The organism is Nocardia suismassiliense, from assembly GCF_900269665.1.
Lineage (GTDB): Bacteria > Actinomycetota > Actinomycetes > Mycobacteriales > Mycobacteriaceae > Nocardia > Nocardia suismassiliense.
Genome location: NZ_LT985362.1, coordinates 57,672 through 107,468 on the forward strand (window position 1 = coordinate 57,672; position 49,797 = coordinate 107,468).

A 49,797-nucleotide genomic window follows, 5' to 3' on the forward strand; every position below is an offset into this window, starting at 1 on the left:
CCGGATTCAACTTCCTCTCGCGCACCTACGCCGCAGGAGAGCCCTCGCGCGCGGCGATCGCCGCGCTGACGATCCTGACCGAGGACGAACAACGAGACCTGGCCCAGGCATCCGCACCGGTTGAGGCCGACCCGGCCGGAGATCGGTTTCGGCGGTTGTTCCTCGCACCAGAAGCATTCCGCATCCTCACCTGCGATGCGGACCTGGTCGCGGTCGAGTGGGCTTTACGCGCCGAAACAACCCCGGCCACCACGACAGCGGCGGGGCAATGGGTCGGATTGCGGCTGAATCTGCTGTGGCGCCACGGCGATTGGCGTGTCCAACTCGCACGTGAGCTGGCCAGTACCGGGGCCGGGCAGCGGGATTCCTCGCTGGAGGGGTGGACGAAGTGGTCTTGGTGAGACGCCTCGCGTTGCTCGTCATCGGCGTACTGGTGGCGGGAATCGTCACTGCTGGTTCAGCGTTGGCCCAACCCTCAACCGCGCCACCGACACCGCCACGCCCCACCGTAACCGTTCCCACCCAAAGCCCGACACTCAACTCCGATCCCGACCCCGACGGCAGCCAGTTCGACGAAACCTACGACGGCTGTAAAGACCTGCTCGACCAAGGGCTCCACACCGGACTCGACTGGCTCGACGAGGCGATCGACGTCACCGTCGGCGGACTGTCGACGATCAACTGCGGCGTCGCGGCCGGAGCAATGACCGCCGGAGTCAACGGAGTACAGGGCTTGGCAACCCTGTTTTGGGACGACCCGGTCGGCAAGCTCACCCGCGCGGTCATGGACGGCAACAAGAACGCCTTTGTCACGATGATGACGTTCTGGATGTCGGTCCCGATACCGTTCTCCGGATCCCAATCGATCGGCGGAATCCGCAACCTGACATGGGAATTGCAGTTGATCGCGTTAGCGTTCGGGGTCGGGTTCGGGGCGCTCCGGCTGGCGATAGCACGTCGGCACGCGGTGGCCGAAGGCGCAGAAGAATCCGCGCGCATGCTGATGCGAACATTGTTCGCACTCTGGACGCTTCCAGTGACCGTGCTCGCCCTGCACCAAGCCGGCGACGGCTTCTCGATCTGGGTACTGCAAAGCGCATCCGGCGGCGACGTCAACGCCAAAATTCAGGCGCTGGTGTGGATCGACGAAAAGTCCGGACTGGGCCCGGTGGTCTCGCTCGCACTGGCCGGGATCGGGCTGCTCGGCAGCATCGCCCAACTGGTCGCGCTGATCATCCGCGAGGCGGTGCTGTCGCTGGCCGTCGCGCTCTCACCGATCGCTGCCGCTGCCAGCGTCACCGGCACCGGCCGCCAGAGCTGGACCTCGATGATCAGCTACACCATCGCCGCACTGCTGTTCAAGCCCGCAGCCAGTCTGCTCTACGCCTTCGCCTTCTGGGCCGCGACAAGCAATACCGCCACCGACGCGGTGATCGGGGCCGTACTGCTCGCCGTGGCCGGATTTGCGCTGCCAACGATCCTGCGCGTAATCGCCCCATCGGTGTCGACGATCTCGGCCGGAGGATCGCAGGTCGCTGCGTTGGCCGCAGGTGGCGGTGCTGCCGCGGGTGCGGCAGGAATGGCAGCTCGCGCGGCCGGTGCCAAGATGCAGCCCAACGGGGGAGGCAGCGCGGGATCCGCTGCGGGATCGGGTGGTTCACCCCCAGCATCTGGTTCGACCGGCGGCTACGGCGGCCAGTACTCGGGCTCGAGCTCCGGAGGCGGAGGCGGAGGCGGTTCACGCGCAGGCGGCGGTGGCGGGTCAGGCGGTGGCGGCTCGGCGACCCGTTCCGGTTCCAGCGCAAGCGGATCGGCGGGCACGAGCAAGGCAGCCACGGCAGCCAAGCTCGGCGGCATGGCGCTGGCGGGCATCGGGACCGCCGCCGTCGGGACCGCCCGCGCCGCCTCACGGGGTACCTCGAGCGCGGCCGGGTTCATCGAGGGAACGATCCAGAACGGGCAGGTGCCGCGATGAGCACACCTGCTGGTTTCGACCGGCCCCTGTACTCCTCAGGGACCTTCCCCCAGCGCACAGGGTTCTTCGGTCTGTCGTTGCGGGCCTCCATGTTCGGTGGCGCGGCGATGGTCGCCACGTTGCTGACCATGCTGATCGGGGGCCTGGGCCCCGCCCTGGTGCTGGGCGGGATAAGCGTGTTGATTCTGGCGCCGATGGTGATCACCACCCGCCGCCACAGCCTGTACGAGGTGATCCAATTGCGTATCCAATGGTGGCGACGCCGGCTGTCCGGCAGCACCGTCTACCGCAGCGGCCCCCACTCACACATCCCCGGCGGCCGCTACCGCCTGCCCGGCCTGCTCGCAGACACCACACTGCACACCGGCACCGACCGGCTCGGCAACGACTTCGCCATGATCCACCGCCGCCGCCGCGATGAATACACCACGGTGCTCGAATGCTGGCCCGGCGGTGACGAGGCGCTGACCCAAGTCCAGCGCGACATGATGACCGCCGACTGGGGCGCCTACCTGGCCAACCTCGGATTGCCCGGCGACATCGTCGCCGCCGTCGCGGTGATCGAAACGTTCCCGGCGACTGGGCTGCGGCTGCAGCGCGAAGTCTCGCAAATGATCAAGCACTCCAACTCTCCGATCGCCTCTCAGGTGATGGAGGAGTCCGCGCTGCACTTTCCCGCCGGCCGCCAGCAGCAACACGCACGCCTGGCGCTGACCTTCCGCGCCACAACCAAAGCGCGACGGGTCGACCCCGAAGAAATGGCGGCGGAACTCGCCCGCCGACTCCCCGCCTTGTACGAGGACCTCCTCGGTGCCGGGGTCGACGCCCTGCCGATGTCGGCCGAGCAGGTCGTGGAGATGGCGCACCGCTCCTACAACCCTTCCGCCGTCGCGGACTTCGAGGCCCTCGACGTTCTCGGCGAACCCCACGGCATGGATTGGGAGGACGCCGGACCCGCCGCCGCCGCGGCGAAGTGGGACTACTACCGCCACAACGGAGTCGTGTCGGTGGTGTGGGAGATGGCCAACCCGCCCGAGTCGGTGTTCACCGATGAAGTCCTCAGACCTCTTCTGCAACCTCATGATTCGCTACCGCGCAAACGTCTGACCATCATCTATAGGCCGTTCACCGCTGGTGACGCCACCCGTCAAGTCGACCGGGAATACAAGGACGCACTCACCGCGAACCAGCAGGGACCAGGAGTCAAAAGCGCCGCCAGTGAGCTGCGACTACAAGCCACCCATCAGCAACGCCACGAGCAGGTCCGTGGCGCGGGTCTGGTGAGGTACTCGATGTTGCTGACGGTCACCACTACCGGCGATCACAACACCGCTGCCGCGATCGCCGAATCACTATCCGCGCGAGCCCGTTTGGGCTTCTTTCGCGCCTACGGGCAGCAGGACACCGCCTTTGCCGCCGGCCTCGGACTCGGGGTCCTGATGCCCGACCACTCGACCATGTCGCAGATCGCGTCGAACGCCTGACCATGCCAGCCACATTCACCGACGACCAGCTCGCCCAGCTCGTCGACGACATCGACGAAGGTTTCACCACCGAGCCACCACTGCTGTCGAGCAAGGGCCGGGCACTGGCGAGATGGCGTCGCCGCCATAAGGATTCGCCGAGTTCTTCGACCACATCAGAACGTGAGCCGCAGTGGCGCCGCACCCACAAACGCAGCCAACGCGGCTACCGCGGGCCCGGTGGCGGAGCGATGGACACCGTGAAGCCGCCGCTGGAGTGGCAGGCCACCACCGCGCACGTGTGCGGCCTCAACCCGTGGATGGTGGGCGCGGCATCCCCGAATATCGGCACCCCAGTCGGCGCGCACCTGACCACCGGCGAACCAGCAACCTGCGATGTCCTGGCCTGGTTCGCAGCCGGGCTGATCAGCAATCCATCCGCGTTCGTCCTTTCGCTGCCGGGGCTGGGGAAATCGACCCTTATCCGAAAGATGGTCCTGGGCGCGATCGCGCAAGGGCAGTGCCCACTGATCGCCGGCGACATGAAGGGGGAGTACGTCGAGCTGATCCGGGCGAACGGCGGCCAGGTCATCACCCTCGGTCACGGCAAGGGTCATCTTAATCCGCTCGCCGCCGGATCGCTGGGGTCCACGATCCCGCTGCTGGAAGCCCACGAGCAACAGTTGATCGCCGCGGGCAGGGGCGGACTCATCGATGAAACCCGTGAGCTCGTGCATTCGCGTCAGGTGCTGATGACCGCGACGCTGATCGAGCTCATCCGCCAGGAACCTGTCGCGGACTACGAACACGCGCTGCTGTCCTCGGCGCTGCGCGAGCTTCGCGAGGGTGGGCAGTTCGACTTCGAGAACCCGCCGTTGGTGCGGGATCTGGCCGATCAGATCAGCGCGGGATCGGATCGACTGCAGAAGATCGCCGCCGCGGCATCACGCGAGGAATATCTGGTGGCGACCATCGCGCTGCGGCGGTCGATGGCGGCCTTGCTCGACGGGCCACTTGGTGAGATCTTCGCCGACCACACCAGTACACCGCTGGACCTGTCCGCCCCGGGCATCGTCATCGACGTGTCCTCGCTGACTCGCGGAGACAAAACACTCAAAGCGGCAGTCATGCTTGCCTGTTGGTCGGATGCCTACGGGTCCATGGAAGCAGCCCATCTGCTGGCCGCGGCCAAACTCGCCCCGCAACGCTACTTCCTCGCTGTTTTGGACGAGTTGTGGCAGGTCCTGGGTGCCGGTGCGGGGATGGTGCAACGCATCGATGAGCTGACCCGGCTCAACAGGAGCGACGGCACCGGCCTACTGCAAATCACCCATACCGGCCGTGACCTGGAAACACTGCCCACCGAAGCCGACATCAAAACCGCTCTCGGGTTCATTGAGAGAGCCGGCATGGTCATTTGTGGAGGGCTGCCAGCCGGAGAGTTGGCACGGCTCGAGGACGTGCTGCAGTACAGCGTCGCCGAACAGGCCATGATCACGTCCTGGTCACGTGGCGCGCCGCTACGCCGGCGCCACCGCGGGGCACGCCAAAAACCCGCCGGAATCGGCAAATTCATGATCAAGATCAGCAAGGACTCCGCAGCCGGGATCCCAATCCAGACATTGCTCACCCCCACCGAGATCGAATTACGGCTGCACGACACCAATGCCCGATTCGACGAGCTTATCGCGCAGCAAGAACGATGAGCAGACCGACGAAATACCCTAGGGCGCAACGTGATTGGGCACTCCGCACCTACCGCGACACCCGTGACCAGTACCGCTCGCGAATGCAGTGCTGCGCGGCTATCGCCACCGCGCTCGGCGCACACGTCAACACCGTGCTGCGCTGGGCCAGCGAAGAATTCGGCCCCTCACGCACTCTCAGCGCCGAGGAACTACCCTCCTACGTGCACACCCTGCAGTCGGAGATCACGCGACTGCGACAAGCCAATTGCGCCCTCTCCGAACAAGTTCGGGCCCGTCGATGAAAGCGGGACTGGCGATGGTGGCAGCGCTGGTGGTGGCCGTCGCCCTGCTCGTTACGGTCTTCGACGACACCACCACCAGCAACACCGGTGCCTGCATAACCAACCCAGGCAATCAACGCCCCGGCGGTGTCCCACCCGGAAAACGTTCGCTGCCGATGCACACCACCGGCGACGGCAAAGCAGTCATCACCTCCGGATTCCATGACCCGACCAGGGCCGACAGACACGAGGGAATCGACTTCGCTGCACCGATAGGCGCTCCGATCTTCGCTGTCGCCGACGGTGTCGTCGCCCTGGCAGGCCCGGCATCGGGATTCGGGAACTGGATCGTCATCGACCACACCCTGCCCGACGGCAGCGCGTACTCCACCGTCTACGGGCATATGAGCTCCTCCGACGAGGGCGGCACCCTGGTGCAAGCCGGAGATGCCGTGCGCGCCGGCCAGCACATCGCCAACGAAGGTGACAAAGGCGAGGTCACCGGTCCGCATCTGCACCTGGAACTGTGGGAAGGCGGAAGGCTCACTGGCGGAACCGCCATCGACCCGAACGCCTGGCTCACCGACGCCGTCGAACCCGGCACCGAGACCTCCACGAACCCCGACACGGCCGGCCCCTCGGTCCCCGCTGCACCCCCATCCGACGTCGCGGTGGCCGCAGCGCCCCCGGTCACCGAGCTGTCCAGCCCGCTACCCGCCGACGTCGGCTCGGAGGTCAACCTGCAGATCAACGCGATCCGCGTCGCCCGCGCCGTACACGCATATTTTCCGCAGATCACCGATATCGGCGGGTGGCGCCCGAGCGATCAGGTGTCACCCGATCATCCCAACGGTGTCGCCATCGACATCATGATCCCGGATTTCGACTCCGACCTCGGCCGCCAATTGGGTGACAGCATCCGCGATTTCGTGTGGGCTAACCGCGAACAATTTCATCTGACTTACCTGATCTGGCGAGCCACCCTCGTCCCGGCCGACGGCGACACCCAGAACCTCACCGAGACCGGGGATCTGAACGCCGACCACTACAACCACGTCCATGTCAGCGTCGAAGGCCACGGCCCACCCACCTCCGACCAAACCTACGGAGCCGCACCGCAACCCGGCGATCCGAACGCACCAGCCAGCCCGAAGGCCCCGCTCGCTCGCAACCCGTGCACGGTCCCCAACATCACCGACGACAACGGATCCGACACCCTGCCCGACGCCGTGCCCCAGGAGTTCCGGCGATGGCTGGTGATCTCGGCGAAACAGTGCAACGACCTGACCCCGGAACTGCTGGGCGCCCAAGTCGAAGCCGAGTCCGGCTATCAGCCCCACGGCCCCAACGATGCCCGAGCATCTGGTTACACCCAGTTCATCCCCGAAACCTGGTTGCACTACGGCGTTCCGGTGGACGACAACGGCAACCCAACCGGTCCCGCTGGCACCGGCGACCCCAACAACATCGGCGACGCCGTCATGGCCCAGGGCCATTACATGTGTGATCTGGCCGCCGAACTACGCCTACTGATCGCCTCCGGCGAGGTCTCCGGCGATCCCACCGCGTTGATGCTGGCCGCCTACAACGCCGGACCCGGAGCGGTACGCGAGTACGGCGGTATCCCGCCGTACCCCGAGACCCTCAACTACGTCCCCAAGATCTTGAATCGAGCCAAGGAGCTGGAGGCCGCGATCAACCAATGAGCAAGCTCAAAATCGCCGGCGCCCTCACCGCGGTGGTGCTGGTCGTCCTCGGCATCATCGCCGCGCTGAAACTCAGTGCCGGCCCCGATCATCGCGGCACCGACAGCCACACTCACATCGATGCGCTCGATCCCGCCCACGCAAGCCCGGACGCTGTCGCGGTCAACGCGCTCACCATCATTCACAGCTGGCGACCGGGCACCGACGACACCGCGTGGCAAGCATTGCACCGCGCGAGCGCCCTGCTCACCGACCCGCTCGCGCGCGCGGCCAAGACCGCACCGAATCCGCCGATACGTCCAATTCCTCAGTGGGACAGCTGGACTCGCAGCCACGACAGGATCAACGCCGCGGTCACAGTGACCGAACCCGTCGTCGTCGACGGCGACGACGCCACCGTCGTCGCGCGGGTCAACCAACTCGTGCTGCACCCCGGCGGGACGACCACGCCCTACACCGTCAGCCGGCTGCAGGTCCGGCTGCGCCACTTCCAGGACAAGGGCTGGCTTGTCAGCCGCTACCAGCTCGCCCCGGACAAGCCATGACCGCTCGCACACAACGCCCTGCCCCCGGCCGCGAGAGCCTGGTCCTGGCCGCAGTCGCCACAGCTGCCGTAGCGGTCGTCGCGGCGGTGCTCGGCGCCTACCGCATCGGAGGCGGCGCCAACCCGTCCTGGAATCCCGCGATCCTCGCCGAAGTCGCTGCCGGACACCGTGAATGGCCCACCTCGGCGACCTTCGCGTTGATCGGCGAGCTGCTGCTCGCCGCCGCCGCCGGCACCACCTTGGCCTACCTGTTCGGCCACCAGCGCAAGGGACAAGGCAAACGCCGTCCAGTCGACTCGGCCGCGAAAACCATGACCAACCCGGCGGGGCTCGATCTGTTCAAAGAGAAGTGGCTGCGCGCGGAAACCCTGCGCCTGGCACCGGGAATCCCCGCCGACCACCCCGCATTCCTCGGCTTCCTCGTCGGATACACCGTGCGCGGCAACCTGCCGCTGCGGCTGCCCTACGAATGGGTCGTCGTCGCCATCGCCGGAACCAGGATGGGCAAAACCGTGGCCCTGGCGATTCCGTGCGTGCTCAACGCGCCCGGGCCGGTCGTGGCGACCAGCAATAAGCCCGACATCTACACCGGGACATGGACGGTACGCCGCGAAGAGGGCGAGGTGTGGCTGTTCGACCTGCAAGGCGTCACGACCGGCCAAGCGGGGCAAGCACAGTTCTGGTGGAACCCCTTGCGATCGGTCGCCGACCTCCCCGCAGCGAAGAAGGCGGCCAGTTATTGGGTGGGCGCATCCAAAGACGACGAAGCCAAAGCAGCCGACGCCTACTTCGACGGTAGCGCCCAGGACCTGCTCAGCGCCTACATGCTCGCCGCTGCTCTCGCTGGCGGGGACATGTGGCACGCCGCGGAATGGATGGCCAATGAGCAAAGCGACGTACCCGCCGCCGTCTTGCGGGCACACGGGGAGACCGCAGTCGCACGCATGTTGACCACGAAACAAAACGTGACCGAAAGACAGCGCGACGGATTCTACGACATGGCGAGGAGGTTCCTGGAGAGCCTGGACGCCAACCGGTATGCCAAGGCGATCCTGCCCAACCGCCGCCGCACGATCAGCATCGCCGCCGACGGGACCGTGGTCACCGGCCCAGGCGAATTCATTCATTCACTACCCGAGTTCAATCCTGAGGCCTTCGCGACCTCTCACGACACCCTCTACGCCCTGTCGAAAGAAGGGCCCGACAGCGCCGCGGCGCTGACAACCGCTCTGGTCGGGCTGGTGCTGGATCAAGCCGAGGCCGCCGGTGCCCGCACCGGCGCCGGCCGCCTGCCCATACCGATGATGGCAGTCCTCGACGAAGCGGCGAATACGTGTCGGCTCAAGTCACTGCCAGATCAGTACAGCCACTTCGGTTCTCGCGGCATCATTCCGGTCACCATCCTGCAATCGCCCGCGCAGGGCAAAAAAGTCTGGGGCGAGGTGGGCTTCCGGATCATGTGCGACGCCGCGTCTGTGCTGTGGTACGGCGGCAACATCGACGACCGCGACTTCCTGTCGACCCTGTCGGACCTGATCGACGACCACTGGGTAAGAAACGACCAAACATCCACGCCCACAGGGATATTCGCCACCGGACAAGCATCGCGCAGCAGTTCTTGGCAGTCCGAGCGAATCCTGAAGATGGCCGATCTGGCCGCCATCACCAGCGACCGCGCGATCGTGCGAATCCCCGGGTCCAAACCGCTACTGGTCCGCAAGAACTACGCCACACCGGCCCCGAAACCGCCAACCGGTGACCCGACACACACCGATCCAGCTGCCGCCGCGACGGTCGCAGCGACACCGAGAAAGCGAGGACCGCTGCGATGACCACTTCCACGACCGCTGAGGAAAAGGCCCCGCCCGAACCGCAGTACGCCACGGTGTGGCTGTGGGTCGAGGACTGGTTCGTCATCAACATCCGCCGCCGCGTCAACGCCTCCCCGGGAAAAGGATTGACCTGGGACCCGGCATGGTGGAAATACCCCGAGGTCGTCGCCCGCATGCTGGCCCTGCACGCGGCGTGGGAAGAAGCCCACGCCTCCGCGTCCGCGTCGGCGATGTCGAGCTGGTTCGTCTCACATCTGGAACCGCACTTGCGTGTGCTCTTCGATGGGGAGACCGGGCCGATGTCGTTGGCTTCTGCCGATCCCAACTTCTCCGGGCACGCACCCTTGGCCACCGAACCGGTGCCCGATGATGTCCGAAACCGGCACCAGCCTGTAGCGGCATTGACTGAGCTGGAGCCTCTGTTCCCGACCGTGTGGGAATGGATGGAGGGCTGGTTCGTCAAAGTGGTTCGGCGACGGATTCTTTCAGCTGCGGGGAAGGGACTCTCGTGGGACCCGATGTGGTGGCAGTACCCCGAGGTTGTTGAACGCTTCGCCGCCTTGCATGCCGCCTGGGAACACGCCCGCGTCGCACAGTCACCCTCGGCGATGTCGACCTGGTGGTGCGCGCATCTGGATGCCCACCTGCGGGTGATCTTCGACAACACCACCGGGCCCATGTCCCAGGCCGGAGCCGCCGGGTTCGCCGGCCATCCGCAACTGGAAGCCACACCACTGCCTGAGGTCGTCAAACGCCAGCTGGCGCCCGCCGCCTGAAGAGCTGGGCAACAAACTGCTCTGCGGGGTCGAGTTGCCTGCATGCATGATTCGCTCGCAACGGAGGAGCTCAGTGCAGCAGGTCAAGCCAACGATTGACTGTCACGTGACGAAACATGCCGTGTGGGAATTGTAGTAATCAGTCGGTGTCGGGAACACGCTCAATCATTACCATAGACAGCCCGGTTGGCCTCCTCGGTCAAACGGGCGATCTTCTCATTCAGCTCGGCGAGTACGGGATCTTCGGCGGCCGCCGCGTTCAGTGCCTGCTCTCGGCGCGCCTTCTGTATGTTGTCGTGAACAATCTTCAGCTGATTACCATACGCGGTCAGAAAACGCTCTAGGAAGGCTTCGAATTCCGCGTCGGTGCCGTGAAGGGCCGCCGGCGCATCTGCTATCGCCCAGTCCAGCGTTTTAGCGGCTGGCATAATATCAACGTTGAAAGCCTGCATCCACCTTCGGAAGTGGCCGGTTATTACGCCATATCCCGACGGGCTCTCATCGTCGTCCTTGAGCTTGCTGGAAAACCGTTCATGTTCGGCGGGATCGGGATAGAAGTTGATCTGAGGCCTTTTTGGCTTCTTCTTCGCACCTGCCGCGTCGCTATCAGTTTGCTCGCTAGCCACGGGCGTCACCGTTGCATTCCATGAACCAAGAAAGCCGGCGCAGTGTGCGATGGCGTTCCTGGGCGTCGATCAAGCGAGCCGCATGGGTTACTAGCATCTAATAATCCTAGCAACCCATGCGGGCTGGCTCGCTCCAACCTCCTACGCGTCATAGCGTTGTCCGATCAGCAGCCCGACTGGAAGGGGTAGCACGGTACAGGCTGCTTCGGTGCGGGCGCGGGCGCGGGCGCGGGCGGCGGTGTTGCAACCTGGCTTTGACCCGGCGCGGGCCCATCTGACGGTGTCTCAGCGGGGCGAGTTGCCGTGACAACTGCCGCGACAACGACACCAGCGGCGATCGCCGCCGCCACCACGTAGCTGCGTGCGTTGCTGGTGTGGCGAACGACTGGTGCTGGGTCAAGGGCGGGATCAGCGGGGATGGTCGCCAGCGCACGGGAACCGGAGACTGCAGGCAGGTTGGAGCCACCGCTACCCGGGAAGGGGTCCAACGGCCCGGCGCCGCCAGTGGGCACGGCGTAAGCCCGCTCCAGCACGGACCCGGTGTCGATAGCCGACCGCGCCTGCGCGCCGAGTCGCGGAGCGAACGCCCGCGCGGCGGTGGACGCAGCCGGGCCCGCCGCCGACGGCACCTGAAACACATCGTCGGCAGCGACAGCAGCGTACTGGTACTGAGTCATCGGCCTGTAGTTTCTCTCGGACGTTGGAACACATTGCCTGCTTGCGGTGACTGGAGATATTCGATCTTGGAGAATTCTAGCACGCTTGAATTCTATAATTGGCCGCGTGATTTCTGATCTGGGCAGGCAGGCTGCGTATGTCCGTGACAGCAGCGCGGCGTCGAGTGCCCGCCGCCTCGCACAACGAACGCCGTCGATCCCCGGCTAGATCTCGGCGTCGCTTTGGTTCAGGGCTTCGACTGCGTCGGCCATCGCCTGTTTCTGGCGGTCGAGCCAATAGACATTCGGCTCATCGGGCCGACGCGGTTGGCGCGCGCAAAGTCCCAGGTTCTCGAGTGCTCGAAGCTGGTTGTAGAGATTCGGGCGGCCACGCCAGCCCGGGCCGTTGATCGCATCCTGTAGTTGCGCGGTCGAAAGCGGCCCATCGGCATTGGCCAGTTCGGCCGCTAGGCGCAGGCGGAGCGCGACGTTGCGGGAAAGAACCATGGGATTCCGTCAGGGGGTCGAGGTTTCATTCAGGGTCCGGGTTCAGCGCGCAGAGCATCGAGCAGCTCTCCTGCCAGTTGGGGGTCGGTGGGGCGGAGCTTGTAGGCGATGCGGCGTACGCGCGTGGCGATGTCGGCATCGCCATGCTTGCGCGCCAGGCGCGCCAGGTGCAGGAGGAAGTGACGAACCAGACGGTCTACGTCTCCTTCGTCTCCGGTCGCGCCAGATTCGCCAGTAGAATTCCGTACGGACTGTTCGACGGTCGATTCGGGATGTCTGGAGCTCCGTTCGGGAGTCATGGGTGGGTATCTCCCGTCATCGCTGGTCGCCGTGTCTGAGCGGCGAACCGGGCAATCGCGTCGTCGAGGAACTGATTTTGACTCGCGCTGAGCCGGCCATTGACAGGATCCCACTCACACCCTGCAGGGATGCCCAGCTCAGCAAGTTCGTCGGGGCCGCAGCACCTCTGGGCAATGGTGATCACTGCGCACACCTCGGGTACCGCATCGCGGCGAGCCTGGTGGTAGGCAGTGAACGCGTTCAGGACAGCGGCGTTATGGTCCTGTGTGGGTTTGTAGTGTGCGAGTCGTGCCAGCAGTTCGGCGTAGGCCAGACCGGCCACCCGCAGCGCGCTCATTGGTGCCGATGGCCACTTCGGATTCGGAAAGAGCTGGGGGACAGCGTATGTCATGGATCGTCCTGGATGCGGAGGATGGGGCTGTTGGGATGGGGTTGGTGTGATCAGGTCAGGCGATGCGCGGTCACACACCATGCCTTGACATCGGCGTGAGATTTCCGTTGCAGATTTCGTGTGCGGCGCACGTGGTTGACCGCAGCGAGGGCGGTGTCGACGTCGGGTACCGGGTAGGTGCGGTGCAGGCGGGTGGTGGGGTCGACCGATTCCCAGGCGAAGAGCACACGGTCGGGGGCGCCGTCGAACACGGTGTAGGCGGCGGTGACCGCGATGGCCAGGTGATGGTCGTAGCCGCGGTGATCCGGCCACGGTCCCGCTCCGCAGGAGCAGCTGCTTTGTCCGGTGGCGTCCTCGGTGCGGGTATGGCGGCCCACGAGCTCGCTCAACCCCGGGACAACAGGTGTTGCGATCGCTGCGTCGGGCGCGCTGGCGCGACTGGGTGAACCGTCGGCCTGTGTCGGCGTAGTGCGTGTCGCACTGGCCGATTCCGGGCGGGGGATGAACAGACCAAGCAACGCGGAGTCATCGGTGGGTGAGGGTGCGGACGGCATCGGGGTTCCTTTGCTGACGTGGTTGACGGGCACTGTCGGATCGGCGTGGGAGAGCGAGGGATTCTCGGCTGCGGGAGGCGATGACACGGTGGCGAGCAGCGGTCTGGGGTGGTTGGTGACCCACCGTTCGGTGCGGCGACAGGCTCGGTTGGTGCACACCGCTGCGGTGATGACTCCGTCGAGGCCGATTTCGTCGAACAGGGCTCCACACCGGCACCGCACTTCGGTCGCCAGGCGGATTTGCGTTCCGCCGGTCGTAGCGACGGAGCGCGACCCTGTGACCACGTGCATCGTGGTCACCTGCCCGCGTCGGGTTCGGCGTCGGCCGGAACCTGTGCGAGGAAGCTGCGGACGAGGGCGAGGACTCTCGGAGTGGGTTCGGGCAGCTCGTGCTCCCCGGCCATCATTGTGATGACCGCGTCTGTTGCCTTGGCGGCACAAGAGATGCCGTGGCCGTTCAGGACCACGAAGAGATCGACCGCGTGGTTGTGGGCTTGCACTTCACGCAAGTCCTCGCCGCCGTAGCCGAAAGATGCTGCGGCCCAAGCAGCGGAGGTGATGGCACTCAGCGCGTGGCTGGTCTTGGGCAGGCTGGAGTGGATGGCGCGGTAGAGGACCGCCGTGCCGGTGAGCCACCAGGCTGCGATGGTGGGGAGCGGATTGAGGGGTGACATGGAATGTCTCCGTTTCTGAATCAGCGGCTGGCGTGGCGGTGACGTGTTGCCCGGTGGGTCCGTAGGGCAGCGACCCACAGGCTGATGCGGTGGCGCTCGGTGGTCTTGCTTGCCTGATCCCATCGCGGCGCAACGGCGGCGTCGACGCGCCACTTCTCGAACAGCCACTGATCGCGGGGATGGATGTGGAGAGTGAACGACCGGCCCACCGCGTCGAGCTGATCGGATTCACCGAACAGGTTGGGCAGCCAAAGGTGGAGCACCGCGTGGTCGGGCCAGTTGGGGTCGTTGGCGCAGAGCAGGGGTGGCCTGGCGAGACCGAGACGTGCCAGTGCGTCGAGCAGCGCGGCGATCACCGCAGCGAGATAGGCGCGGTCACAGTAGAGTTCGCCGACCCGATCGGTGTCGAACCTGAAAGCCTTGAGCAGCGCGGACAGGAATCGGCGACGGCCGCGACCGGCGCGCGCGTGCAGATCGGCTTCCACTGTGCCCAGTGCCGCCAGCGTTCGATAGCACCGTGCCAGGGCCTCAGCCAGCCCTGCCACCACTGGCGTCCAGGCTGGTGCCGCCTCGAAATCCCTGGCGTGCAACCACGTTCGTACCGCTGTCGCGGTGCCGATCATCTGCGCGAGGGCGTCGTCGAGTTTGTCGAGGGCAGCATCGCTGACCATGACCTGCGCACCCGCCACGCCGAGTTGGTCGATCAGGAACTGCACTTGGTCGTCGAGGCTGCCGTTGTTGATGTTGCTGGCCTGCTGGCTGAACATGTCGTGGGTGGCGTCGTCGTCACCGGGGTGGCGCTCGTTGTTGTAGCGGGCCGCGTTTCCGGCGGCGGCCTCGTGGACGGCTTCGTCGAGATCCTCGATCTGGAGACCGCAGCGTTGGGCGGCTGCGGTCAAGCGGGCGCATTGTTCGGTGAGCTGCACGAGGTCGGTATTGGTCATGGTGTCCCCTGATCGATGAATTATGTTGCCCACCTTGGTATTCCAGGGGCTATAGATTCTGGTCGTGCGATGGCTATTGGTCGTCCGGTGGTGCGATCGCAGGTCGGATGAAGTAGCGCTGGCGCAGCATCGATGCTGCCGAGGTGGCCTGGGTGATGAGGTTTTCCAGTGCGCGGGCCGAGTTTCGCGCCTCGTCAATCGTGGCCGTCAGATCGGCCGACAGGCGCGCGGGCTCGTCGTCGCGGTAGGTCGTGGTGCTGGAGGGCTCGGCCGAACCAGGCGGAGCGGCGATCACCGCCTCGGCGGCGTAGACCCGCTGCGTAGAGCTGGTAGAGACCTTGATCGCCCCGTGGGTGTACGGATTCGCACCAGCAGCTAGGGCAAATGCTCGCGCGAGTTCCCGAGCTGTCCTGTCGGCACGCTCCTGATCAGGGTCGGCTCGAGACGTGGGCGCCGGGACCGAAAATTCGCGACGATGGATGTACACATCGCGGATGTCGATCTCGGTCATGGTGTGACTCCTTTGCATGTGCATGGCGTGTGGCCGGTCAGCCGAAAATGCTTGTGCGGTGGGGGTTTTGAATAGGCTGGCTGTGCGGCGACGCGGGAGGGTGGGCATCCCGCGCCGCCGCGTCCCCTGATGCCGCCTTCGGGCACCAGAGATTGGGTGGGTCAGCTGGATTCGCTGACGCGCAAATGCTTCCGGACCTCGATGCAGGTCGCATCCGAGGGCCGCCGCATATCGAGGTCCTCAGCCAGGGCGCGGATGATGTAGTTGTAGGTCCTGCTCGCCGTGCGCGTGGGGGCGAGATTCTTGAGTGCGAGTGCCAGCGTCATCGCCTTGATGTCGCGGCCGAATTTCTCGTAGTCGAAGCCGGTATCACTCTGCGGAGGCAGCGGATTGCGGACTGGATGACTCGAGATCACATTGCCATCGCTGTCGAGATCTTCGCGGATCGTCGCGAGGAACCGAGTGGCGCTGGTGCCGGTCGCACTCCGAGCGTCTTGGACGAGAGTCTCGACGGTCAGAGTCTGTGTGCGGTAGTTGCAGGTCCTGACCGCGACGGTCCTGTGCCCCTTGACGATCCCGCCGACGCGGGTGAGTGCTTCCCAATCCTTGCGGGGCTTGCGCATCAACCTGATGAAGCTGACGTAGGCGACGAGTCGGTCGCGGCGCGGACGCGGCTGGCGGACGGTTGCGGGCTTGGTCTTCACTGCGGTCGTGCTGCTCATTCATGCTCCGAGTGATGCGAGGGTCACCGACGCTTGAATTCTAGCATTCCATAATCATTGAATGCCAGCGCCTGATGTCGCGATGCCGTCACGAGGCGGAGCGGAGGCCCGCAGTCCACCGGACCCAACGCACCACCGCGCACCTGTTGCCGTGGTGTGCGGCTCGATAGGCAGGTGCTGACCTGCGATGCGGCAGCAGGCACGTTTACGTCGGGCTTGTGTTCAGCCGGAAGAGTCAGGAAGTGGCAGTCACGGCGATCACGCGCCTGCCCAGCCAGGAGGTGGACAACGCGATTTGCAGGCAGGCGGCGACGCCAAGTCGGCAAGGGCGGTAGCGCAACCCCCCGCCTGCCGATGGCGGGAGCGAGTGACGATCTGCTTCAGGCGTGGAAAGCGGCTGGCCAATCGGACCTGAGTTAGCAGCCGATCTGAAATGGGTAGCAGTACTTTCGAGCTGGCGGCGGACTGATCGGGATGGCCGCCTCCGCCGGGGTTGGATCGGGCGAAGGCACGACCGGATGCGCGTCCGGTGATGGGATGGTAGGTGTCGGGGTCGTCGACAGGGTGGTCTCGTCGACGACCGCGGGCGGTGATGTCGTTTCGTTGTGCCACCGAATAAACAGCATAGAAGTGGCTGCGAGGATCACGATTAAGCCGATCGCGCCGAGGCGCTGTGCTCCGTGCCGACGCGGGGGGCGGCGATAGATGACCGCCAACGACGGCGTGGGCGCGTGCTCGATGCGGACCGGCGCGACGGTGGTGTCGACGACACGCGGCGGAATGCTGAACCAGAACGGATTGTGCGCGCGCTCCGGCGAAGCCATCATGCCCAGCTTCGTGGATCCACCTTCCTGTTGCGGATCCACGACGCCTGCGAGGGGAATGTCGGGGAATCCTTCGGCGACAAGGTCTGCGAGGCTGATCCCACCGGCGAAGTTCAGCGCGGTCAACAAAGTGTGCGCCTGCTGGGCTGACCAAGTCGTGGAGCGTTGTGCCTTGCGGTGCAACCAGTTCCGCAGGTGGCTTTCGTGGGCCGCGAGCACCTCGATGCCCCGGGGGAGCGCAGCAGTTCTGACTTCTATGGTGCATCCCTTCTGCCCGAACAGCAGTACAAGCCCAACCACGAAGGTATCGATGCCGCGGCTGGCTGCGAGATTCTTGAGGTTGTACGTCCCGTCGGAGACTTGATCGATCGGGTTCAAATCGCCTTTACGTGTGTGCACAGGGGAGCCGGTGACGCCGGGCATACTCCAGGGGCCGTTGGCCCGGCACGAGACACGGCCGCTGACCAGTTCGAGAATCCGTTTGACTTCGATGACGATGCAGCCTTGCGGAGTTAAAAGCACGATGTCGCCGTCGGTCGCGTCGCTGGGATCGTTGCGGTCATCGACGTAGCACCCCGAGATGGCGACGCCACCGATATCGCGCCAGCTCTTGAGCCAGGCGACAGTAGTCCGCTCGGTGTACGTCATCCTTCTGCGTTCACCGTTGATGACGAGCATCCTGATTCCTTTGTACGTGTGGTGTCGAGCGAAATGGGCTTGGTGCGGCACTGGCGGGTTAATCAGCAAACCGCGACTTCGTGCGCTGCAAGCTCGGCTTCCCACGCGCGGTGCGAAACCTCTTCAACGCTAGCATTCTGGAATTACATTATCGCCGGATCGCCGTCCGCATCGGGATGGGCGGCGGGCTATGGCAGCCCACAACGGGCGCGTTTCATGGACCCGGACAGCGTGTGTGAGATGGCGTTGACCGCACGGGGCTGCAGCAGAATGCTGTCGGGGTGACTCATCCGATGTGGGTGGGTGGGAGCTCACGCGTGAATTCGAACTCGCGACGAATCCACTCCAGAGTCGGTCGACCGCCGTGTTCTGCCGATCGCGACGTGAACCCTCAACGCCACCGTCGGGCGAATCATGAACTCGCGAAATTGATTAGGACCGGAGCCCACACCCGTGACCACCAGCAACCTCTTCCCGACCACCCTGGACCGATTGATCCGTCCGGCCCCGATCCGCAGTGTCCAGATCGGCGAAATCACCGTCACCTATCTGCCTGACGGGCTCACGCCGCTCGAACCGCGGTTGTGGTTTCCAGGTTCGGGTGGGATCTGGGACAACCATCCCGAATATCTTGATGCCGCCGGTGATCTCATCGCCAGCGTCGGCGGGCTGTTGGTCGAACATGGTGATAGGTCAATGCTTATCGACTGCGGCTTCGGGCCCATGGAGGTCGACACGCCCTACGGGCATTTGCGCGGTGGCGCGATGCTCAACAGCTTGGCTGCGCTGGGATGCACGCCCGCCCGCATCGAAGCTGTTGCCTTGACCCATCTGCACGCCGATCACCTCGGCTGGACCTGGATGCCCGATCCCGAGACCGACACTCTGCCGTTCGCCGAGGCGACGATCTACCTCGGCGAAGCAGAATGGCGGCACCGTGCCCAGGTCGCCGAGCAGGGCACCGTGGCGCAGATGATCGAGGTTTTCGCCAAGCAGGTCCGCACGGTCCGAGACGGGCAGGAGATCTTCCCTGGGGTTCACGTACTGTCTATGGCCGGTCACACCGTCGGCCACACCGCCTACGTCATCGAATCCGCCGGCCAGACGCTCATCGCCTTCGGTGATGCCCTTACTTCTTCGATACAGATCGCTCACCCGCATTTGGTGTCGGAGCCCGACCATGATCCGGCCCTGGCCACCGAGGCTCGCCGCCGCCTGGTCCGCGAGCTCGCCAAGCCGAACACTCTCGGATTCGGCTGCCACTTCGCTGATGTGCAGTTCGGGCGAGTGATTTCGGTCGAGGACACCGTGCGGTGGCGGCCGCACCCCAATGACGACAACTCCTACATCTGAAATGTCGCTAGCCGCAGGAGCTCTGAACGTCTCCCGATGCGCAGCTCGTGGGTGGCGGGCGGTCGCGTTCGTGGTGGGTGGCGGCGAACTCGGCGCTCGTATCCAGGGCCGCGGTGTCGCAGGCCGCACTGTCGATACTGGCGGACATGGCCTTCATTGTGCGGGAGCCGCGGGCAAGAGCCCAGCCGGCGCTACGCGAATCAGTAGCCTCGCAACAAGATCCGTTCGACCGAGTCGCGAACGGGCTTTCTATCAGGAGGAGAACACCATGGGCGAATCCGTCCCGATCGATGAGGTCGCCGCGTTCGAGGAAGCCTTGAAATGGATCACCGCGCTCGTACGGAGCGCCACCCTCGAGGCCGAGACCGACCCGACCAAGGCCGCGCTGCGCGATCAATATCAGGACCGGCTCACGCTAGTACGTGCTCGCGATCCAGAAGCGATCCGCACCGTGCTCGACAACGATGCCCCGGCCTACAGAGCAATCCACCGCAACCACTGAGCATGAGCAGCCCGGCGCCGGATTCATCGCTATTGCCCGAGGAGACCGCGCGACGGATCTTCGAGGAGCAGATCGTTCGCTTTCTGCTCTCCGACGCATTCCCAGCACCGGCACCGCGGGCCGTCGTGCTGGTCGGCCAGCCAGGTGCGGGCACGACGATGCTGGCCCACACCCTTGCCGATGAGTTCACCGACAGCCGACCCGTCATCATCGCCATGGACGATCTTCGATCGTTCTACCCCGAGCACGCAGATCTGCAGCGCGCCTTGGGATCAGCCGAAGCCGACCGCCGCGCCCAGCAGGACGCACACCGCTGGCTTCTTCAAACCCTGGACTATCTGCGCGAGCAGCGCAGCGCCCACGTCATCGTCGAAGACGATCTCGAGGATGTCCGCACCGCAGCCGCAGTCACCAACCAGCTCACCCGCCCTACACCGCATCCATCCGGCAACTACGACATCGAGGTCGCCTTCGTCGCCACCCCCACGGCACGCAGTCGCCTGATGCTGCTCGAACGCACACAACTGTCGCTCGAGCGGATCGGGCGCGACAACTACCTCGGCGACCAAGCCCATGATCGAAGAAACGCGAACCTTGCCTCGGTGGCGGCGTGGGCCGACACCGCTAGTGCGATTACCCGTACCTCGGTCTACCGCGGCGCCGACGGTCAGCTGATATACCGTCGCGCACGCGACCAGACCGCTGATTCACTCGGGCACCTTTCGCCGACACCGCATCCGACCCTCGACCTCTCGACGGCTTCGGTCCCAGCGGTAATCGAAGCGGTCCGCAACCAGGGATGGACGGCGCAGGAATCCAAGGACTGGCTGCGGTTGCACGGAAGCCTCAAAATCCGCATGAATCGGGAGTGGAGTCCCTCGCTGACCCAGGCTCGGCGCGACGCCGAACTGCTCCTCAATCCCGGTGCGTACGCACGTTCTTCGCTCGAAGCGGTGACGCTGGGCCGATATCAACTCGTCACAGCCTGGCACATGGACGCGATCGCCGAGATGTTGTTGACCCACGACCACGTGACCATCGGCGTCATCGACTTCGACGATGTACCCGAGACCACCTTCCCGGCGCCGGCCGGACTCGAGAGGTTCTACCTCGAACGGCAACTGACATCAGCCCGTGAGCTGAACCCCTTGACCGCGAGCGAGCGCGTCGCGATGTGGAACGCCGCGCTCGTGGACGCTGGACTCGACACCCAGGTGGCTGTCGAAACAATCCGAAGGCCCGAACTCGACCCCGCAGGATTCAGCACTCGATTCCCCAAGGACCGATTTCAACTGGTCCTGCCCGACTCGCGAAGTGATGGCGAGATCGACTCCCGAGCACATCACGCCTATCAGCAGATTTTGGACCGTGTAGTCACAACGGTAGATCCACCGATGGAATACCACGGCGCTGACCTGCGTGAAATGTATCTGATAGGAAACCCCGCGTGGATGAACCTCGTCCGTGGGACCGCGGCACTGCTGGCGATCGACGGACACCGGCGCCTGTTCGAACAGGCGCCCCCCGAGGCGATCCAGTTCCACGCGACGCCTGCCGATTCCGAGGCCGCCGAGCGGATTGCCGCGGTCATCGACCGCGCGTTCGCCGAACACGCGATCAACGACGACGGGCTCTCGGCCGCCGCCCTGCCACACAAGCTCCACAACCGGCGCATCACCGACACCTTCAACGTCGGCGCCTCCACCACAGAACCACGTGACTCGAATCCCGATGCGAACCCGGACCTCGACCCGCCATCTGAGGCCGCTCCGGACGTGTGAAACACGCTGCGTCAGGTTCGATCGACTCCGAGACGTACTCGGGATTCTCGAAGTCGTCCAGTAACTGCTACTCCTATGGCAGTGAGTTCGAGCAGCAGAACTTGGACTAGCCCAGAACGGTGCCTCTGAGTAGGACCACCGGCCTGCACTCCCGCGCCGGGGTTTCGGGCGGCGGGCTAAGGCGGCTCCGTGTCGAGGTGTTGACGGTCTCCGGTAAGGAACTCCCGTTCCTGCCAGAACTCCGGGTCGACCGCCGTCGGAGGGGCTAGCTCGGCGTACGACCTTCTCCACGAGGCAGCGGCGGCGTAATCGGCGACGCTGCTGCTCCACGCCCACATACTGCTCGCTGCCTTAATGCTGAAGTGTGTCAGAGGAACTCAGCGACCAGGATGCTGTGGCCGCCGAATCGTGCCGGGTCGACGATCGCTATGGCGATCCTGCCGTTGGGCGCGCCGGCGGCGTCGTTGAAGATTGTGTTCATATCGGCGAGGACCTGACCGTTGGCTGCGCGGGGGAGGCCGGAGTTCTCATCGACGTGGACCGTGATCAGCGGGGCGAGTAGTCCGATGCCGAGCAGCCCTGGAAGGGGCGAGCCCGCTACCGCCTGCGTCTCGGGATGGTTGAGCCCGACACCGGCGATGATGCCGTCTTGAGGTGAACCGATGGGCACGACCGCCGCTGCGGTACCTGCGGTGGTGACGGTGATCGCGGCGCCGATGGCAGCGGCTCCAGCAGCGATGAGTGTAGGGCGAATTCGCATGGGCTGTAATGCCTTTCCCGTGGTTGGTAGCGACATCCGCGCGACAGCGTGCTGGATGCGCGGTCACGGTATCGACCGAGCAGCCGGGTGCGGTGCAGTATCCACACTCGCGGTGTGGATAGCCAGTGGTCGTGAAGTCGGTTCAGTCGCAACCAGCCGCAAGGCCGGCGTCGGCGGTGACAGTGGAGTCAGTGGCAGCGGTTGGCGCCGGGTCGGCATCCAGGGCGGCGGCTCGAACACCAACGGGGCGTCGGGTGCTGGCGGCTGCCGCCAGCCCGTCGTCCAACTGCGTCGGGTCGAGGGTGGACATACCGGCCTGCGTGCGCTGGCGTGAGGTATCGCTCTGACGGCCGCGTGTTGATTCGTCTGCCCGAGAGAGGCTTTCGAGCGAGTGGCGTTCTTGCCGGTACGTCTGGGCTGCGACATCGATCAGTTCCCGGACGCCGCTGTCATCGAGGGTGGGAACGGCTCCGGTTCTGCGATCGTGCTTCATGTGCAGCACCACCGGTCCGCGCCAGGACTCCCGTGCGTCGAGAGCACGTCGAGTTCCGACGACCCGGTCGAGGACGTGGTCGGCCATCTCATTTGCTGCCCGCTTGTGGGTGCCTGGGGCGAGCAAGTCCACACCGACGCACCACATATCAGGTGGGCCCTCCACGCCAGTGCGCCGAAGCGGGGTCGGATGCGCTGTGAAGTCGTTGTCGAGTGATCCGGTGAGGTGGCGTAGTACCGCCGAAGCGATCTTCTCGTCGTGATGGCGATGGCCATAGACGACGCGTCCGTCAGGATGCAGGACAGCGAAATCGGCGCTGGAGTTGGACATTTCGTGTGCCGCCTCGGGTGCAAATCGGTGATGAAGCGCCGAGGTTATGGCTGCACGAGGCCGGTCGGGGCTATGTTCCACCCCGTGTGGGGGCACACCAGTTGTCGGTCGGGACGGCCCGGCACCGCGGAGATACGCGCAAGCTGATCGCCCGACGAACTGGTTCGAGGCGCTGAGCTTGCCTGCGTCTCTGGACCCAGTTCTGCGGGATCGGTCGCCGGACGCGTCGCGAGGACGCGGGTCATACGCCGATGTCTGGGCTGGTCGGACCGTGTTCTGTTGTGCCGCAGCAATTCGGCCCTTCCGGCAGCGAATCTGAATCGTTTGTCGAAGAGGTGGAGTGGAGCGGTCACATGGCGTATCGTCAATCCCATAATCACTCCCATAAACAAAACGCAACGGTCGGCAGACCCATCGCCATGAGCTCGGAAGGACAACGCTTGTCCGACAACGACATCGACATCGACGCGCATACATTGCGAGCATTTGGCGCGCACGAACAGACACCGCAACCGGCCGAGAGCAAACGGAGGAGGCTGGTGGATTCGGCCCTGGCCACCTATGGCCCGCACCTCACCCCGATCACCAACGAAGGCCACCGCTATCTAATTGCGCGCACCGAGACCGGGGAAGGCGTATATCTCATCGCCAACCGTCGTGGCGTGGTCAGCGACTTCACCGAGCAGGTGTACGAAGCGTGCGTCGCCGAGGCCGCCCACGCAGGTCTGGCAATGGTGTTTCATGTGCACTCCCGGTACAACCTGTACGCCACCGGTGGGGTCCACTGGACCCAAACACCGAGCAGCGACGACGATTTCACGATCGAAGAGTTGCGGGATCTGGCGCGGGTGGCCGGGTACTGGTCGGCCGAACGCAGCTTTCGCGAAGACTTGTCCGCGGAGGAACAGCAACTCGCCAAGCGCGCCTTCGAGCTCTATGGCGAGGCAATCTGGTGAGGCAACGACACCGGCACCCCGACCTCCGAGGTTCGATGCCACGCTTCTCACACCCAGCGACTGGCCGGGCCCTTGCACAAGGCTGCAATGGGGCGTATTTGGCTTCTGTTGGCGCTGAAGCGGGTACGGACTCACGTTGCAGCTCGCATGCCGACTCGCCGACTCCGTCAGCGCCGCGCCCGCCCGAACCCGTGCCGACGAATCGACCATTGCCCACACGACGCCACCATCCGAGGCTCTGCCGCCAATAGCTGTCGGCAAATATGAACCGAACCGCCAAACTTCGGAAGGTCCACTGTCATGACCGACAACCCGAGTTCCGCCCAAAGCGACTCAAGCTCAGCGATTTTCGCTACCGAGGCAGTTCCGGCTGGCATCGAACGGCTGAACGACCGCCTGTACCGCGGCGGCGGATTTCTGATCGAAAGCAGCCCCGACGGTCTGCGGCTTTCCTCGACCGCCAACGCGACGATCCGCAACGATGATCGACGAGTTCTCGCCGTGGCAACCCAACTTGGTGCAGATCACGTCACCGTCCTCACACGTACCGCCGGTCCCCGGTTCGACACCGTGGATCTCCAGGCACGACTGAAGGCTGGCGGGGGCGCCATGTCCGGCGGGTTGGACACTGAGCTGCAGCGGGCGATCCTGCACAGGCTCGCGCAGACGCAAGTCCCCTTGGACCAACAACTCACCGATGCGGGATTCGAGCCACTGGATGGCGGGCTATTCCGGCTGTGCCACACAGACATCGAGCTGTCCGCCACCGTGACACCGGGAAACCAAATCGTCTTCCATCGACCGGTTACCGGCACTCGGGAAGCCGAACTCATCGCACGTTCGCAGATCCTGGGCGTCAGCACCCACAACGTAAGCGAATCCGCGCTGCGCCTGAGTAATGGATGGCTCGAATACGCAGTGTCTAGCCATTCGGCGATACAGGTAGTAGATGCCCGAGTCACTCGCCCGGTGACCGCCGCCGATGTGGGAGTCGCGCCAACCCCCAGCTCCATCGAAGCGACAGGGTTCATCGTCGCCGGCGACAACGCCACCGCGACCATCGAAGCGCTGACCAGTATCAACGGCCACTCCATCAGCGACCTCGAGCGTTGGATGCGGCCTTTCGACAGTGATCTTCCCGGCAGCCAGGGCCGGGTGTGGTACGGCGGCTCTGCTGCCGGATTCCTCGGCCCGCACGACCGACTGCTCGCGACCATGGCACGCGACAATGACGTTGTTCGCAGCCTTGGACTCAGCCACCGCGAGCTCGGCATCACGGTGCGGATCAACAACGCCTTGGCCAACTTCTTCGCGGTGCGCGCTCATACGGGCGAGGACAACAACAGCTACGTCATCCGCACCGACGCCAGCCTGGGTCCGCAAGCATCACCGTTCCAGGACGGGACCGCGGGAACCAGCGACCATACAATCACCAACACCGCGACCGGGGAATCGGTCCGCGTCGCTGACCTCAGCGGGCATTTGATCGAACGCTATGGCTTCTACCAAGGCACCGGTACACGCTACCGATCCGCGCCCGAACAGATCATCGCCACGTTCGGGCATCTGCTCGAGCGTGCCGGCGGAGCGGAACTCCTCCGACGCACCGTCGCCGAGGTAGACGCCCACCATCACTGGCGAAACCCAGAGATGGACCAGCGCAGCGTCGACACGCACGCCCTTCCGCCAAATCTGGCGGCAGCCGCTCGTGGCCACCGTGGCCACTCCGGACACCGCGTCACCGAGATCGTCCCGGTTGCCGGTTCAGCGGCGGATACAGCCACGGGTACCGAGGCGGGACTGTGAACGTGGCGGCACGCAGCGCAGCGCCATACCGGCCGGTGTTGGCGGTCGAATGCACGAAGATCGCTACTCTCACAGGCCGGAGGGCAGCCATGGGATTGATGTCGGTAGCGCGGCCCCTGGAGCAGGTGCGAGCCCGGCAAAAGTCCGTCACACGCCGCCTCGGTTGGCGACATGTGCGCGTCGGTGAACAGATCATGCTGTGCGAGAAGGCGGTGGGACTGCAGCGCGGCGAGGATGCCGAACGCATCGTCGCCGTCGAAGTCGTCTCGCTGCGACAAGAACCGGTCTCGGCAATCACCGCCGATGACGTAATCGCCGAACGCTTCCCGTGCCTGAACCGACAGGAATTCGTCGCGTTCTTCTGCGCCACCCATCGCGGCGTGTTGCCTGACACCGAAGTCACCCGCATCCACTGGCGATACCTCGACGATCAACCACCATCGCACGCCAAACGTATTGAGTAACAACATAACTCGTGGCATCGCCGCCCTGCGACAAGTCGAGGCAACGGCCCTGTGCTGCACGCGGCCCGGCCGCTCGAGCGGCGGTGGACACCGCCCGCTCCAGGTGCCGACGGTGGCTTGGGCAAGGATCGTGACCACGCGTCGTTGAAGATGAGAAGGAGTTCGCACCGGTCATGACCCGCTACGGATATGTCTGTGCCTGGGCACGTGAGCACAGTGTCGAGACACAGACCGCGGCGATCGTCGCGGCGGGCGTCTCGACCGAGCACCTCGTCATCGAGGAGGCCAACGGGAAGCTGGCCGGCCGTCCGCTCCGAGACACCCTGCTCGATGGTCTGCTCCCGGGAGACGATCTCGTCGTGGCAAGGCTGGCTCACCTCGATAGCCGCGATTCCCACTCACTGCTGAGCGTGCTGACGCAGGTGGGTTCCCATGGCGCCCACCTGGTTGTGATCGAGCAAACCATCGATACCCGCCAACCCGGAGGGCATGCGGTTTTCGATCTCGTGAGGGAACTCATCGCCACCGAGTCGGAGGTGCGCGCTACTGCAGTCAAACCCCGAGGCCGCAGCGCAGGCCCCGGGCGGCCTCGCTCTATCAACGCCGACGTGCTGGCGCAGGCACAGCAACGCTACGCCGCAGGCGGGCAAACCGTAGACGAGATCGCTGCTGACCTGCAGGTGCCCAGGACGACGCTGTATCGGCATCTGAAGGCCCCGGCAGGGGACTGCGCGTTGGTGGTTTATCAAGTGCCACGTTCAAGGCGCAGCGGCCATCCCGACGACGATGTCCGCGGCTGGAACATCGACCCCGCCCGCCGCCCATACGTGCGCGCGATCGTCTATGTGATCGACGGTGTAGTCGCCCGAGTGCGCACAGTCGATCCTGATATCGCCTGGAACCCCGACACCGAGGACGGCCGCGCCGATCTCGGTGCCGCGCTGTCCGCGCCACTGACAGCCGAGCAAGTCGCCGAGAAGCTGCCCACCCTTCCCGCGGACCTCGCTCCAGGGCAACCACGAACCTCTGCTCGCAAGAACCGCGAATACATTCCGTTGTGAGTCACCTCCTATTGGACTGACGACAACTCCCACGAATGCCGGGGACGATCCGGGGAAAATGTGCACGCCTGGCGATCGCCGCAGTGCTGATCCTCCACAGGTTCGTTCGCGCGCGTGTCAGCCGCTTCGGTCGCGATCCACACCGCGAGTGGCAGATTCATGCGCTAGCTGCCGGGCGGGTCATAGCTTGACCGGACGAGCGATCCGCTTTCACCGGCGGTTGGCGAGAAGCCGTGCACGGCAGAATGACTGAACGTGAAGCACATGGGTGCGGCGATCCTGGCCGCAGTGGGGGCCTCAGCCAGGCTCGGAGGTGTTCGTCGGCGGCGCGGTGGGCGCTACCCATCCGTACCATTGGCCTGTGGCAGAGGACCTCATCGCTCAGTTGGCGATCGACAGTTGGCAATCGCATGGGCTGACGTGTGTCATTTGCCCAACGTGGACGACACTGGCCGCCTACGTGCGCATTCCCGAAGGTCATGTGGATGAGGTCGACCTCAAGCTGGTCGATGTCACGTACGGCCCAGATGCACGGGGCTGGGTCGGTTTCGATACCAGACACGTCGGCTCTTACTGGGCGCCAGACGACCTCATGCCCTACATCGACGCCGGCTTGTGGAGCTATCTCGCTGAAGAGGCTCGAATCGCGCAAACGTTCCCCGGCGGCGGCCATCGATGGACGCTCACCGAACTCCGCGAAGCAACCGACCGTCTCGCGCTGGCGCTGAGCGGCCAACTTCGCTAGGCCACGATGTGAAGCGTTGCCGACATCCCTCGGAGGTGGACTCATCCACAAACCGAACGAACGTGAGTGAATTGCCCTCGTTTGCTGGCGACAGTGCTGCGACTCGCGCTTCCACCGCAGGTCATTCCGTTTGAACCAGCCCGCAGCGCACATCGTCCACGGCGTTTGATGCGACCGCGTCTGTACTGGATGCCACGCAGAGCACCGATGTCGGCCTTGCGGTGTAGGTGGCCAGCAACGTTGTGCCGCGATTCCACACTGCGAGTGGGACAACCATGTGATCGCGGCGCGGCGGGTCGTAGCTTGACCGGCGGAACATCCACTTCACCGGCTGCCGAGGGGGCCCCATGATCAGCGTCGAAGTAGCGATCGCGCTGATTTCGGCGTGTCAGCTGATCGGTGGACGGGCCTTCGGGCGCCTGGTCTCTGAGTATCGTGACAGCCGCCCGGGTCTGGCTGCGGGCCTGCGGCTGACCGGCACCACCGGATTCACCGCCGCAGGTGCGCTCTCCGCCTGGACTGCAACAACTCTCGCTTCATCGCCCACGCTAGCAGCGGTAGGTGCTGGGGTTGCGACTCTCGCCACGATGGCCAGTGCGTACTCGATCACCGCGACCAGCCAAGCCGCCTCGGTCACCCGCCACCACAGTGGGCCGATACCAGATCGAGCCATCCCAGCACCCGACGTTCCCTCGGATATGGACCCATCCACAAACCGAACGAACGTGACCGAGCCGCCCCCGCCTGCTGGCGACAGTGCTGAGCATCTTGCTGCGACTCGCGTTTCCACCGCAGGTCATCCCGTTCGAACCAGCCCGCAGCACACATCGTCCACGGCGTTCGACGCGACCGCGCCTGTACTGGATCCCACGCCGAGCACCGATGTCGGCCCTGCGGTGTAGCTGGCTGCCTTGAACAGCCTCGCCTCAGCCCTGCCGACCGGCGCACCCTCCGGGTGTGGAGCCGAAACGCGCCCGGACCCGTGCTTCGCCGGGCGGCGACCCGGCGCGCGGCACACCGACGCGTTCGAGTGCTCTTGCTAAGCTGCGAATGGCTCTCGGAGTCAGGAGTCAGGCCGCGCACGCTCCGCGTCGTGTCATCCCGCCCACGCCGGAACGGATGACCTCGTCGACCAAGGTCCCCTCGGGGCCCGCGTTCACCGCATGTCATCGACCAGGCGGATCGGCGTGGGCGATTCACCGGAATTGAATGACCATGCCCAAGAATTCGAGCGCTGGTAGGCGCCAACGAGCCCGAGAAGTCAGCGCCGCAGAGAATATTTCCTACACAGCAGCATTGCGTCGCCTCGACCAGCCACAACAGCCCCAATCGATGCCCGACGAGCAGACCCCTCCGGCCCCGCCGGGGACGGCCGGCGCTGCCTGTGCACCGCGCCTGCTCACCCACCCGGTGCCCCTCATCCCCGAGGAAGCCAGTCCGGTCAGCGACACGCGGCGCACCGGCACGACTCTGGTGAGGATCACACCGTCCGCCGCCGGGCATCCATACGGGGGGATAGCGCGGCTGATCTTGATCTGGATGTGCACTGAGACTCTGCATCCAGAGCGGTCACCTGACGACGAGCTGCACCTGGGGAGTGTGCTGGAGTTCGCACGGACTTTGGGGTTACAGCCGACCGGCAAGGATGACCCGGCCGTCGCTGCGGTGTTCGATCAACTGTGCCGACTGTTGACATCGCACTTCTACGTCATCCGGGAGGATTTCGTGATCAGCGACTACCTGGCCTCCAGCATCAGTGTCGACGATGTCCCGACCAAACGCTCTCGATGGTTTCCTGCACAACAGCCCGAAGGCCGGATCAGCATCCGACTGTCACTCGACTTCTTCCTCGACTTCGGTATCTATCCGGTGGCAGTCACTTGGGAAGATGTCGTGCACCTGCACCATTCGCCGGGCGAGCTGGACCAGTACTGCCGGGCGGCCCCGCCAGTGAAGACGATCACGGAGCGGGATTCGACATCCTTGATCCCGTGGGCAGATATTGAGCAGCGATGGGGAGCCCTGACCGGAGATCCGGTATCAGGGAAACTGCAACAGCGGTTACAGAAGAGAGCCGATCAGTACTTCGAGGAGGTTAGAGGTGCGCCGGAACGGGGCCGGTCCGGCCCGGCCGAACTAACTTGAGGCCAAACCTACTCCACCGCAGCGTGATTGCCGTGAGCCAGCCGCCCTTACACGGTCTGGCGTAGAAGAACAGATCCTCGTCAGGATCATCGGCCGCGAGACATGGAATGGCCCCTGGTGTGCGTGCGCGGTCCCGAAAGTCGTTGCCAATGCAGCGTATTGGTCGTCCGGTCGTCATGACAGGGCGTTGCGCCCAGGGGAATGCTCACGCGGCGCCTTGGTTGCTTGCAGGGCTACTGCTCGTCGCGGCTTTCGGCGATCCCGAGTCGAAAGTCCCACAGCTGCTGCGGTGCTTGCGCAAAGGCGTAATACCGCAGCGAATGCGGAGCGTCGACCGCGGTGCGCAGCGCCGCCCGGGTGATGCGCAGGATCTGCTCGGCGCCGTCACGACCAGGTGGATAGTCGCGAAACACGATCTCGCCGCCTTCGAGGGTTTCCACGCGGCTTCCGGTCGGTGAGAACCAGCCCTGAGCGATGAACCCATCCGCTCCATCGGCCGTGATCACCCAGGTTATCGACGGCGCGTACGGGCCGAGGACCCTCAAATCCTCTCCGAGGGAGATGAACACCTCGCCCAAATTGCTGTTGAAAGTGTCCCAGTCGTCTGCGTCTCGAGTACCCGGGAACCACATCCCTTCGAGGTCGGTCCTCTCGGCGGTGCGGTCGGGCCGGACGCGCCAGTACTCACCCGGTACCCCGTCCTCAGACCATTCGCTGTAGAAGGCGATCTCGTTTTCCATCGCGGCGGTCGGGCTCAACTCCACAACAAGTGCGCCGCTACCACGCGAAAGGTCGCGCGACAGCATCAGTGTGGTGTCGTGACGCCGCCATGTCACGATCGCACCGGGACCGGAAACGAAGGACGGTGGACCCAGGGACCGCGCGCAGGCCGCGAGCGCAGCAGCGTAGGCGATGTCGACCACCGTGGAAGGCAAGATAGTGCGCAACCGCAGGCTGGCGTAGTCGCCATAGCCGCGGCGGCGCTGATACTCCGTGCTCCTGGCAGCGCTCAGCGATACCTGACCCGCGTCGGCCCTCAACGTCCCGGATGGACCACTTTCGGCGGAAACCGTCCACCCGAGCTGAGCGAATACCTGGTTCAGGTCGGCGTCTGACCATGCCCCAGGATCCGCCTGCACCAGAACAGAAATGGCGGCGGCATAGTCGATCCACGTGCCGGAGGCCTCGAATGTGGCGGCCTGGCCGCGCTCGAGCTCCGCCACACGGCGCTGTTCGGCCGGCGCGATCAGCCAGAGTTCGATCGTCGTCGCTCCGACTGCCAGTCCGACGCCGAGCGTCGGAAACGTCCAGCACAAACCAGCTTTCGTGGACACCTTGATCCCCGTCGCCGCGCCCCATAGGCCCCACAGACCGATGCTCACCTGATGGAACGCTGCAGCAAGATCGGAACGGACATCGCGATCCTCGACACCAGGATCGGCGGAGACGGTTCCCACGGTCACGATGATGTGGTCGAGGCGGCCGTCACTGCCTGAGAACCGAACGATTGGCTGGTCCACGTCGAGGCCAGTCGATGAGTCGAGCACTCCGACCTCCGATTTCGACGGCTTCGGTTGGCCCCATCCCATCAGCGTGATGAGCTCGGGGATATCCGACTGTGTCCAACTCCAGTCGAACTGTGATGCCAGCTCGGCTATCTCGACTGCCCCTGTGCGATCCACCCGCACGTGTGCCTCCCTCGCATCAGCGCCCATCACCGCGCCCACTTCTGCGATCGCGGGCGGGAGAGGAATCCGTCCGGTATGTCTGACGGCAGGCCGCGTTGCCACTCGGACGGCAAGTTCTGTCGTGCCGCAGCTATCCGCAAGTCGTGGTCGTCGGGCCGAAACGTGGGGTGTTGAGGATGCAATTTTTCCAGCAGCTGCTGGACGGCGACGGGTGTCGTCATCAGCATGCCGGTGAGGTTCTTGATGTCATCGAGGTCCGGCCAATCGTTCTGTGCTGCCAGCTGGAGGGCGACGGGCTCGGCGATCCGCTGGCACAGCTCGATGTGCACCGAGGTGTATGCATACCACGGGCTGCCCTCCTCAGGGTCGACAGGAACCTGGCGGAAGGACTCCTGGGTGATCTGGCTCCAGTCGGTCGGCTTGATCGGTTGGTCCACTTCAAATCCTTTGCTGGAATAGAGAATTCGAATCACCTGCGGTCAGCGGAGGACTATTAACCGCCGAGCCTGGTGAAGTCGGTTCGGGTGCCAGCAGGCATGAAATTTCTCGAGTTCTTTGCTATTCATCACATCTCACTTGTTCTGGTTGTCCGCTGACGTGGTGGATCGCTGGATCCGCGGAGTCTTCTTCGTGGCGAGGCTTTCGGCATCCGGCCGACCGCGGTCAGGGCTGGTGCGTGGTGACAGGAGTATCAGGTCCGCTGCGAGGGTAGGTGTCGCCCAGGTCCAGGTCTTCATAGGTGGATGGTTCGACTTCGAACCGTTCGACGCGGCAGTCGTCCCCGGAGCACCAGCCGACTTTGAGCACGTAGTGCGGTCCATCGATGATGGATGTGTAGGTGGTGCAACCGTTGCCGCATGTGACGGGGACCATCGTGGTGAAGGCGGGGGTGAAGACCTTATCGATGACGGTGCCTTCGCTGAATCCCGGCGGCGCTCCCGGCGCGCAGGACGCCACGGACAGGGCCGCGGCGCCAAGAAGCAGCGCGGCGGGGATCCACGTCTCCAGGCGGATCCGTTCGGGTGGGCATTTCGAGAAAGCCATGGTCGTCCTTCAGGAGAGAGGTTGCGCGGCAACGGGTCTGCCTTCTCCTCTGGTGATTGAGCGGGATCTGGCCGCGGAAGCGGTGAGTGATGCGAGGGGGCTGGACGGCATCAACCTTGAGCAGCTGGGCGAGGGCAGAATGCGGCTGTCAGTAGCCCATGTCATGACAATCGTTGCCGCCCAGACCGGTTGAAGTAGCGAGCGCAGGGCGGGCTCGGATTTCAATCCTGCCCTGGTGCTGATTGAGGCGCTGTGGGAGAAAGGGGAGGGGTAAATGTTGTTGCGGTTGAACCTGATCCGGGGCACACGACCGGTGAGGTGTCGGTGCTGGGAAGGTAGCCGGGGTCCAGGCGCCCGTACACGCGCCGCATCTGGGCTCTGGTGGCGGTGATCGGCAGGATGTGCCAGTCCTGATCGCACCAGGGATGGGGGCACCGCTGCCCGCGAGTTGGTGTGTACTGGACGGATTCACGTGCGAGCTGGGCGTCGATGAGTTCATCGAGGGCGTCGCGCGGGCCCGGTTTCGCGGGCCGTCGTCGGCCGCGGTGATGGGGCAAACGGGTCATGGCAGTGAGGATGTCGAGCATATTTTGGGGTTCCTCCGGGGGAGAGCGGATCTGCGGGTGAGGTTAGGACGATCTCGTGCGGCCCTGCGGCTCTGTTCACACCAGCTGTGGGTCACTGGCCCACTGAGGGAAACGGGTGTGAAATGTCGTCGTGTAGATCACTGGGCTGCGGCCGTATCGGCTGGATGCACTCATCGCGGGCATTCTTTCGTTCGGTCCAGGTGGAATCGGTTGGCGGAGCTGGCATTGCGATGTTCGTGTGCCGTGGACTGTCGCGCGCCGGCGCGTGTTGGCGGGTCAGATCCGGAACATGGCGGGGTAGCGCAGGTCGAGGACGCCTCCACCAGGGGTGCTGGTGTAGGTCATCCCAGGGGTGGCCAGGATCGTTGAAGCCGCCTCGCCGACGGCGCGCACTTCGTCCTCGCCGGTGGCGGTGTGCAGTGCTCGGACGTGAGGGCTCAGGTGTTGGAGCCACGTGTTCACAGGGGCGGATTCGTCGAGGGTGACGGTGATGGTGATGGGCCCGAGTTGGTAGGTGAGCATTCGACGGTTCCTTCCGGGCGTGAGCGGGTGGCTCACCTGTGGGGATGGAGGCTTCGGCTGGTGGGAGCAGGTGCCGGGGTGACGGTCAGGCCGCCCAGTTCTCGATTGCGGCGGGTGCACTGCCGGTGGTGGCCTGGGCAACGGCGATGATCTGGGCCATGGACAGGTCGTGGCGGAACCGGTGCCTGATACGGGATTCGACCTCGGCATAGCGCGCGGCCAGACCTGGGTGCAGCTGAGCGGCGCGCACGAGCGCGGAGCGAGAGGCGAGTACGCAGAAGGTGCACGACAGCCGGGGCATCCCGGCGGCATAGGCGGGATGGGGTCGCGTGCCCGCCACGGCGATACGTGCCCACACCTGTTCGGGACTGAAACCATGAATGGGCAGCCAGGTGTCGACGTGGCGGCGGCTGTTCGAGGCACCGTGCCCTGGCTTGAGGTGCGGTGGGACCGGGCGCCGGGCCGCGCGCAGTCGCTCGGCACCGGCACGGCGGAACCGGCACGTGGGGCACGGGCAGGTCCGGGCGCCGTCGTGGGTGAACTCGGCCAGCCGCTTACGGGCGGGAGATTCCTGGGCGCGCATGCCCATGACGTTGAGCAGCCGCACCTGCCGTCCGTCCAGGTCCTCACGCAGCTCGGCCACCAATGCCGTCATCACTCGCCGGATCGGGCCGCGTTTGAAATCGGAGGTACACCAACGGTTCTGGGCATCGGGGAACCGTCCACGTTCGTTGATGCGGGTGAGCAGGTCGGCGCCAGTGCGGGCGGTGGTGAGAAACCGGATTCCGTAGTGCGCGGCGTGTTCGGCCGCGAGGTCGGCGACGCCGGGCCATTCCATCTCGCCCAATACGGCGTGCACGGCCACGACCCGCTGCTCGACCCCGGCCGCTCGCGCTCTCGTCACGACCACGTCGAGGCAAGCCTGCGAGTCCTTGCCGCCGGAGGTGTTGACCAGGATGAGGTCATAGTCGCCTAGGGCGGGCCCGGGATGCGGGGTGGGGAGTTCGGGAAGTTGGAAACCCGACTGGCACAGTGGATTTGCAGCGGACATCGAAGCTCCCTCTCGTGACATCGGGCTCGTGACTCTGGCGCTCATGCGGGGCGTTCACCGGCGCAGTCGCCCTGCATGCGGTGCGGGCTTCACGCGCGTCGTGGGGGTGTCCTTCGTGCTGGTGTACGCGGCTCACGTCCGAAGGGGTTGTGGGCCAGCGGGTCCCGGTGGTTGCGCTGTTGCTTCTGATGGTGGCGTTGCGGCGTCGAGGATGTCCCAGGTGCGGAAGCGAGCCACGAAACGGAGGGCTTCGGCGTCGGCGAGATCGGCGCGGCGCTGGCCGTGCTCGCGGCGTGAGCGCAGGGTGGCCAGGCCGCAGCGGATCTGTTCGGCTTCGTGCCAGTACTCGGCGACGGCGCGGTAAGAGGGGGACTCGGGGCCGTGGGTAGCGGCGAGCTCGGCCAGCCGTAGTTCAAGGCGCGCGCACACCTTCACCGCGGTCGCGAGGTGGGTGTCGAGGTTGTGCGGAGGCCGACCAGCCAGCGTGGCGGGCAGGTAGTCGGCGGAGGCGGACCCCGGGCCGGGCTCGCGGGTCATCGCTGTTTCCCGTAGACGCGAGCGACGACGACTTTGCCTTGGCAGGCGTAGGTTGCGAGCAGTCTTGCCAGTCCATCAGGAGTGCAGATCCATTCGGCTATACCGGATCTGGTGGCATGGCGGGACTCGATCGAGCGTCCCAGGTTATTCAGTGCCGCCAGGGTGTTGGTGATCGCCCATGCGCGTCCGCCGTCGAGTTTGTCGAGGTGGCTTTGCTGCACTGTGTCGTCGATCCATGCGCCGACGCTGGCTTCGTTCAGATCGTTGACCACTGCGACGTCGGTGGTCTGGCCGGTCCAGTGGATGGCGTATTCGGCGGGGGATTGGTGGCTGGACTGGATGGATGTGGGGTGTGTCATGAGGTGCCCTTCCGCGCGGAGGGGGCTCCAAGGTCGGGACGCCGCACCCCTCCGCGCTCGATTAATTCTAGCATTCTAGAATTCTGTATTGCAATTCGACTGGCGCGGGTACTTCGGGTTGGCGGTATCTCGATCCAATAGGCGACCTGGCGCAGGCCTGCCGCGCGGGAGGCGTGGGTTCACAGCTGTGCGGCGGCCGGCGGACTGGCGGACTCGATTGCCGCGTCGATGCGCGGGTCGTTTCCACACCCCGCGTCGATCTGTGCGCCGCCGGTGCGGGCGTTCGCGGCTGCGGAGGTGTGCTGACTATCGGCGACCGCACTCAGGCCATCGGCGATATCTGGCGCGTGGTCACAGGTCTGGCAGTCGTGCGCACCGCCGTCGTCTGATCCGAGGTGGGTCCAGTCCACGACTCCGATGTTCGGGCGCGAAGCGCCGTAGACGTCGATGATGTCGGTGATGACGTGATCGGAATCGGCATAAAAGATCTCGAGGTCGTGGCCTCGGCCGGGGCGGGTTTCGGGTTGACGCGTGATGGTCAGCTGTGATCGTGACCGGATCTCGACAGCGTGTTTTTGTGCCAGGGTGAGCAGATCGTCGAGAGCCCGGTTCTGCGCGGGAGTCAGGTCGGCATCCATCGTCAGCACCTCCCGGTGGGTGGTCCAGGACTGGCCCTGCGACAGCGCGGTTCAGGTACCGCCGGGCAGTCCGCCTATGGCTGGACGCCAGTCTGGACGTTCTGGTTCGCACACTCGGCGTTCACACCCACGGGTGGTGTGCCATGGCGGCTCGATCCGCATGGGCCGAGGAAGATTGATGCGGATACTGGCGGCTCGCCTTGGAACGGTCCCGGGCGGGTGACCGACATCAGTCAGCTGATCCCAGTTCGATCAGCTTGCGGAGTAGCTGTTCGAGTGCGTCGCTGGAGTGTGATGATCCCATGGCGTTCGTACGCGGCCAGGAAAGTCGGTACCGAATAGCACCGGCTCGACGTTGGTCGCCGGTGTGCCGGTTTCCCACCGGAATCCTCCCGCCCTCGTCTACGTCGCGTCGATTCAACGACACTGACGCGGCGGCTGTGAAGGGGCGTAAGTGCTGTGCGGTTTTTCTGTGAACGTCACCGAGATGTTTTCCTGAGATGTATCTTTGTCACTATAAATTTGCACAAAGATAAACTTGGGGATTTTCCCCATGTTTTCCTGTGGATTGGACTTGGGATGTCGGCAGTGGAGATCTTGGGGAACTTCGCCGAGTTGGCCGTACACGTCGAGAAGGCCGGTGGATGCTTATCGGTCCAGATGTATGACCTGCGCGACCGGGTGCAGGCGGGCCGCCTCGACGACGGCCCGATCGGGCAGATCAAGCACAACCTCGACCAGGCGGGGCTTGCGGCTACGACTTTGACTCGCCAGCAGTACGACTGGACCTTGGTCTACACCAGGCGTTCCCCGATCGGCCAGGTCATCCTCGCCGCGGCCGGCGGGTACGAGCACTCCGATGAGACCCTGCGAGCGGCGATCAAGACACTGGTCGACTCCGACACAGCGATGCAGTCGAGCGAACGCGAGGAGCTCGAGGGCCTTCGAGCCACCGTCGATCAGATCAAGGCACTGGTGTCGGCGGTTTGAAATCCATTCTCGCCGCTTGAGCTGTCGTGGCAGTCACCGCCCTGGTCACTGTCCCTGGTCCCTGGACAGGCGCCTCTCGGCTTGGGCGAGCAGGTCCCGGACGTGCCGCACGGCTTCGGCATAGTCGGCATGGGTTGGCTCGGTGCCAGGTCCGCCACGCTGTTGGGCAGCCTTCTCGGCGTGGACACAAACCTCGGTCTCGGCCTCATGTTCCAAAATCCGCTGGGCCTCGGCCGCTCGTTCCCGGGCCGCTTCATCTGGGTGTTCGTTCTCCCACCGGCGCAGATGATGTAGCTCGTCGTGTAGCAGCCGGTCACGGCATGCCTTGGCAATCCATTCGTCCACGGAAGTTTCGCCAGCAGCGTTGCGCACCAAAGCCAGCAGGCTGTCGTCCAAGGGCACGGCAATAGTGGTGGTGGCCATGCAAACACGATACGAGTACCGGTCGGATTGCTGGCAGAAAACCAGCTCAGGCTGATGTCAGTGCAGTGCGGCCCGGACCGGTTCGGCGGCCGCGCGTGATTCACCGCGGCGGCGTTGGAATTCGATGAGGGTGCTGAGCGGGATCGGGCCGAAACAGCGTGTTGCCCATACTTCGGGATCGATCAGCTCGGCCAGCTCTGACACTGTTGGCAGGGGTCGACGCATCTGAATCCTTCCGTCCGGGTCTCGCTTGGGGCGCGACTCATATTGTTCGGGATCTGCTCAATCCGCGCGCGGCCCAAAGGTGTTGGACGGTACTCGCCGCCCGCGGCCGGTCAAGTAACTGCGCATCGTTGGGAGTGGCGGGTTCCGGTGCAGTGATGCGAGTTGCCATATGGGTCAGAGTCTTCTCTGCTGCTTCAACGTGGATTCGTCGGTTGCGATATGGAAGAGGCCTCTTCGGGAGCGCTGGCACGCACGGCACCGACCCCGTGCGAAACAGTTAACTGTCTGTCACCCAGTCGAACGCAGCCCGAACGTAAACCGCCATGCGCGCTAGGAAGATTTCGTTGTGGTCGTGTGGTGTCCGACAGCTGGTGTGGGTTGGGGGTCCGGTGCGAGTTGTGAGCCGTTAGCGTGCGCCTGAATCGGAAAGGTGGTGCTGATGATGATGGCTGTCCGGGATGTTCTCGCGGCCCATGCGGGCCCTGGATGTTTACAGTTGGTGGCGATGGGGTGTGGTGGTTGAGGTGGGGTTGCGCAGAAATCGTGTGCAGTACAGCGGTTCCAGTTCCGCGACGTTCAATCGGCGGTACTCAGTCGAGGACGGCTTCGCCCGTGTGGCTTCGGGGCGTGATTCGCCGCGGTTCGGTGTGTGGTGCAACCCGGTAGAACGACAGATCGTCTCCTATGACCGTGGCAAACTCGAGACAACCACCTGTGACACCGATGCGGAACTGGCCGCTGAGCTGCGCGGTGCCAAGGCGGCGAACGCTCACCACGGGTGGGGTCCCACCCACATCGACGTTCGGGGCAGCGAGGAGCTTGCTCAGCGTTTCCTCGACCTGGGCGTGGGTGAGTTGCTGGACGCGATGGAGCCTTCGCCGGTGGCGGAGTCGGTGGCCGCGGCCGTGGTGGCGCGACCGCTCGGCGGCGGGGCAGGGCCAGCGGTGCCCGATGTTGCTGCCGCCGAACTCGATTCCGCGACGCTGGAATCCGACGTGGGCCCGGGCGGCGCACCGTGAACGCCGTGGGTGCGACGGCGCCACAGGAGCCGGTGTGCACAAAGGAGCTGCGGGTGCCCGCATTCATGACCCTCGACGGTCTGGACGATCTTCATCTGGTGTGCCACACAGCCGCTGGGCACAAGGGTAAACATCGGCAGGTCAGTGCGGCGGGTGATGTCATCGAATGGTCCATGTCGGGACCTGAGGCGAGTGGTGAGGGCGGCATCGACGGCCCGTCGTTGTAGCCGTTTGCACTGAACGGCTGTGCGTAGGTCAGTCAATGAACTGGGCGTGGATGAGTTGCCGGGTGCGCAGGAGCCTTCGCCGGTGGCGGAGTCGGTGGCCGCGGCCGTGGTGGCGCGACCGCTCGGCGGCACGGCAGGGCCAGCGGTGCCCGATGTTGCTGCCGCCGAAGTCGATTCCGCGACGCTGGAATCCGAGCGCAGGTGTCACCGGGACCAGGCGCGCCTACCCGGGCCCGGGCAATGCGCCGTGAGCGCCCGACGATGCGGCGCGAACGCCATTGGCGCGACGGCGCCGTGGGAACCAGTGTGTATTTGTACGTCGTTGGCTGCCCGGCGTCGTGTCAACGTTGGTGAGTACCACAGCCACAAACCACCCCAATCAACTGCACGGGAAGGGCAATTACGATGAACGCCAACATATTTGGTGTCGAGGATCTGATCGGCTCCGCCGATGCCTCCCAGTGACCGACCGACCGGAGATTTCTGACCATGACGACCCCCAGCCCCCTCATGTTCGCAGTCATCGCCACGAAAGCCGGCGGGCTCGATCGCAACGCCACCGCGCAGTTCTCCGACATCGGGCGTGCCGACGCTTACGCGGCGAACTTGACCGAGTCCGGCGAATACGGCCCACACGCCGTCGAGGTCACTGTCGCGCCCCCGCCCGACCCAGGACCGTGGACCGAAGTCACCGCCACCACCCACACTGGCAGCATCGATCGGGCCGCCACCGCCCGGTTCGTCAGCGAGAACCGCGCCGCTGACTACGCCCATACCCTGACCGAGTCCGGCAACTACGCACCAGGCGACGTGCGGGTGACACTGCTGTATCACCCTGCCCAACAGGCCGCCGTAAACTGAATTGTTGCTGCCGCCATATCCGGGCCGATGAGGGTATAGGCCTGCTGCGGCGCCGAGCGGTCGTAACGCCTCACGGTTTGCAGGTGCAGGTCATGGAGGGTATCGAGCATGAACGCTGACCATGCGATGGCGCGTGCGGCGGGGACGTCGCCATGGTCGTGCGCGTCATCGGCACTGTCGCAATAGGCGGCAACGTGGGCCTTGCCTGGATACCGGTTCGGACGGACTGAGACGGGAATCGGCGCTGGGGCTAGGCCTGGGTATGGGACCGGTGTGAGGGTGTCCGCGGGCGCGAGTTTGTGTCAGGCGTTCGAATTTCCGGGCTGTGCGGCTTCCGCCCGCGCACCGGCTCTGACTGCGCGCGAGCTGGCGTGCTGGGGGGTCTCAGCGAGAGCTGATTCGATCCTCTCGACGGCAGTCTCCAACATGTCTGCGGTGGAGAGCATGTTCGAGGACAGACTGCGCAGCGCCGCCACGCGGTCTAGGACAGAGCAGGTGACGAGTGTTTGACCAACATCCCTATCGAGGTGAGCCTGACTGCGATGGTGGGCGAGCTGCCCGGAGGCCGCGGATGAGACTTTGCGAGACGAGGCTGAACCGGGTGCGGCGAATAGCGTGAGCTGCTGGGAGATCTCGGGTGCAGGCGGTGGGCAGGGCTGTTGTTGGCGGTCTGAGGGCTCGATCGCCTTCACGGCCAGGGGTGAAGTGAGTTGTCGGTTGAGCGCGGAGATCACGGTGTTGGCGACGGTATCGGCGTCATCGGTCGAACTGCACACGACATCGTCGACCGTGATCGTCGGCAGCGGATGTTCGCGAATCCGGATGACGAGGTGTCCGGATTCGGTGAGGTCGGCGGTCTTGAGTCGGTCGTACAGCTCACGCTCAGCGTGCCAGTAGGCGCCGTCGTACTCCATTACGATCGGCACCTTACCGGGCAGCAACATGTCGACTCGCCACGGCCGTTGGCGTCGTTTGCCAGGGGCACCCGGGATCCGATCGATGCTGGGCGCGGCCAGCAGGGCCGGTAATCGTTGTTGCAGCGCAAGGAATATCTCCTGCTCGCGCCGAGACACCCCTCTCTTTCCGCAGCGCGGACATCCCGTCCCGGCGACATGCCGGTTGTGAATCGAGGTTCGCCACCGGTGCCCGTCGGTGCGCACGCACCGCCACCAGACGCTGTGACGATCGCCCACGTCGGCGTACTCCATCAAATCCGCAGGATTGTCAGGATGAGAGTTGTCGTACTCGCCCACCAGGTCCGGGCGCAGGTAGGCGACCATCTGGGTCTGGTAGGGGCGGATCCAGGCGCCGCCGCTGAGTTGGGCAATCCATTCCGCTCGGGCGCGCGCCAAACGAATCTTCTGCTGTTGGTGCCAAGGGGCGTAGTCCTCGACAGGCAGTTGAGTGCGTGCCTCGGCCAGGAACGTCTCGCACAGCAAGTGCTCCTGTTCGCAGAGCCACTCGATCGCGGAGGCGTGATCGGTGGCGATCCTTCCCGCGCTGTCGACCGAATCGCCCGGCGGTGGGGTCGACGTCGGCGTCGTTGGTGCGGGAGCGGGCGCGGGGGTGAGATCCATGGCGGTCTCGATCCTGCGTTGGCCGCCGCACCGGCCGGTGTCTATCTCCCACTGGCGGTGTGGAATTCGCTGCCCCGTGCGAGAAGTTCGCTGGCGGTCACGGCGGCCTTGGGCACGACCGGGAGCGATGCGGAGCCGGGCAGCGGTCACCAGGTCATAGAGCAAGTGCGGCGCGATCGACACCTCAGGTGTGTTGGCGGGGAGATGAGTTCGTCGCCGTGTCCTAGGGCCGGCATCCCACCGTGCTGGACCCTCCCCGCCGGTCCACCACATGGCGCCCCGGGTCAGCAACCGTGGCCGCGACCGCGGCTACAGCTGCTGACCGGGGGAGCGGTGACCGTGGCAGGAGAGGGTGAAATGCCAAGTCTGAAACAACAATTCGCGGACACCATCGGCGAACTGCGACGGCTCGGCCACCAACCCGCCGCCAAAGCGGTCGCCGAATTGCGTGAACGCCTCGAACAACTCGATCACCAGCGCTGCACGATCACCGACCGCGGCGAACACGACGAGTTGTCCAAACTCGGCGATCAGGCCCGTGGTCTGCTGATCCACGCCTACTCTCGCGCCGAGGTCGGCCGCAGCGTCGCGAAAGCCGCACGAGATCGCCAGATCCACGACGTGCTGAACCCGACGATCCTGAGCCCGCAGCACGACACCGTCCCCGAGATCGAAGCAGCGGAACTCGAATGGGACGTGCTCGACGAGTTCGAGCGATAGATCGACGAATAGGGTTGTGGTGCGACGGGTCCGGGCGGGGGTGGCTCTTCGCGCTGTGGGGGCCGTCGCCAACTGAGCCGAGGCTCCGTCGCAGTGGCCGCCGAGACGTCGACCGTGACCGTCCAGGGCCGACCTCGTGCTGCCGGGCTGGTCGCGGTGGCCTCGACGGCACGCAGGGTGCGGGGCTTGTAGACGCCCTCGATCGTTGGGCATTGGGGGAACCTTTTGGATCGGGGTCTGCGGCCCTCTGCGGCCTGCACCCGCTCATGGGGCTGGCGAACGAGCTGCGTGGTCGCAAATGGGTTGTGTTGTTGCGGTAGAGGATTCGAGGTCAGTGGCCGTGCGGGGTGCGGCTACGGGCGTGCTGGCTGATGCTTTCAGGCTTAGCTCGCATCTGGGTCCGCTCCGTTGGTTGTCGATGGACCGGAACGTCTGGCTGTGGCGGTGGTGGTCGTGCGAGCCGGGTTGACTCTATCGTTTCTCGATACATATCATTTTCCGATATGTATCGGTAAGCGATAGGGGACATGGTGGTCGATCACGATCGTGACGAACCAGAACTGCGGCGGTTGAGCCTGCCTTTATGGCCGGGAGCCGATCTCCGCGGGCGGTGTCGTCTCGGCTGGCTTGCAGGGGTGGCGACGATGTTCGCCGTGTTGGCGCTGCCGGTCTGGTACACGCTGGAAAGCATTGTGTGGCCGTCGGTGTGGGTGCGCTCGGATATCTGGGTGGACGGGCGGCGGGTGGAGAAAATGCAGGTCAGTTTGCAGGGGGCGGAGTGGCTTCAGCGGGTGGAGGTGGCTGCGCCGGGGGTAATCCTGATGCTGTTCGCGGCGGTGCCGGGCTATCTGCTGATCCGGATACTCCTCTTCGGCGAGCTGTCTGGTGAGGCCTTCTCCGAGGAGATCATCGCTGTGATCGCGAGGGCGCGGCGCTGGATTCTGGTAGCGGCCGTGGTCTTCGCGGTGTCGTGGATTGTGTGCGCGTGGCTGCTGAGCAGGGACATGGGTGCTCGGGTTTCGCCGCCATCGGATGTGTTGCTGATCGTGTTCATGGTGGCTGTGGCCGCTGAGATCTATTCGGTTCTCGCGCCGGTCGGGCGCCGCTTGCGCGATGAGCTAGACGAGGTGGTGTGAGATGGCGGCCGAGGACGGTCCACGTATCGAGGTCCGGTTGGAGCAGATGCGACAGCGTCGGAATATCACGATGGCGGAGCTGGCCCGCCGAGTCGGTATCACCGAGCCGAATCTGTACGCGCTGCGACGTGGCTCGAAAAAAGCGATCCGGTTTCCGACACTGACCATGCTGTGTCAGGAATTGGATTGCACGGTAGGTGAATTGCTGGTCTACATCCCCGGATCACCGACACAGCAGGCCGCGCCCCGGGACCGCGCCACTGCGGAGATTGGCGAGCAGCAGCGAGAACAGCAGATCGAAGCTATCGGATGAACAATCACAACGCAGAGGTAGCCGTGAGTGAGCTGGCAGATCCCGCGATCCCCAAAGCGGTGCGCTCGTGGATCCGTGACTTTCGGGAGGTGGGCCTTGAACCCGAGGTCGAACACATCGGGCGGCGCTGGCGTCTGTCGGTCACCACCGAGCATGCGGCGACCGAGCTGTGGCTTAAGCGAACACCCTCGGGCAGCTGGAAATGGGCGGACGCCTCACTCACCGTCGACGGCGAGCCCCGGCCCCTGGCGCACGATGCGGCCGACCTGGCCCGGATCTTCCGCGAAGCAAATCAGGCGAGCGAACGCGTGCAGGCCGATCCGATGCCACCACCGTGCGCGCCGGACTCGGCCCCGCCGCGTGTGCAGCAGGAGTACTGGGCCCTAGTGCGCCACCTCGGGGATGAGACGCCGATCCAGCTGGGACGCGACGGCAACCAGTGGTTCCTGGGCCTCGATGTAGGAGGGGCCGCGCTGCGGATGCGTTTCTGGCGCACCAGAACCGAGGGGCTGCTGATGCGCCTTCAGGTGATTGTCGACGGCCGGGATCGCTCAGAGCAGGCCCGAGGTGACCTCGCGCAGGCACTACAGCTCATGAAGCCTGCCCAGGAGGCCGGGCCCGCCGATCCCGGCATGAATCCAGCCTCGGCTGCCCTCCCCTCGAGTTCCGCAGGCTCACGCAAAGGCACTGTCATGCGCAACTAGCGAGACCGGAACCGACCTCAACTGGCACCGCTGGTGGGCTGGCCCCCGATGTTCCCCTCTTCTTGTTTGAGTTGCTCTGTTTACGGTGGCGCTCATGAAGATCGGTCGAGATCGGCGCGTCTGGCGCGGCATTCCGCCCGGCGGCACGGACGGATACGAGGTCGTACTGGTCGATCCGCACGGCAAGTCGTTGCCGCCCCCAGCTCCGCCGGCTGTCCGCCTAGGGCCGAGATTCCACACCGGTGGTGTGGAATCCGGGTCGGCGGCGCGGATGCGGGACTACGTTTCGGTTTAGCAGAGACCTCGTTTCTGCATGGATGGAAAGTGGGGACTCCAAAGGCGAGGGCTTCTCTCCCTATGACACCTGTCGGAGTATCTTTTCGTTTATGCTGTCCCCTCGTTCGCGCGGGGGGACAGCGACGAAACCGCGTTCGGCGCTGGCGAACTCGATGATTTCGTTACGTGCCTGCTGCGGTCAGCCGGACAGGCTCGCGGCCGAACCTAGACCAGTCGGCGGCGGCGCGGTTGATGGAGTCTGAGTGGATGTTCGTGTAGGCGTCGCGGCGTGCGATGGCGGTGGTGATGCGGGTACCGCGGGTTCGAGTCCGGAAAGAGAAAGCCCCTGGCGGTCAAGGTTCTACCCGCCAAGGTCTTCGTAATCTGCCCAGACCGCGTTTCGGGGCACTGCTGCTTCTGCTATTGCGGCAGTGACCTAAGAGGGTGGTTCCGTTGCACCGAAGCCACCTTCGCTTGTCCGTGCTCGAATATACCTCGGCCGCGACTTTCGCGCGGTCGCTTCGGGGCGGTCAAGGTGGGGATTTCGTTAGGTGCCTGCTGCGGTCAGATCGAGGTCAGCGCGCGCCCAGCTGGCGTGCCCGGAGGCGATCATGTCCATCGTGGCCGCTGAAGTGGGTGCGCAGGAGCCGGTGACGACGATCATCCCTTGTCGCTGGAGGTGTTGACGGGCGGCCAGGCGGTGCCATTCGATGCTGGTGTCGAGTCCGCCGTCGTAGAGAGTGTCCAGAGTGGCCGGGCCGGTGATCCTCACTGTTGTTCCGGCTTGGTCGAGGAGTATTTGCCAGGGTGCGGCGGGGCCCGGTCCAGATCCAGATCCGGCATCGGGTGCCCACCGTGCGCACGTACCAGGCGCTCGAATTCGTCTCTCGACTGACGGCGTCGGCTGGTGGTGTCGCTGTGTGCCTATGAGTGTTGGTACGCCGGCCGATGATGCCCACCGGTTTTCGACCCGGACGAGGCGTCGGCTCGTAGGCTGAATCGGGTACGGGCGAGGCACCTGCGAGGGGGGTCATCGAATGCGGAGTCTGGAAGAACGATTCAGCGACGCCATCACCGAAGTGAAGCGGTTGGGCAAGGAACCGGGCATCGAGGATGTCGACGTGCTGCGCCGGGTTCTCGATGATCTCGATCATGAATTGCGGACCACCGCTCACGAGCCGGTCGAGCGCCGCGAGTTGTCCAAACTCAGCGATCAGGCCCGTGGTCTGCTGATCCACGCTCACGCCCGCGCCCGCACTGCCCTTGATATCGCCGACGCCGCTCGCCGGCGTGAACTGCACGCTCTCGAGCATCCGACCGTCCTGGACCCGGATCCGCTACCGCGCAACGCCTACGGCCATCTTTCGGCTCCCGAGCTTGACTTCGATCGGTAGCCGGCCAACTTGCTCGGGTCGAAGGTCTCGCGCGTTCGCATGGCGAGATCGGGTCGGGCCGATGGTGTCGGGGGGTTCGGGTAGTGGTTGCCGTGCAAGGGGTTTCGGGCATGGCGGGTATGGATCGCATGGCGTGGTCGGTCGTTTATGCGTGCGGTCATTGGTCATTGGGTGTGTGTTGGTCTGGTGCAGCGGTGCTGCTCGATGGCGGTGAGTGCCATGTTGGTGAGTTGTCGTGGGTCGCGGGCGAGGAGCCCGTGCATCCGCGCGTCGACGATCGGGCATTTCTCCAGGCTGTCGGCAGCCGGGTGGTGCGCGACGGCCAGGTGGGTGCGCTGGTCGTCGATCGGCCAGGCGCGGCGGTGTTCGAGTCCGATGCTGACTCGGTATACCCCGGGCCCCTGGTTCTCCCATAGCGTGTACCACCCGCCGGCTTGCGGATATCGCAGGTTCAAGTCGTTCGCGCCCACCGACAGCGCCGGGACGGAGGGCAGCGCGGAGGCCAGTGTGGCGCGCACGGCGGCTTCCAATTGGCTGGCGACTCGGAAATGTTCGTCCATCGATGTACCACCCGGCGGGGCCCAGCCGCGGTCGTTCTGCATCCGCTGGTAGTCCTCGTCGGTGACGGTGCCGTTGTCCCATGGCTTCGGATCTCGCATCGGGTTCCTCTCGGTGTCAGCCGCCGGTGCTCAGTTTTCGGTTCGGGTCGATGGGGTCCTGGGTTCCTAGAGTGGTTGCTGCGCAGAGGTTTCGGACACAGCCAGGTACGGCGCTTGCTGTGTGGTCGGCTGTTTATGCGTGGGGTCATTGGTGGTGGGTTGTCGGTGTGACTGGGTGGAATGGGCCGCTGGGTTGGAGTTGTTCGGGGGGCAGCGACCATGCGGTGGGGACGGTGGGCAAGGTCGGGGATTGGTGGCGGAGGCGGTAGCCGCCGTCGTGTGCGCGCATGAATTCCAGGCCTGGGAGTCCTGCGGCGTGGAAGCGTACGCCGTCGGGGATGTCGGCCAGGGCGGTCCATGAATCATCAGTGATCGTCTGGGCACCGGTTTCAGCGCCGGTTTCCTCACTGGTGTCGTGTTCGTCGGGTAGTGGGGTCCAGGGCCCGTTCCAGGTGTGGCGTTGGCGGGGTTCGGCTTTGCCGCTGTAGGAGTGGGTGGCGCGGTGGCGGGCGTGTTCGGCGGTGTCGATGCCGCCGTCGACGATGGTGCGGTACTCGACGCCGTATTCGACGGTGATGTCGGTGTGCGGGATGATCCGGAATTGGCCGGCCAGGGTTGTGGCGAGTTCACCGATGTCGAGGTATCCCTCGATGGCGACGGTGTTGTCGAGTGGGGTGCCGCGGATGAGTTGTTGTGCGTGCAGTGCGGTGGTGATGGCGTTTTGGAGTGCTTGGTGGTTGGTCATGGTCGTTGCTCCGGTGGTGGCGGGCGGTGCCTCGTGTCGGTTGGTGTGGTCATTTCAGGTGGTGGTCCCGGCGTCATTGGCCACGCTCGCACGGGCAGGTGTTGCTGTCATTCTTCGGTGGGTCAGCTGGCCCCAAAGTTCCCCTTTCTTGTATTCCACCCGGGGGCACGGACGGATACCAGGTCGTGCTGGTGGATCCGCACGGCAAGTCCTTGCCGCGGGTGGCGGAGTTCGTCGCGGAGCTGAACCGCGATTACGGCACCGAATACACGCGAGCCTTGACGCTGGCGATCGAGTACGCGGCCGCCGACGATCAGGCTCGTTACAAGCTGCAGCTCCGCGCCGCGTCGGCGGTGTTGAGCAGCGGGGATCGCAGTCATCATGAGGCGAAGGCGCTTGCGGTCGGGCATGTCGGCTCGATTTTGGGTGCGTTACGCGCTGATGTGCAGCAGGGCTCGTCGCGCGGGCGACCGGACTGAGATCTCTCACCATTGGTGATTGCTGTCTTGGGGCAAGGCGCTCGCGCCTGGGCCGTTTCACTGGTGGGGTGGTTGGGTGTCGAGGGGTTGTGCGGCCGAGGCCGCGGATGCGCTGTGCAACACGCTGGTCGAGCACTACGAGGTACGGCCCGGACTGCGATAGGTTGGCGCGGTTCGGGGCTGGGCATGGTGTGCAGGGAGATCCTGCGACAGGGCTTGGAACGACTACTTCGATTGTGCCTTCATGAAACACCCGGCTTCGGACGATTTTCGGCGGTTTTCGTCCAGTGGAGCGGGGGCGGTCCTGTGGTGGCGTGCGGCATGAGCTGGAATTGGTTGGTCAAAACTGTGGCGAGTTCATTGATGTCGAGGAATCCGTCGACGACGGCGACGCCGTCTTCGACAGAACCGCGGATTAGTTCTTGGGCGTGGAGGGCGTTGACGATAATGGCTTCGAGTTCGTCAACACAACCTCGGTCCTCGCGCCCCCACACGCACCGCTCGCGGCGGTCGCGTTTCACCCCTTATGGACCTCGATACCCGTGGTCGGGGCGTGGATCAGGGTGCGGCCCCACCATGTCGTGATCCGCAACCGCTGTCCGGCGTAGGCGTCCTCGGTGATCGTCATCCGGGCACAGCGCGGCACCTCGATCTCAAGCGGCGCGCCGCCGGTGGCGGGGTGGGTGGGCAGTTGCACCACGCAGCGACGGCCCTGGGGCATCACCTGGGCGACGCCGCAAACCGGGCGGCGCTCGCCAAGGTCGAGGCGGTGTCGCAGCGATCGGCGCGCCCAGGCGTGCGCCGGGGCCTGCCACAGCGGGTACTCACGATTCCAAAGTGTCAGCATGGTTTGATTCTCTCTCAATAAGGGTGCGGGGGTCAGCGCACGCGGATCATCGCGCCGAGGCGCGATGTCACGTCCCGACACTCGCCGACGACGACATAGGTAACGGTGTGCTCGGTGCGCCACAACACCGTGCACAGGGCCCTTTCGTGGCGCCGTCGGTCGGGGCGAGGTCTCGGCATCGTCGACCTTGTCGATGGGGGGCCGTTGCACTTCGGGTTGTTCAGAGGTCGGGTCCTGTGTCGGTGCTGCTGTCGGCGGTGTTGTATCCGGTTGGTAGTGCGGGGGTGGGGTGGGTGGCGTCGATGATGTTGTTGTCGGTGGTTTCTTCGACGCCGGTGGTGCCGCGGGCGGGGAATTCGGCGCCGGTGAGGGCGGTGCGGGCGATGCAGGGTTCGCACCACTGGTCGGCGGTGTAGCGGGCGTAGGGGCTGCGTCCGAAGGTGGGGTTGGTGCAGGTGAATGGGGCGGTGAAGATCGTGCAGTGGGTGCCGATGAGGGTGAGTGCTCTGCGCAGGTAGGCGATTTCGGTGAGGGGGTCGGTGAGTCGGTCGAGGCGGTGGTGAGCGGCGGGGGGGGGGGTGTCTCTTATAAACATCTCCGAGCCCACGAGAACGGACTAGAAATCGGATGCCGTCTTCTTCTTGTAAAAAAAAAAAAAAAAAATGAAGACTTATCACCATTGCACTGTAGACAATCACACTGCATACGTCCGTGTTCAGAGTAGCGG

At 64.9% G+C, this 49,797-nt stretch carries 59 protein-coding genes (1 of these 59 cut by a window edge); 30 read left to right on the forward strand and 29 right to left on the reverse strand.

Features of this window, described 5'->3' with window-relative positions; all coding sequences use genetic code 11:
• The 9 genes in view from DBO33_RS41190 to DBO33_RS41230 are tightly spaced (at most 2 nt apart) and all read left to right on the forward strand, a layout consistent with a single transcriptional unit that may run on beyond the window.
• Positions 1-401 carry the end of a hypothetical protein gene (locus tag DBO33_RS41190; RefSeq protein WP_107661069.1) on the forward strand. 412 nt of this gene lie to the left of the window's left edge, so 401 of the gene's 813 nt are visible here — the last part of the coding sequence; its start codon lies off the left edge, out of view; its stop codon occupies positions 399-401.
• Positions 398-1,975: a hypothetical protein gene (locus tag DBO33_RS41195; RefSeq protein WP_159080771.1), complete on the forward strand. Its 1,578-nt coding sequence runs from the start codon at positions 398-400 to the stop codon at positions 1,973-1,975. Before DBO33_RS41190 ends, DBO33_RS41195 begins: the two co-directional genes overlap by 4 nt.
• Positions 1,972-3,459, forward strand: a complete 1,488-nt coding sequence (locus DBO33_RS41200) for an SCO6880 family protein (RefSeq protein WP_107661071.1) — start codon at positions 1,972-1,974, stop codon at positions 3,457-3,459. Before DBO33_RS41195 ends, DBO33_RS41200 begins: the two co-directional genes overlap by 4 nt.
• A 2-nt stretch (positions 3,460-3,461) precedes the next feature.
• Entirely contained in the window at positions 3,462-5,144 is a 1,683-nt protein-coding gene (locus tag DBO33_RS41205) for an ATP/GTP-binding protein (RefSeq protein ID WP_234391481.1), read from the forward strand.
• Positions 5,141-5,428 carry a transposase gene (locus DBO33_RS41210; RefSeq protein WP_159080772.1) on the forward strand — a complete coding sequence of 96 codons (288 nt, stop codon included), beginning with the start codon at positions 5,141-5,143 and terminating at the stop codon, positions 5,426-5,428. The genes DBO33_RS41205 and DBO33_RS41210 overlap by 4 nt, the downstream gene beginning before the upstream one ends.
• Positions 5,425-7,113 (forward strand): peptidoglycan DD-metalloendopeptidase family protein, encoded by a 1,689-nt coding sequence (locus DBO33_RS44635; protein ID WP_107661073.1) that lies wholly within the window; start codon positions 5,425-5,427, stop codon positions 7,111-7,113. The genes DBO33_RS41210 and DBO33_RS44635 overlap by 4 nt, the downstream gene beginning before the upstream one ends.
• Positions 7,110-7,658 (forward strand): hypothetical protein, encoded by a 549-nt coding sequence (locus tag DBO33_RS41220; RefSeq protein WP_107661074.1) that lies wholly within the window; start codon positions 7,110-7,112, stop codon positions 7,656-7,658. The genes DBO33_RS44635 and DBO33_RS41220 overlap by 4 nt, the downstream gene beginning before the upstream one ends.
• Positions 7,655-9,490 (forward strand): type IV secretory system conjugative DNA transfer family protein, encoded by a 1,836-nt coding sequence (locus DBO33_RS41225; RefSeq protein ID WP_107661075.1) that lies wholly within the window; start codon positions 7,655-7,657, stop codon positions 9,488-9,490. Before DBO33_RS41220 ends, DBO33_RS41225 begins: the two co-directional genes overlap by 4 nt.
• Positions 9,487-10,266 carry a DUF4913 domain-containing protein gene (locus DBO33_RS41230; protein WP_107661076.1) on the forward strand — a complete coding sequence of 260 codons (780 nt, stop codon included), beginning with the start codon at positions 9,487-9,489 and terminating at the stop codon, positions 10,264-10,266. The genes DBO33_RS41225 and DBO33_RS41230 overlap by 4 nt, the downstream gene beginning before the upstream one ends.
• A gap of 161 nt (positions 10,267-10,427) precedes the next feature.
• Here DBO33_RS41230 and DBO33_RS43355 read toward each other — a convergent pair whose 3' ends face one another.
• The 10 genes from DBO33_RS43355 to DBO33_RS41275 all read right to left on the reverse strand — a co-directional run bounded on the left by DBO33_RS43355 (position 10,428) and on the right by DBO33_RS41275 (position 17,653).
• Positions 10,428-10,892: a hypothetical protein gene (locus tag DBO33_RS43355; protein ID WP_159080773.1), complete on the reverse strand. Its 465-nt coding sequence runs from the start codon at positions 10,890-10,892 to the stop codon at positions 10,428-10,430.
• Between the two features lie 164 nt (positions 10,893-11,056).
• Positions 11,057-11,569 carry a hypothetical protein gene (locus DBO33_RS43360; RefSeq protein ID WP_159080774.1) on the reverse strand — a complete coding sequence of 171 codons (513 nt, stop codon included), beginning with the start codon at positions 11,567-11,569 and terminating at the stop codon, positions 11,057-11,059.
• A 204-nt stretch (positions 11,570-11,773) separates the two neighbouring features.
• Positions 11,774-12,055 carry a hypothetical protein gene (locus DBO33_RS41240; protein WP_107661078.1) on the reverse strand — a complete coding sequence of 94 codons (282 nt, stop codon included), beginning with the start codon at positions 12,053-12,055 and terminating at the stop codon, positions 11,774-11,776.
• A 295-nt stretch (positions 12,056-12,350) separates the two neighbouring features.
• Positions 12,351-12,746, reverse strand: coding sequence for a hypothetical protein (locus DBO33_RS41245; protein ID WP_159080775.1), 396 nt, complete (start codon positions 12,744-12,746; stop codon positions 12,351-12,353).
• A 50-nt stretch (positions 12,747-12,796) separates the two neighbouring features.
• On the reverse strand, positions 12,797-13,135 hold the full coding sequence (locus DBO33_RS43365; protein WP_159080776.1) for a hypothetical protein: 339 nt from the start codon (positions 13,133-13,135) through the stop codon (positions 12,797-12,799).
• Between the two features lie 461 nt (positions 13,136-13,596).
• Positions 13,597-13,974: a hypothetical protein gene (locus DBO33_RS41255; protein WP_107661081.1), complete on the reverse strand. Its 378-nt coding sequence runs from the start codon at positions 13,972-13,974 to the stop codon at positions 13,597-13,599.
• Between the two features lie 20 nt (positions 13,975-13,994).
• Entirely contained in the window at positions 13,995-14,918 is a 924-nt protein-coding gene (locus DBO33_RS41260) for a hypothetical protein (RefSeq protein ID WP_107661082.1), read from the reverse strand.
• Positions 14,919-14,991: 73 nt separating this feature from the next.
• On the reverse strand, positions 14,992-15,429 hold the full coding sequence (locus DBO33_RS41265) for a hypothetical protein (RefSeq protein WP_107661083.1): 438 nt from the start codon (positions 15,427-15,429) through the stop codon (positions 14,992-14,994).
• 161 nt (positions 15,430-15,590) lie between these two features.
• Positions 15,591-16,151 (reverse strand): hypothetical protein, encoded by a 561-nt coding sequence (locus DBO33_RS41270; RefSeq protein WP_107661084.1) that lies wholly within the window; start codon positions 16,149-16,151, stop codon positions 15,591-15,593.
• A 416-nt stretch (positions 16,152-16,567) separates the two neighbouring features.
• A complete protein-coding gene (locus DBO33_RS41275) occupies positions 16,568-17,653 on the reverse strand; it encodes a nuclease-related domain-containing protein (RefSeq protein ID WP_107661085.1) in 1,086 nt (361 codons plus the stop codon).
• A gap of 453 nt (positions 17,654-18,106) precedes the next feature.
• Here DBO33_RS41275 and DBO33_RS41280 point away from each other — a divergent pair, with 453 nt between their 5' ends.
• A complete protein-coding gene (locus DBO33_RS41280) occupies positions 18,107-19,006 on the forward strand; it encodes an MBL fold metallo-hydrolase (protein ID WP_107661086.1) in 900 nt (299 codons plus the stop codon).
• A 7-nt stretch (positions 19,007-19,013) separates the two neighbouring features.
• On the opposite strand, the gene DBO33_RS43370 is transcribed toward DBO33_RS41280, so the two are convergent.
• Positions 19,014-19,154: a hypothetical protein gene (locus DBO33_RS43370; protein WP_159080777.1), complete on the reverse strand. Its 141-nt coding sequence runs from the start codon at positions 19,152-19,154 to the stop codon at positions 19,014-19,016.
• A 120-nt stretch (positions 19,155-19,274) separates the two neighbouring features.
• On the opposite strand from DBO33_RS43370, the gene DBO33_RS43375 reads away from it, so the two are divergent.
• Entirely contained in the window at positions 19,275-19,508 is a 234-nt protein-coding gene (locus DBO33_RS43375) for a hypothetical protein (protein ID WP_159080778.1), read from the forward strand.
• A 2-nt stretch (positions 19,509-19,510) separates the two neighbouring features.
• Positions 19,511-21,289 carry a zeta toxin family protein gene (locus tag DBO33_RS41285; RefSeq protein WP_159080779.1) on the forward strand — a complete coding sequence of 593 codons (1,779 nt, stop codon included), beginning with the start codon at positions 19,511-19,513 and terminating at the stop codon, positions 21,287-21,289.
• Between the two features lie 367 nt (positions 21,290-21,656).
• Here DBO33_RS41285 and DBO33_RS41290 read toward each other — a convergent pair whose 3' ends face one another.
• Together DBO33_RS41290 and DBO33_RS41295 are read right to left on the reverse strand one after the other, a co-directional pair.
• Positions 21,657-22,049 (reverse strand): hypothetical protein, encoded by a 393-nt coding sequence (locus DBO33_RS41290; protein WP_107661088.1) that lies wholly within the window; start codon positions 22,047-22,049, stop codon positions 21,657-21,659.
• 142 nt (positions 22,050-22,191) lie between these two features.
• Positions 22,192-22,953 (reverse strand): hypothetical protein, encoded by a 762-nt coding sequence (locus tag DBO33_RS41295; protein WP_159080780.1) that lies wholly within the window; start codon positions 22,951-22,953, stop codon positions 22,192-22,194.
• 200 nt (positions 22,954-23,153) lie between these two features.
• Here DBO33_RS41295 and DBO33_RS41300 point away from each other — a divergent pair, with 200 nt between their 5' ends.
• From DBO33_RS41300 to DBO33_RS41325, 6 genes are all read left to right on the forward strand, one after another.
• Positions 23,154-23,828, forward strand: coding sequence for a hypothetical protein (locus DBO33_RS41300; RefSeq protein WP_159080781.1), 675 nt, complete (start codon positions 23,154-23,156; stop codon positions 23,826-23,828).
• Between the two features lie 300 nt (positions 23,829-24,128).
• Positions 24,129-25,634 (forward strand): hypothetical protein, encoded by a 1,506-nt coding sequence (locus tag DBO33_RS41305; RefSeq protein ID WP_107661091.1) that lies wholly within the window; start codon positions 24,129-24,131, stop codon positions 25,632-25,634.
• Complete coding sequence (locus DBO33_RS41310; protein WP_159080782.1) at positions 25,631-26,098, forward strand: ASCH domain-containing protein; 468 nt, start codon at positions 25,631-25,633, stop codon at positions 26,096-26,098. Before DBO33_RS41305 ends, DBO33_RS41310 begins: the two co-directional genes overlap by 4 nt.
• A 173-nt stretch (positions 26,099-26,271) precedes the next feature.
• A complete protein-coding gene (locus DBO33_RS41315) occupies positions 26,272-27,159 on the forward strand; it encodes a recombinase family protein (protein WP_107661093.1) in 888 nt (295 codons plus the stop codon).
• A 361-nt stretch (positions 27,160-27,520) separates the two neighbouring features.
• Positions 27,521-27,904 carry a hypothetical protein gene (locus DBO33_RS41320; protein ID WP_159080783.1) on the forward strand — a complete coding sequence of 128 codons (384 nt, stop codon included), beginning with the start codon at positions 27,521-27,523 and terminating at the stop codon, positions 27,902-27,904.
• A gap of 1,332 nt (positions 27,905-29,236) precedes the next feature.
• Positions 29,237-30,049 (forward strand): replication initiation protein, encoded by an 813-nt coding sequence (locus DBO33_RS41325; RefSeq protein WP_159080784.1) that lies wholly within the window; start codon positions 29,237-29,239, stop codon positions 30,047-30,049.
• A gap of 233 nt (positions 30,050-30,282) precedes the next feature.
• On the opposite strand, the gene DBO33_RS41330 is transcribed toward DBO33_RS41325, so the two are convergent.
• Both DBO33_RS41330 and DBO33_RS41335 read right to left on the reverse strand, forming a co-directional pair.
• Complete coding sequence (locus DBO33_RS41330) at positions 30,283-31,737, reverse strand: DUF6301 family protein (RefSeq protein WP_159080785.1); 1,455 nt, start codon at positions 31,735-31,737, stop codon at positions 30,283-30,285.
• A gap of 26 nt (positions 31,738-31,763) precedes the next feature.
• Complete coding sequence (locus tag DBO33_RS41335; protein ID WP_159080786.1) at positions 31,764-32,210, reverse strand: hypothetical protein; 447 nt, start codon at positions 32,208-32,210, stop codon at positions 31,764-31,766.
• A 365-nt stretch (positions 32,211-32,575) separates the two neighbouring features.
• Between DBO33_RS41335 and DBO33_RS43380 the strand changes: the two genes are divergently transcribed.
• Positions 32,576-32,974 (forward strand): hypothetical protein, encoded by a 399-nt coding sequence (locus tag DBO33_RS43380; protein WP_159080787.1) that lies wholly within the window; start codon positions 32,576-32,578, stop codon positions 32,972-32,974.
• Positions 32,975-33,644: 670 nt separating this feature from the next.
• On the opposite strand, the gene DBO33_RS41350 is transcribed toward DBO33_RS43380, so the two are convergent.
• The 5 genes from DBO33_RS41350 to DBO33_RS41370 form a co-directional block, all read right to left on the reverse strand.
• Positions 33,645-33,890: a hypothetical protein gene (locus DBO33_RS41350; protein ID WP_107661100.1), complete on the reverse strand. Its 246-nt coding sequence runs from the start codon at positions 33,888-33,890 to the stop codon at positions 33,645-33,647.
• A gap of 85 nt (positions 33,891-33,975) precedes the next feature.
• A complete protein-coding gene (locus tag DBO33_RS41355) occupies positions 33,976-34,941 on the reverse strand; it encodes a phosphoadenosine phosphosulfate reductase domain-containing protein (protein ID WP_107661101.1) in 966 nt (321 codons plus the stop codon).
• A gap of 132 nt (positions 34,942-35,073) precedes the next feature.
• Positions 35,074-35,478, reverse strand: coding sequence for a hypothetical protein (locus DBO33_RS41360; protein WP_107661102.1), 405 nt, complete (start codon positions 35,476-35,478; stop codon positions 35,074-35,076).
• Positions 35,475-35,837, reverse strand: coding sequence for a hypothetical protein (locus tag DBO33_RS41365; RefSeq protein WP_107661103.1), 363 nt, complete (start codon positions 35,835-35,837; stop codon positions 35,475-35,477). The genes DBO33_RS41360 and DBO33_RS41365 overlap by 4 nt, the downstream gene beginning before the upstream one ends.
• 179 nt (positions 35,838-36,016) lie before the next feature.
• Positions 36,017-36,475 (reverse strand): hypothetical protein, encoded by a 459-nt coding sequence (locus tag DBO33_RS41370; RefSeq protein ID WP_159080788.1) that lies wholly within the window; start codon positions 36,473-36,475, stop codon positions 36,017-36,019.
• A 588-nt stretch (positions 36,476-37,063) separates the two neighbouring features.
• On the opposite strand from DBO33_RS41370, the gene DBO33_RS41375 reads away from it, so the two are divergent.
• A complete protein-coding gene (locus DBO33_RS41375; protein WP_159080789.1) occupies positions 37,064-37,465 on the forward strand; it encodes a hypothetical protein in 402 nt (133 codons plus the stop codon).
• 45 nt (positions 37,466-37,510) lie between these two features.
• Here DBO33_RS41375 and DBO33_RS41380 read toward each other — a convergent pair whose 3' ends face one another.
• Both DBO33_RS41380 and DBO33_RS43385 read right to left on the reverse strand, forming a co-directional pair.
• Positions 37,511-37,888: a hypothetical protein gene (locus DBO33_RS41380; RefSeq protein WP_107661106.1), complete on the reverse strand. Its 378-nt coding sequence runs from the start codon at positions 37,886-37,888 to the stop codon at positions 37,511-37,513.
• A gap of 57 nt (positions 37,889-37,945) precedes the next feature.
• The gene (locus DBO33_RS43385; protein WP_159080790.1) at positions 37,946-38,113 is read right to left on the reverse strand and encodes a hypothetical protein; all 168 of its coding nucleotides are present in this window, start codon (positions 38,111-38,113) and stop codon (positions 37,946-37,948) included.
• Positions 38,114-38,727: 614 nt separating this feature from the next.
• On the opposite strand from DBO33_RS43385, the gene DBO33_RS41385 reads away from it, so the two are divergent.
• The 3 genes from DBO33_RS41385 to DBO33_RS41395 all read left to right on the forward strand — a co-directional run bounded on the left by DBO33_RS41385 (position 38,728) and on the right by DBO33_RS41395 (position 40,220).
• A complete protein-coding gene (locus DBO33_RS41385; protein ID WP_159080791.1) occupies positions 38,728-39,132 on the forward strand; it encodes a hypothetical protein in 405 nt (134 codons plus the stop codon).
• Positions 39,133-39,185: 53 nt separating this feature from the next.
• A complete protein-coding gene (locus DBO33_RS41390; protein WP_159080792.1) occupies positions 39,186-39,359 on the forward strand; it encodes a hypothetical protein in 174 nt (57 codons plus the stop codon).
• A gap of 489 nt (positions 39,360-39,848) precedes the next feature.
• The gene (locus DBO33_RS41395) at positions 39,849-40,220 is read left to right on the forward strand and encodes a hypothetical protein (RefSeq protein WP_159080793.1); all 372 of its coding nucleotides are present in this window, start codon (positions 39,849-39,851) and stop codon (positions 40,218-40,220) included.
• A gap of 302 nt (positions 40,221-40,522) precedes the next feature.
• Here the strand turns inward: DBO33_RS41395 and DBO33_RS41400 are convergent, their stop codons facing one another.
• A complete protein-coding gene (locus tag DBO33_RS41400) occupies positions 40,523-41,797 on the reverse strand; it encodes a zinc-ribbon domain-containing protein (RefSeq protein WP_159080794.1) in 1,275 nt (424 codons plus the stop codon).
• A gap of 357 nt (positions 41,798-42,154) precedes the next feature.
• On the opposite strand from DBO33_RS41400, the gene DBO33_RS41405 reads away from it, so the two are divergent.
• The 5 genes from DBO33_RS41405 to DBO33_RS41425 all read left to right on the forward strand — a co-directional run bounded on the left by DBO33_RS41405 (position 42,155) and on the right by DBO33_RS41425 (position 44,965).
• Positions 42,155-42,517, forward strand: coding sequence for a hypothetical protein (locus DBO33_RS41405; RefSeq protein WP_107661111.1), 363 nt, complete (start codon positions 42,155-42,157; stop codon positions 42,515-42,517).
• 530 nt (positions 42,518-43,047) lie between these two features.
• On the forward strand, positions 43,048-43,653 hold the full coding sequence (locus DBO33_RS41410) for a hypothetical protein (protein WP_234391482.1): 606 nt from the start codon (positions 43,048-43,050) through the stop codon (positions 43,651-43,653).
• Between the two features lies 1 nt (position 43,654).
• Entirely contained in the window at positions 43,655-43,966 is a 312-nt protein-coding gene (locus DBO33_RS41415) for a helix-turn-helix domain-containing protein (RefSeq protein ID WP_107661113.1), read from the forward strand.
• Positions 43,963-44,670 carry a hypothetical protein gene (locus DBO33_RS41420; protein ID WP_107661114.1) on the forward strand — a complete coding sequence of 236 codons (708 nt, stop codon included), beginning with the start codon at positions 43,963-43,965 and terminating at the stop codon, positions 44,668-44,670. The genes DBO33_RS41415 and DBO33_RS41420 overlap by 4 nt, the downstream gene beginning before the upstream one ends.
• A gap of 94 nt (positions 44,671-44,764) precedes the next feature.
• Positions 44,765-44,965 (forward strand): hypothetical protein, encoded by a 201-nt coding sequence (locus tag DBO33_RS41425; RefSeq protein ID WP_107661115.1) that lies wholly within the window; start codon positions 44,765-44,767, stop codon positions 44,963-44,965.
• Positions 44,966-45,493: 528 nt separating this feature from the next.
• Here DBO33_RS41425 and DBO33_RS41430 read toward each other — a convergent pair.
• On the reverse strand, positions 45,494-45,718 hold the full coding sequence (locus tag DBO33_RS41430) for a hypothetical protein (RefSeq protein ID WP_107661116.1): 225 nt from the start codon (positions 45,716-45,718) through the stop codon (positions 45,494-45,496).
• 265 nt (positions 45,719-45,983) lie between these two features.
• On the opposite strand from DBO33_RS41430, the gene DBO33_RS41435 reads away from it, so the two are divergent.
• On the forward strand, positions 45,984-46,340 hold the full coding sequence (locus DBO33_RS41435; protein ID WP_107661117.1) for a hypothetical protein: 357 nt from the start codon (positions 45,984-45,986) through the stop codon (positions 46,338-46,340).
• Between the two features lie 164 nt (positions 46,341-46,504).
• Here the strand turns inward: DBO33_RS41435 and DBO33_RS41440 are convergent, their stop codons facing one another.
• Positions 46,505-46,999 carry a hypothetical protein gene (locus DBO33_RS41440; protein ID WP_107661118.1) on the reverse strand — a complete coding sequence of 165 codons (495 nt, stop codon included), beginning with the start codon at positions 46,997-46,999 and terminating at the stop codon, positions 46,505-46,507.
• Between the two features lie 145 nt (positions 47,000-47,144).
• A complete protein-coding gene (locus tag DBO33_RS41445) occupies positions 47,145-47,744 on the reverse strand; it encodes a hypothetical protein (protein ID WP_107661119.1) in 600 nt (199 codons plus the stop codon).
• A gap of 191 nt (positions 47,745-47,935) precedes the next feature.
• On the opposite strand from DBO33_RS41445, the gene DBO33_RS41450 reads away from it, so the two are divergent.
• Entirely contained in the window at positions 47,936-48,223 is a 288-nt protein-coding gene (locus DBO33_RS41450) for a hypothetical protein (protein WP_159080796.1), read from the forward strand.
• A gap of 242 nt (positions 48,224-48,465) precedes the next feature.
• Here DBO33_RS41450 and DBO33_RS41455 read toward each other — a convergent pair whose 3' ends face one another.
• From DBO33_RS41455 to DBO33_RS41465, 3 genes are all read right to left on the reverse strand, one after another.
• A complete protein-coding gene (locus tag DBO33_RS41455; RefSeq protein ID WP_107661121.1) occupies positions 48,466-48,744 on the reverse strand; it encodes a hypothetical protein in 279 nt (92 codons plus the stop codon).
• Entirely contained in the window at positions 48,741-49,070 is a 330-nt protein-coding gene (locus DBO33_RS41460) for a hypothetical protein (RefSeq protein WP_107661122.1), read from the reverse strand. Before DBO33_RS41460 ends, DBO33_RS41455 begins: the two co-directional genes overlap by 4 nt.
• Positions 49,071-49,290: 220 nt before the next feature.
• On the reverse strand, positions 49,291-49,677 hold the full coding sequence (locus DBO33_RS41465) for a hypothetical protein (RefSeq protein WP_107661123.1): 387 nt from the start codon (positions 49,675-49,677) through the stop codon (positions 49,291-49,293).
• Between the last annotated feature and the right edge of the window lie 120 nt (positions 49,678-49,797).

What these genes read in the sequence shown, in the direction of transcription:
- DBO33_RS41200 (WP_107661071.1), top strand. Translation starts at nt 1,972, where the DNA reads ATGAGCACACCTGCTGGTTTCGACCGGCCCCTGTACTCCTCAGGGACC.
- DBO33_RS41205 (WP_234391481.1), top strand. Translation starts at nt 3,462, where the DNA reads ATGCCAGCCACATTCACCGACGACCAGCTCGCCCAGCTCGTCGACGAC.
- DBO33_RS41210 (WP_159080772.1), top strand. Translation starts at nt 5,141, where the DNA reads ATGAGCAGACCGACGAAATACCCTAGGGCGCAACGTGATTGGGCACTC.
- DBO33_RS44635 (WP_107661073.1), top strand. Translation starts at nt 5,425, where the DNA reads ATGAAAGCGGGACTGGCGATGGTGGCAGCGCTGGTGGTGGCCGTCGCC.
- DBO33_RS41220 (WP_107661074.1), top strand. Translation starts at nt 7,110, where the DNA reads ATGAGCAAGCTCAAAATCGCCGGCGCCCTCACCGCGGTGGTGCTGGTC.
- DBO33_RS41225 (WP_107661075.1), top strand. Translation starts at nt 7,655, where the DNA reads ATGACCGCTCGCACACAACGCCCTGCCCCCGGCCGCGAGAGCCTGGTC.
- DBO33_RS41230 (WP_107661076.1), top strand. Translation starts at nt 9,487, where the DNA reads ATGACCACTTCCACGACCGCTGAGGAAAAGGCCCCGCCCGAACCGCAG.
- DBO33_RS43360 (WP_159080774.1), bottom strand. Translation starts at nt 11,569, where the DNA reads ATGACTCAGTACCAGTACGCTGCTGTCGCTGCCGACGATGTGTTTCAG.
- DBO33_RS41240 (WP_107661078.1), bottom strand. Translation starts at nt 12,055, where the DNA reads ATGGTTCTTTCCCGCAACGTCGCGCTCCGCCTGCGCCTAGCGGCCGAA.
- DBO33_RS41245 (WP_159080775.1), bottom strand. Translation starts at nt 12,746, where the DNA reads ATGACATACGCTGTCCCCCAGCTCTTTCCGAATCCGAAGTGGCCATCG.
- DBO33_RS41255 (WP_107661081.1), bottom strand. Translation starts at nt 13,974, where the DNA reads ATGTCACCCCTCAATCCGCTCCCCACCATCGCAGCCTGGTGGCTCACC.
- DBO33_RS41260 (WP_107661082.1), bottom strand. Translation starts at nt 14,918, where the DNA reads ATGACCAATACCGACCTCGTGCAGCTCACCGAACAATGCGCCCGCTTG.
- DBO33_RS41265 (WP_107661083.1), bottom strand. Translation starts at nt 15,429, where the DNA reads ATGACCGAGATCGACATCCGCGATGTGTACATCCATCGTCGCGAATTT.
- DBO33_RS41270 (WP_107661084.1), bottom strand. Translation starts at nt 16,151, where the DNA reads ATGAGCAGCACGACCGCAGTGAAGACCAAGCCCGCAACCGTCCGCCAG.
- DBO33_RS41275 (WP_107661085.1), bottom strand. Translation starts at nt 17,653, where the DNA reads ATGCTCGTCATCAACGGTGAACGCAGAAGGATGACGTACACCGAGCGG.
- DBO33_RS43370 (WP_159080777.1), bottom strand. Translation starts at nt 19,154, where the DNA reads ATGTCCGCCAGTATCGACAGTGCGGCCTGCGACACCGCGGCCCTGGAT.
- DBO33_RS43375 (WP_159080778.1), top strand. Translation starts at nt 19,275, where the DNA reads ATGGGCGAATCCGTCCCGATCGATGAGGTCGCCGCGTTCGAGGAAGCC.
- DBO33_RS41285 (WP_159080779.1), top strand. Translation starts at nt 19,511, where the DNA reads ATGAGCAGCCCGGCGCCGGATTCATCGCTATTGCCCGAGGAGACCGCG.
- DBO33_RS41290 (WP_107661088.1), bottom strand. Translation starts at nt 22,049, where the DNA reads ATGCGAATTCGCCCTACACTCATCGCTGCTGGAGCCGCTGCCATCGGC.
- DBO33_RS41305 (WP_107661091.1), top strand. Translation starts at nt 24,129, where the DNA reads ATGACCGACAACCCGAGTTCCGCCCAAAGCGACTCAAGCTCAGCGATT.
- DBO33_RS41315 (WP_107661093.1), top strand. Translation starts at nt 26,272, where the DNA reads ATGACCCGCTACGGATATGTCTGTGCCTGGGCACGTGAGCACAGTGTC.
- DBO33_RS41325 (WP_159080784.1), top strand. Translation starts at nt 29,237, where the DNA reads ATGCCCGACGAGCAGACCCCTCCGGCCCCGCCGGGGACGGCCGGCGCT.
- DBO33_RS41350 (WP_107661100.1), bottom strand. Translation starts at nt 33,890, where the DNA reads ATGCTCACCTACCAACTCGGGCCCATCACCATCACCGTCACCCTCGAC.
- DBO33_RS41355 (WP_107661101.1), bottom strand. Translation starts at nt 34,941, where the DNA reads ATGTCCGCTGCAAATCCACTGTGCCAGTCGGGTTTCCAACTTCCCGAA.
- DBO33_RS41360 (WP_107661102.1), bottom strand. Translation starts at nt 35,478, where the DNA reads ATGACCCGCGAGCCCGGCCCGGGGTCCGCCTCCGCCGACTACCTGCCC.
- DBO33_RS41365 (WP_107661103.1), bottom strand. Translation starts at nt 35,837, where the DNA reads ATGACACACCCCACATCCATCCAGTCCAGCCACCAATCCCCCGCCGAA.
- DBO33_RS41370 (WP_159080788.1), bottom strand. Translation starts at nt 36,475, where the DNA reads ATGGATGCCGACCTGACTCCCGCGCAGAACCGGGCTCTCGACGATCTG.
- DBO33_RS41380 (WP_107661106.1), bottom strand. Translation starts at nt 37,888, where the DNA reads ATGGCCACCACCACTATTGCCGTGCCCTTGGACGACAGCCTGCTGGCT.
- DBO33_RS43385 (WP_159080790.1), bottom strand. Translation starts at nt 38,113, where the DNA reads ATGCGTCGACCCCTGCCAACAGTGTCAGAGCTGGCCGAGCTGATCGAT.
- DBO33_RS41395 (WP_159080793.1), top strand. Translation starts at nt 39,849, where the DNA reads ATGACGACCCCCAGCCCCCTCATGTTCGCAGTCATCGCCACGAAAGCC.
- DBO33_RS41400 (WP_159080794.1), bottom strand. Translation starts at nt 41,797, where the DNA reads ATGGATCTCACCCCCGCGCCCGCTCCCGCACCAACGACGCCGACGTCG.
- DBO33_RS41405 (WP_107661111.1), top strand. Translation starts at nt 42,155, where the DNA reads ATGCCAAGTCTGAAACAACAATTCGCGGACACCATCGGCGAACTGCGA.
- DBO33_RS41415 (WP_107661113.1), top strand. Translation starts at nt 43,655, where the DNA reads ATGGCGGCCGAGGACGGTCCACGTATCGAGGTCCGGTTGGAGCAGATG.
- DBO33_RS41420 (WP_107661114.1), top strand. Translation starts at nt 43,963, where the DNA reads ATGAACAATCACAACGCAGAGGTAGCCGTGAGTGAGCTGGCAGATCCC.
- DBO33_RS41425 (WP_107661115.1), top strand. Translation starts at nt 44,765, where the DNA reads ATGAAGATCGGTCGAGATCGGCGCGTCTGGCGCGGCATTCCGCCCGGC.
- DBO33_RS41435 (WP_107661117.1), top strand. Translation starts at nt 45,984, where the DNA reads ATGCGGAGTCTGGAAGAACGATTCAGCGACGCCATCACCGAAGTGAAG.
- DBO33_RS41440 (WP_107661118.1), bottom strand. Translation starts at nt 46,999, where the DNA reads ATGCGAGATCCGAAGCCATGGGACAACGGCACCGTCACCGACGAGGAC.
- DBO33_RS41445 (WP_107661119.1), bottom strand. Translation starts at nt 47,744, where the DNA reads ATGACCAACCACCAAGCACTCCAAAACGCCATCACCACCGCACTGCAC.
- DBO33_RS41460 (WP_107661122.1), bottom strand. Translation starts at nt 49,070, where the DNA reads ATGCTGACACTTTGGAATCGTGAGTACCCGCTGTGGCAGGCCCCGGCG.